The organism is Mesorhizobium sp. WSM4840 (assembly GCF_055811755.1).
Map to the genome: position 1 here is coordinate 170,743 of NZ_JBVVQD010000010.1, position 43,098 is coordinate 213,840.

At 63.3% G+C, this 43,098-nt stretch carries 39 protein-coding genes and 2 pseudogenes (1 of these 41 only partly in view); 19 read left to right on the plus strand and 22 right to left on the minus strand.

Translation table 11 applies throughout. The features are described 5' to 3' along the window. The 7 genes from AC0L3I_RS15965 to AC0L3I_RS15995 all read right to left on the minus strand — a co-directional run. Nucleotides 1–345, minus strand: the start of a protein-coding gene (locus AC0L3I_RS15965) for an acyl-CoA dehydrogenase family protein (RefSeq protein WP_473527498.1). 867 nt of this gene lie to the left of the window's left edge; the window shows 345 of its 1,212 coding nt (coding positions 1–345); the start codon lies at nucleotides 343–345; its stop codon lies beyond the left edge, outside the window. A gap of 266 nt (nucleotides 346–611) precedes the next feature. Continuing rightward, the gene (gene kce / locus AC0L3I_RS15970) at nucleotides 612–1,574 is read right to left on the minus strand and encodes a 3,5-dioxohexanoate:acetyl-CoA acetone transferase (protein WP_473527499.1); all 963 of its coding nucleotides are present in this window, start codon (nucleotides 1,572–1,574) and stop codon (nucleotides 612–614) included. Further along, a complete protein-coding gene (locus AC0L3I_RS15975) occupies nucleotides 1,571–2,518 on the minus strand; it encodes a 3-hydroxyacyl-CoA dehydrogenase (RefSeq protein WP_473486152.1) in 948 nt (315 codons plus the stop codon). Before AC0L3I_RS15975 ends, kce begins: the two co-directional genes overlap by 4 nt. Nucleotides 2,519–2,529: 11 nt before the next feature. Beyond that, nucleotides 2,530–3,336 (minus strand): SDR family oxidoreductase, encoded by an 807-nt coding sequence (locus tag AC0L3I_RS15980; protein WP_473527533.1) that lies wholly within the window; start codon nucleotides 3,334–3,336, stop codon nucleotides 2,530–2,532. Between the two features lie 30 nt (nucleotides 3,337–3,366). After that, entirely contained in the window at nucleotides 3,367–3,567 is a 201-nt protein-coding gene (locus AC0L3I_RS15985) for a hypothetical protein (RefSeq protein ID WP_473527500.1), read from the minus strand. 35 nt (nucleotides 3,568–3,602) lie between these two features. Next, nucleotides 3,603–4,187: a sulfocyanin-like copper-binding protein gene (locus tag AC0L3I_RS15990; protein ID WP_473527501.1), complete on the minus strand. Its 585-nt coding sequence runs from the start codon at nucleotides 4,185–4,187 to the stop codon at nucleotides 3,603–3,605. Nucleotides 4,188–4,435: 248 nt separating this feature from the next. Further along, complete coding sequence (locus tag AC0L3I_RS15995; protein ID WP_292074459.1) at nucleotides 4,436–5,107, minus strand: GntR family transcriptional regulator; 672 nt, start codon at nucleotides 5,105–5,107, stop codon at nucleotides 4,436–4,438. 147 nt (nucleotides 5,108–5,254) lie between these two features. Between AC0L3I_RS15995 and AC0L3I_RS16000 the strand changes: the two genes are divergently transcribed. The 8 genes from AC0L3I_RS16000 to AC0L3I_RS16035 all read left to right on the plus strand — a co-directional run bounded on the left by AC0L3I_RS16000 (nucleotide 5,255) and on the right by AC0L3I_RS16035 (nucleotide 14,045). Then, entirely contained in the window at nucleotides 5,255–5,842 is a 588-nt protein-coding gene (locus AC0L3I_RS16000) for an amino acid synthesis family protein (protein WP_473486156.1), read from the plus strand. Then, on the plus strand, nucleotides 5,835–7,643 hold the full coding sequence (locus tag AC0L3I_RS16005; protein ID WP_473527502.1) for an alpha/beta fold hydrolase: 1,809 nt from the start codon (nucleotides 5,835–5,837) through the stop codon (nucleotides 7,641–7,643). The genes AC0L3I_RS16000 and AC0L3I_RS16005 overlap by 8 nt, the downstream gene beginning before the upstream one ends. Then, on the plus strand, nucleotides 7,640–8,692 hold the full coding sequence (locus AC0L3I_RS16010) for an LLM class flavin-dependent oxidoreductase (RefSeq protein ID WP_473527503.1): 1,053 nt from the start codon (nucleotides 7,640–7,642) through the stop codon (nucleotides 8,690–8,692). Before AC0L3I_RS16005 ends, AC0L3I_RS16010 begins: the two co-directional genes overlap by 4 nt. Further along, nucleotides 8,689–10,167 carry an aldehyde dehydrogenase gene (locus AC0L3I_RS16015; RefSeq protein WP_473527504.1) on the plus strand — a complete coding sequence of 493 codons (1,479 nt, stop codon included), beginning with the start codon at nucleotides 8,689–8,691 and terminating at the stop codon, nucleotides 10,165–10,167. Before AC0L3I_RS16010 ends, AC0L3I_RS16015 begins: the two co-directional genes overlap by 4 nt. A gap of 66 nt (nucleotides 10,168–10,233) precedes the next feature. Beyond that, nucleotides 10,234–11,238 carry an ABC transporter substrate-binding protein gene (locus tag AC0L3I_RS16020; RefSeq protein WP_473527505.1) on the plus strand — a complete coding sequence of 335 codons (1,005 nt, stop codon included), beginning with the start codon at nucleotides 10,234–10,236 and terminating at the stop codon, nucleotides 11,236–11,238. A 68-nt stretch (nucleotides 11,239–11,306) separates the two neighbouring features. Further along, a complete protein-coding gene (locus tag AC0L3I_RS16025) occupies nucleotides 11,307–12,167 on the plus strand; it encodes an ABC transporter permease (RefSeq protein ID WP_473527506.1) in 861 nt (286 codons plus the stop codon). Nucleotide 12,168: 1 nt separating this feature from the next. Further along, on the plus strand, nucleotides 12,169–12,969 hold the full coding sequence (locus tag AC0L3I_RS16030; protein WP_473527507.1) for an ABC transporter permease: 801 nt from the start codon (nucleotides 12,169–12,171) through the stop codon (nucleotides 12,967–12,969). Next, the gene (locus AC0L3I_RS16035; protein WP_473527508.1) at nucleotides 12,966–14,045 is read left to right on the plus strand and encodes an ABC transporter ATP-binding protein; all 1,080 of its coding nucleotides are present in this window, start codon (nucleotides 12,966–12,968) and stop codon (nucleotides 14,043–14,045) included. The genes AC0L3I_RS16030 and AC0L3I_RS16035 overlap by 4 nt, the downstream gene beginning before the upstream one ends. 17 nt (nucleotides 14,046–14,062) lie before the next feature. Here the strand turns inward: AC0L3I_RS16035 and AC0L3I_RS16040 are convergent, their stop codons facing one another. Beyond that, nucleotides 14,063–14,551, minus strand: a complete 489-nt coding sequence (locus tag AC0L3I_RS16040) for a cupin domain-containing protein (protein ID WP_473527509.1) — start codon at nucleotides 14,549–14,551, stop codon at nucleotides 14,063–14,065. A gap of 80 nt (nucleotides 14,552–14,631) precedes the next feature. Between AC0L3I_RS16040 and AC0L3I_RS16045 the strand changes: the two genes are divergently transcribed. The 3 genes from AC0L3I_RS16045 to AC0L3I_RS16055 all read left to right on the plus strand — a co-directional run bounded on the left by AC0L3I_RS16045 (nucleotide 14,632) and on the right by AC0L3I_RS16055 (nucleotide 17,977). Continuing rightward, complete coding sequence (locus AC0L3I_RS16045; protein WP_473527510.1) at nucleotides 14,632–15,570, plus strand: LysR family transcriptional regulator; 939 nt, start codon at nucleotides 14,632–14,634, stop codon at nucleotides 15,568–15,570. 312 nt (nucleotides 15,571–15,882) lie between these two features. Next, nucleotides 15,883–16,779 (plus strand): arginase family protein, encoded by an 897-nt coding sequence (locus tag AC0L3I_RS16050; protein ID WP_473527511.1) that lies wholly within the window; start codon nucleotides 15,883–15,885, stop codon nucleotides 16,777–16,779. Between the two features lie 298 nt (nucleotides 16,780–17,077). Further along, nucleotides 17,078–17,977 carry a proline iminopeptidase-family hydrolase gene (locus AC0L3I_RS16055; protein ID WP_473486168.1) on the plus strand — a complete coding sequence of 300 codons (900 nt, stop codon included), beginning with the start codon at nucleotides 17,078–17,080 and terminating at the stop codon, nucleotides 17,975–17,977. Between the two features lie 63 nt (nucleotides 17,978–18,040). Here the strand turns inward: AC0L3I_RS16055 and AC0L3I_RS16060 are convergent, their stop codons facing one another. From AC0L3I_RS16060 to AC0L3I_RS16125, 14 genes are all read right to left on the minus strand, one after another. Then, nucleotides 18,041–18,901, minus strand: coding sequence for an alpha/beta hydrolase (locus tag AC0L3I_RS16060; RefSeq protein WP_473486169.1), 861 nt, complete (start codon nucleotides 18,899–18,901; stop codon nucleotides 18,041–18,043). Nucleotides 18,902–18,913: 12 nt separating this feature from the next. After that, nucleotides 18,914–19,102, minus strand: a complete 189-nt coding sequence (locus AC0L3I_RS16065; RefSeq protein ID WP_473486170.1) for a hypothetical protein — start codon at nucleotides 19,100–19,102, stop codon at nucleotides 18,914–18,916. A gap of 293 nt (nucleotides 19,103–19,395) precedes the next feature. Next, nucleotides 19,396–21,315: a CHASE2 domain-containing protein gene (locus AC0L3I_RS16070; RefSeq protein ID WP_473527512.1), complete on the minus strand. Its 1,920-nt coding sequence runs from the start codon at nucleotides 21,313–21,315 to the stop codon at nucleotides 19,396–19,398. Nucleotides 21,316–21,330: 15 nt separating this feature from the next. Continuing rightward, entirely contained in the window at nucleotides 21,331–22,002 is a 672-nt protein-coding gene (locus AC0L3I_RS16075) for a FecR domain-containing protein (protein ID WP_473527513.1), read from the minus strand. A gap of 140 nt (nucleotides 22,003–22,142) precedes the next feature. After that, nucleotides 22,143–23,357 carry a tetratricopeptide repeat protein gene (locus tag AC0L3I_RS16080; protein WP_473527514.1) on the minus strand — a complete coding sequence of 405 codons (1,215 nt, stop codon included), beginning with the start codon at nucleotides 23,355–23,357 and terminating at the stop codon, nucleotides 22,143–22,145. 365 nt (nucleotides 23,358–23,722) lie between these two features. Further along, nucleotides 23,723–23,896, minus strand: a complete 174-nt coding sequence (locus AC0L3I_RS16085; RefSeq protein ID WP_473486174.1) for a hypothetical protein — start codon at nucleotides 23,894–23,896, stop codon at nucleotides 23,723–23,725. Between the two features lie 15 nt (nucleotides 23,897–23,911). Beyond that, complete coding sequence (locus AC0L3I_RS16090; RefSeq protein ID WP_473486175.1) at nucleotides 23,912–25,099, minus strand: magnesium transporter; 1,188 nt, start codon at nucleotides 25,097–25,099, stop codon at nucleotides 23,912–23,914. Nucleotides 25,100–25,445: 346 nt separating this feature from the next. Beyond that, nucleotides 25,446–26,258 (minus strand): SDR family NAD(P)-dependent oxidoreductase, encoded by an 813-nt coding sequence (locus tag AC0L3I_RS16095; RefSeq protein ID WP_473486176.1) that lies wholly within the window; start codon nucleotides 26,256–26,258, stop codon nucleotides 25,446–25,448. After that, on the minus strand, nucleotides 26,255–27,250 hold the full coding sequence (locus AC0L3I_RS16100) for a sugar phosphate isomerase/epimerase family protein (RefSeq protein ID WP_473527515.1): 996 nt from the start codon (nucleotides 27,248–27,250) through the stop codon (nucleotides 26,255–26,257). Before AC0L3I_RS16100 ends, AC0L3I_RS16095 begins: the two co-directional genes overlap by 4 nt. A gap of 40 nt (nucleotides 27,251–27,290) precedes the next feature. Then, a complete protein-coding gene (locus AC0L3I_RS16105; RefSeq protein ID WP_473527534.1) occupies nucleotides 27,291–28,058 on the minus strand; it encodes an SDR family NAD(P)-dependent oxidoreductase in 768 nt (255 codons plus the stop codon). Nucleotides 28,059–28,068: 10 nt separating this feature from the next. Continuing rightward, a complete protein-coding gene (locus AC0L3I_RS16110; protein ID WP_473527516.1) occupies nucleotides 28,069–29,166 on the minus strand; it encodes an ABC transporter ATP-binding protein in 1,098 nt (365 codons plus the stop codon). Between the two features lie 10 nt (nucleotides 29,167–29,176). Then, nucleotides 29,177–30,079, minus strand: coding sequence for a carbohydrate ABC transporter permease (locus tag AC0L3I_RS16115; protein WP_473527517.1), 903 nt, complete (start codon nucleotides 30,077–30,079; stop codon nucleotides 29,177–29,179). Further along, complete coding sequence (locus tag AC0L3I_RS16120) at nucleotides 30,072–31,007, minus strand: carbohydrate ABC transporter permease (RefSeq protein WP_473527518.1); 936 nt, start codon at nucleotides 31,005–31,007, stop codon at nucleotides 30,072–30,074. The genes AC0L3I_RS16115 and AC0L3I_RS16120 overlap by 8 nt, the downstream gene beginning before the upstream one ends. A 60-nt stretch (nucleotides 31,008–31,067) precedes the next feature. Next, complete coding sequence (locus tag AC0L3I_RS16125; RefSeq protein WP_473527519.1) at nucleotides 31,068–32,333, minus strand: ABC transporter substrate-binding protein; 1,266 nt, start codon at nucleotides 32,331–32,333, stop codon at nucleotides 31,068–31,070. A 142-nt stretch (nucleotides 32,334–32,475) separates the two neighbouring features. Here AC0L3I_RS16125 and AC0L3I_RS16130 point away from each other — a divergent pair. From AC0L3I_RS16130 to AC0L3I_RS16165, 8 genes and pseudogenes are all read left to right on the plus strand, one after another. Then, a pseudogene (locus tag AC0L3I_RS16130) lies at nucleotides 32,476–32,604 on the plus strand (hypothetical protein); the annotation flags it as partial. Between the two features lie 111 nt (nucleotides 32,605–32,715). Beyond that, a complete protein-coding gene (locus AC0L3I_RS16135; RefSeq protein ID WP_473527535.1) occupies nucleotides 32,716–33,672 on the plus strand; it encodes an ROK family protein in 957 nt (318 codons plus the stop codon). A 279-nt stretch (nucleotides 33,673–33,951) separates the two neighbouring features. Continuing rightward, nucleotides 33,952–35,472, plus strand: coding sequence for a TIGR02677 family protein (locus AC0L3I_RS16140; protein WP_473527520.1), 1,521 nt, complete (start codon nucleotides 33,952–33,954; stop codon nucleotides 35,470–35,472). After that, nucleotides 35,469–36,758, plus strand: a complete 1,290-nt coding sequence (locus tag AC0L3I_RS16145) for a TIGR02678 family protein (protein WP_473527521.1) — start codon at nucleotides 35,469–35,471, stop codon at nucleotides 36,756–36,758. The genes AC0L3I_RS16140 and AC0L3I_RS16145 overlap by 4 nt, the downstream gene beginning before the upstream one ends. An 8-nt stretch (nucleotides 36,759–36,766) precedes the next feature. Continuing rightward, nucleotides 36,767–40,933 carry a TIGR02680 family protein gene (locus tag AC0L3I_RS16150; protein ID WP_473527522.1) on the plus strand — a complete coding sequence of 1,389 codons (4,167 nt, stop codon included), beginning with the start codon at nucleotides 36,767–36,769 and terminating at the stop codon, nucleotides 40,931–40,933. Beyond that, nucleotides 40,930–42,231, plus strand: a complete 1,302-nt coding sequence (locus AC0L3I_RS16155) for a TIGR02679 family protein (protein WP_473527523.1) — start codon at nucleotides 40,930–40,932, stop codon at nucleotides 42,229–42,231. Before AC0L3I_RS16150 ends, AC0L3I_RS16155 begins: the two co-directional genes overlap by 4 nt. Nucleotides 42,232–42,394: 163 nt before the next feature. Beyond that, on the plus strand, nucleotides 42,395–42,637 hold the full coding sequence (locus tag AC0L3I_RS16160) for a type II toxin-antitoxin system Phd/YefM family antitoxin (RefSeq protein WP_473527524.1): 243 nt from the start codon (nucleotides 42,395–42,397) through the stop codon (nucleotides 42,635–42,637). After that, a pseudogene (locus AC0L3I_RS16165) lies at nucleotides 42,637–43,066 on the plus strand (type II toxin-antitoxin system VapC family toxin). The gene AC0L3I_RS16160 and the pseudogene AC0L3I_RS16165 overlap by 1 nt, the downstream one beginning before the upstream one ends. The last annotated feature ends 32 nt before the right edge of the window (nucleotides 43,067–43,098 follow it).

Consider the following 43,098-nt stretch of genomic DNA (forward strand, 5'->3'; position numbering starts at 1 on the left):
CTTTTGTGCTGGCGTGCCGAGCGCCTCCAGAACCATCATGTTGCCATCGTCGGGCGCTGCCGAATTGAACACCACGGGTCCGAAGATCGACCGGTTCATCTCCTCGTAACAGACCGCTATGTCCATCTTGCCGAGACCGGCGCCGCCAGTTTCGGGCTTGAGTTGCAGGCACCACAGGCCCGCCATCCGCGCCTTGGCGCGAAGCGTCTCCAGCAGCGGCAAGGCGATATTTCCATGCGCGTCATAGGACATCTTGTCGGCCTCGAGCGGCAGGATCTCACGCTCGACGAAGTCGGCAATGCGGACGCGGTAATCTTCGATGCGGGCTGGAATGTCGAAATTCATGGACAAACTCTCAGCGAAGCGAGGTGGCCGGAATCGTTCTAGAAATCGAGCGAGCGCTCGTTTTCTTTATTCGCCTCTATCCCCTTTTGCAGCCGCCGTCATCCGGCGAAGCGTGGTTCCGCAACGCCCTTGATGCCAAGGCCGGTTATTGCGAACAGGCTGCCGCAGCGCCACCCCGGCTGGTGTCGACGCGGACGAAGGTGCGCCGGTTGCTAGCAGCACCAGTCGCGATGTCATAGTCATAAGCCCAGATCTCGCGAGCCGCCTCAGAACGCGACCTTGTCGCCGCCCTTCAGTGACAGGATCTCGCGCGCCTCGTCGGGCGTCGCCACTTCCATGCCAAGCCCCTCGATGATCTTGCGGGCAAGCACCACCTGCTCGGCGTTCGATTTGGCAAGCTTGCCCTTGCCGGCCCAAAGACTGTCTTCGAGCCCAACGCGGATGTTGCCGCCAAGCGCTGCCGACTGCGCGGCAATGCGCAACTGGCTGGCGCCGGCGCCGAGCACCGACCAGCGGAACTGGTCGCCGAACAGCCGGTCGGCGGTGCGCTTCATATGGGCGACGTCTTCGGGATGCGTGCCGATGCCGCCAAGCAGACCGAACACCGACTGCACGAAGAACGGCGGCTTGACCAGCCCGCGGTCGGCGAAGTGCGAGAGATTGTAGAGATGGGCGATGTCGTAGCACTCGAACTCGAAGCGCGTGCCGTTGTCATAGCAGGTCGCAAGAATGTATTCGATGTCTTTGAACGAGTTGCGAAAGACAAGGTCGCGCGTCGCTTCCAGATGCGGCCTTTCCCAGTCGAACTTGAAAGTCTCGTATTTGTCGACGAGGTGATAGAGCCCGAAATTGATCGAGCCCATGTTGAGCGAGGCGACCTCAGGCTTGAACTCGGCGGCCGGGCGCACGCGTTCCTCGACCTTCATGTAGGGACTGCCGCCAGTGGTGATGTTGATGACGGCATTGGTGGCCTGCTTGATGCGCGGCAGGAAGCGGGCGAACGCCGCCGGCGTCTGGTCAGGCTTGCCGGTCTCGGGGTCGCGGGCATGCAGGTGCAGGATCGCCGCGCCCGCCTCCGCCGCCGCGATCGCCTCGGCGGCGATCTGGTCCGGCGTGATCGGCAGATAGGGCGACATGGTCGGCGTGTGGATCGCCCCGGTCACCGCACAGGTGATGATCACCTTGCCTTTGGTCTGCTGGGCGCCGGGCTTGCGGCTTGTTTCCGTCATCTTCCAAACTCCTGATCCGATTTTTTCTTGTGCGCCGCCAGCGCCATCAGCCGGCGGTCGCGCCACACCTGCCGTTCACCAAGGCCTTCTCGCGGCAGCCGCTTGCGGCGGTCGGCCTCGACCGTCTCGATGACCTCGCCGGCCCAATCGACCCGTCGCAGCATCTGCGGAAAAATGTTGGCATAGATCGCTTGATAGCGCTCGACGTAGTCGCGTACGCCGCCCGGCGCATTGAGGTCGATCGTCTCGAACGGGCCCATGAATGACCAGCGTAGCGCCAGCCCGTCGCGAATGCCGATGTCGACATCCTCGACGCTGGCATAGCCGTCGGCAACAAGTCGAAAAGCCTCCTCCAGCAGCGCGCCCTGCAGGCGGTTCATGATGAAGCCGTCGAGCTCGTGCTTCATCACCAATGGCGCGTGGCCCGCATCGACGAGGAAGGCGCGGGTCCTTTCGACCGTCTCGGAAGACGTCCATGGCGCCGGCACGACTTCCGCGGCCGGGATGAGATAGGGCGGATTGATCGGATGCACGACCAGGCAGCGGTTCCGCCCTTGCAGATGGTTGGTGAATTTCGACGGCAGCAACGCCGAGGTGGAACTGGCGATCACCGCTTGCGGAGCGGCAATTGCATCGATCCGAGAGAACACCTCGCGTTTCACATCGAGGTTTTCGGGCGTGTTCTCCTGGATATGAACCGCATCGGCCAGCGCCTCGCCCAGTTCTGCCACGATGGTGATGCGACCAAGCACGGCGTCGATTGCCTGTCCCCGCAGCAGATCGTTCGCCGCGAGGTCGCCGAGCACGCCGGCGATGTAATCATGCGCGCCGGTCGTCGCGGCCGGCGACTGGTCCCACATCCGCACGTCATGACCGGCGCGGGCAAAACTGATTGCCCAGGCCCGCCCGATGAACCCGCTGCCGACAATTGCTACTTTCACCATGGTCGGGCTCCTCAAAGGGTTTCGACGTTGCCGTCGACGCCGAGCGACTGGCCGGAGATGTTGATCGCCGCATCGGACAACAGGAAGGCGATCATCGCGGCGATGTCATAGGGGCTGGTCATGCGGCGCAGCGAGATGTTCTGGAGATAGCGCTCCGTCATCTCCTCATTCGACACACCGAGCTGCTTGGCCCGGTCGGCGATGACCTTGTCGATGCGTGGTCCTTCGATGATGCCGGGCAGGATAGCGTTGACCCTTATGCCGTGCGGCCCGAGTTCCTTGGCGAGGCTCTGCGTGAAACCGATGACGCCGAACTTGGCGGCCGAATAGGGGGTGCGGAAAGCGTAGCCGTGGCGGCCGGCGGCGGGCGACATCGAGACGATCGAGCCGCCGCCCGTCGCCTTGATCAGCGGCACGGCACGCCGGGCGCAGAGGAACTGGCCGGTCAGGCAGATGTCGATGCAGCGCTGCCAGTCCGCCGGATCGATTTCATCGACGCCGCCGGTCGGCCCGGCGATGCCGGCATTGTTGATCAGCGCGTCGAGCCCGCCGAGCTTTTCCTTAACCGTCTCGAACAGCCGGTCGACGTCGTCTTCGCGCGAGACATCGGCCTTGACCGCGGCGACGAGGGCGATCTTGTCCGGAGCAGCAGTCAGCGCCTCGTCGGAGACGTCGCAGACGACGATGCGCGCGCCGAGCCGCGACAGCGTGTCGGCAATGGCCAAGCCGATGCCGCCGGCATCGGCCGTCACCAGCACGCGCTGCCCCTTCAGCCCGGTCAGAAAATCGTCCGCCGATGTCGGCGCCCCTTTACTCATAATCTTGACGCTCATCGTCCCTGTCCTTCCTCATTGCAGCCGCCGTTCGCGCAGCGCCATGACAGCGCCCAGAACGACCAAGCCGTACAGAATTGCCCTTGTGGGGCATAGGGCAGCTGAAATAGTGACGAAAGCATTGCCCGCTGGTGGCTTGGCGAGCAAAGGCAGCTGCTCGGGCACGCCAGACTTTCGAATTTCCGGTAAGCCGCCCTGGTTTGCATTGATCTCCACGACCAAGCCATGGCGCGGGCTTGCTCGCGTAGCCCCTAAGGCCGTCCTGGGGGCTGCTCCTGCGGAAATTTGTTTTCGTCTATGATTGCCACGGCCTGCTCGATGCTGTCTCTCACCTCGAAACCGATCCAATGTCCGTCCATTAGATGCGTTTGCCTCCCGCAGGCGAGGAAATAGCTCCCGGCCTGCTGCGCAACAAAATTGAGTTGCCTCCTCTCATTGATCTTAATTCCCTCTGGCGGTTCGGTGTACACCCCCCAGATCGCATCCTCGGCCGTCAACTTCACTGGCATCTCTGACTGAGCGTAGACCCTGGTCAGCATCAGGCTGTGCCGGAAAGACGAGGAGCCATTGATGAACTCGATCTTTACCGACCATTCCGCTGGCACGACGATGGTGAGATTGCCGCCCCAGTAACCGTTGAAGTCGATAATGTCGGTCCGGATGTTGTCCCTGCGGAACCGCTCGACTTGATTCCAATCGGCAACAATCTCCATGGCCACTGTCTTGGCTGCGGGATCGTTCTTGATCCAGCTCGGGACGAAGGGCTCCCCGGCCAGTGCAATTCCAGGCAATGCCAAGGCGACGGCGAGAAGGGCAAGGTGAGCAAAGCGCGCCATCGCAATCAGAGGCTCCTCCCGAGCGGGCGGCCGAGCGCAAGCGGCCCAATCGAGGTCGACCTGGCTTGTTCCCTAAGGAAGAGAATACGCTCGAAATAGCATCCACACCAGCAAACCCAGAGTGCGCTATCGTCAGCAGTCAGAAACAACGCCATTGCTGCTATATCATCGGTTGGATGCGCGTTGGAGTTGCCTGCAGTGGGTCAGTGCGAGGGCGACGGGCGATTCCGTAATGTGAAGTTTCTGCTTCAGCTGTTGCGAAGGGTCTGTTGCGCAATTCGCCAGGCCTGCTCCACATGTCGCCGGGCCGCCGCTTCGGCTTCATCGCCGTTGCGCGACTTGATGGCGTTCATGATGTCGGTCATTTCGGCAATTGCGGCATCGCGGCGGTCCACCGAAGCGATGGTCATGGAACGCAGCTGGTTGATGCGGACGTTCAGACCCTGGACGATCTCCCAGGCGATGCGCTTGTCGGCGGCATCGAAAAGCACTTCATAGAATTTTGTCGTCGCCCGCATCACCTCGATCGGATTGGCTGAGGCCCACGCCGTGAGCAGCACATCGAATGCGCGCTCAAGCGCAGCGATCTGGTCTTCCGTCGCGGTCAGCGCGCAGGCGCGCGCCGCGATGCCCTCCATCAGAGCGCGCAGTTCATAAATCTCATCGGTGCGGCTGAGATCCGGCCGGGCCACGGCGGGTCCGTGGCCCGGTATCATCTGCACCAGGCCTTCAGTCTCCAACTGCCGCAGAACTTCGCGCACCACCGAGCGACTGACGCCGAGCTGGTCGCAAAGCGGCCGCTCGACCAACCGTTCGCCGGGCTGGAAGTGAAACCCCATGATCGCGTCGCGCATGCGCTCCAGCGCCAGCGTTCTCAGCGTCTTGGTGGATCGTTCGATCCTCAGTGTGTCGTCGGCCAATTCATCTACTCCCAGCACCCGCAAACAAACAGATTCGACGATCCGTTGACAAGGGATTTGGTCTTCAATAGTATGGTATACCATAAGATTGTCGAGGCAAAAGGAACTTTTCCGGATGTCTCAGCCCGATCGACCACAGAGGATTCGATGAAGCCGGCCATCCGAAAGATCGTCACCTATGTCGAGAACACGCTGATTGAAGGCGGCAAGGCAGCCCCGCGGCCGCTGCGCCTGATCGGCGTGGCGGCAGTGCTCGACAATCCCTGGGCCGGGCGCGGTTTCACTGAGGACCTTTCTCCCGAGATCCGCACCTATGCGCCGGTTTTGGGAGAGATGCTGACCCGTGAAATCCTCGCGGTCGCGGGATCCGGCGAAGCGATCGAAGGCTACGGCAAGGCCGCAATCTGCGGCACATCAGGCGAGATCGAGCATGCCTCGGCGCTCATCCATACGCTGCATTTCGGCAACCACTATCGGCGTGCCGTCGGCGCCAAGACCTATCTTGCCTTCACCAATCTGCGCGGCGGGCCGAACACGCCGATCATGATCCCGCTCATGGACAAGAACGACGAAGGCCGACGTTCGCACTACCTGACTGTGCATTTCCAGATCGGCGACGCGCCGGCGCCGGACGAATTGGTGGTGGCGCTCGGCGCCTCGATCGGCGGGCGACCGCATCATCGCATCGGCGACCGCTACCAGGATCTCAAGGAGGTCGGCGACCTGCATGGCTGATCTGGCGGACCGTGGCTGGCATCGCGGAACGGCGCCTGACGGCACCGGCTTCATCCGTGCCGGATCCGGCGCGCCGGTCCTCCTCATCCACGGCGTCGGCATGAACGCGGCGATCTGGGCACCCCAGATCGAGCTGATGAAAAACAGATGGGATGTCATCGCGATCGACATCCTGGGACACGGCCAGTCGCCGTTGCCGCCCGAGGCCGCCAGCCTCGCCGACTATGCCGGACAGGCAATCCGGCTTCTAGATCACCTTGGCCTGGATACCGTCTCGATCGTTGGCCATTCAATGGGGGCGCTGGTCGGGCAGGAAATCGCTCTCAACGCACCCGAACGGGTCCGCCGCATGGTGTCGCTCAACGCGGTCTTTCGCCGCCCGGCGGACCTTGCGCAGGCGGTGCGCGAACGCGCCGCCGAATTGAACGGCGCGGAAAACCCGTCGGGGACGGACGCAACGATCGCGCGCTGGTTCGGCAACCCCGTCCCCGACAGCCTGGCCGAGGCCGCAAGGACAACGCGCGCGGCACTGCAAAGCGTCAACTGCGAAGGCTATGCGCGCACATATCGACTTTTCGCCCATGCCGATGCGGCGCATGGCGATCGTCTTCCCGGTCTCGCGATGCCGGCCCTGTTCATGACCGGCTCGCAGGACAGGAATTCCTCGCCTGCGATGTCGGCGGCGATGGCGCGCCTCGCGCCGCGCGGTCGCTGCGTCGTTCTGGAGGGCGAACGACATATGATGGCCGTTGCCTCGCCTGACGTGGTCACACGGCGCATTGTCGATTTTCTCGAGAGCAACGACGGCGCAAGCGCATCGGCGCGACCGGCGATGGACACAGCCTTCGACGCGGGCGAATTCAGGCGGGCGCTCGGTTCCTTCCTGACCGGCGTTACCATCGTCACCGCGATCGGGCCGGAAGGAGAGCCTCGAGGCTTCACCGCCAATTCGTTTACATCCGTTTCGCTCGATCCGCCGCTTGTTCTGGTCTGCATCGCCAAGAAAGCGCTGGGCCATCCGGTGTTTTCGACCTCGAAGTGCTTTGCCGTCAACGTGCTCTCGGAGGAACAGCGAGCCGCATCCGGCGTCTTCGCTTCGAAATCGCAGGACAAGTTCTCGGCTGTCGAGTGGCGCTTCGGCCCGACCGGCAGTCCGCTGCTCGCTGGATCGGCGGCTACGTTCGACTGTGACATGGAGCAGCTGGTCGACGCCGGCGACCATTCGATCCTCATCGGCCGCGTTCGCGAATTCTCCCACAATTCATCGCAGCCCCTCGGCTATTGCCGTGGGGCGTATGTCTCGCCCGGTCTCAGCCAGGAAGCGCTGGCGGCCGCGCCTCCGGACATGGAAGTCGGCGCCATCCTCGAAGATGAAGGCCGCGTGCTGTTCTTCGAAACCGCCGACGGCTTTTTCGAACTGCCGGCGGGCCGAGGGCTCGGAACGCCCGGCGACACGCGAAGCCTTAGGGGATGCCTCGCTGCGAAAGCTGTCGACGCCCATCTCGGATTCCTGTTTGCGGTCTGGGACGACGCCGCAAACCCATCGCGAACACATGTCTACTACCGCGGCACGGTGGACGCGCCCCACTCCAGCGATGGCCAGGTCCGGCTCGTCGACATCGACAGGATTGCCGGGCTGAACATCGCCGACGCTGCTGTGCGCTCGATGCTCGCCCGCTATGTTCGCGAATGTCGGGAGGATGCTTTTGGAGTCTATGTCGGCAACGAGGTCGAAGGTGAAGTCCGTCCGCTCGCCGAGCCGGTATCCATGAACACTTCTAATCCGGGTCAACAGATATGAAGTTCTCGCTCTTCGTCCATATGGAACGCTCGGACCCGGCAAAGCCGCATGCCGAGCTCATCTCCGAGCTTGAGGAACTGGTCCTGATGGCCGAGGCGGCAGGCTTCGAGACGGCCTGGATCGGCGAACACCACGGCATGGAGTTCACCATCTCGCCAAACCCGTTCATCAACATCGCCTATCTCGGCGCCAGGACGAAGCGCATCCGGCTCGGCACAGGAACGGTCATCGCGCCGTTCTGGCATCCGATCAAGCTCGCCGGCGAGGCAGCAATGACCGATGTCGTCACGGGCGGCCGGCTCGACATCGGCATCGCGCGCGGCGCCTACAGCTATGAATACCAGCGCCTGTTCCCTGGGCTCGACGCCTGGGGCGCGGGCCAGCGCATGCGCGAGATCATCCCCGCTATCAAGGGCCTCTGGGAAGGCGATTTCGAGATGTCCGGCGAATTCTGGTCGTTTCCCTCGACCACCTCGTCGCCCAAGCCGGTGCAAAAACCGCACCCGCCGATCTGGGTGGCGGCGCGCGATTCGAACTCGCACGACTTCGCCGTGTCCAACGGCTGCAACGTCCAGGTGACGCCGCTCGCCTCGGGCGATGATGAAGTAACCAGCCTGATGGAGCGCTTCAACGCGGCGTGCGCGGCGCATCCCGACATGGCCCGCCCCGAGATCATGCTGCTGATGCACACATTCGTTGCAGAAGACGCCGCCGATGCGGAACAGCTGACGAAGGACCTGTCGCTGTTCTACTGCCAGTTCGGCGCGTGGTTCCAGAACAAGAAGCCTGTTCGCCAAGGCATATTGGAAGCGCTCACCGGCGACGAGATCGCGGCCATGCCGCAATACACGCCGGACAAGATCCGACAGAACCTGGTCATCGGCGAGGCCGAAGAGGTGATCAGCCGGCTAAAGGCATATGAGGCGCTCGGCTACGACCAATATTCGATCTGGATCGACAGCGGTCTACCGCACGAGCGCAAGAAGAAGTCGCTGCAGCTGTTTGTCGACAAGGTGATGTCGGCCTTCGGGCATGGGAGGCCGCAATGACCCTTGTGGCCTTCAGCAACTTCATAGATGGAGCGTTCGATACGCCGACGGCCACCTTCGAAAGCATCGATCCGTCCACCGGAGCGCCCTGGGCGACGATGCCCGCTGCAACCGAAGCCGATGTCGACCGCGCCGTCGAAGCGGCGCACCGGACTTTGCACTCCGCCGCGTGGGCATCGCTGACGGCGACGGCGCGAGGCAACCTGCTGGTGCGCCTCGGTGACCTGGTCGTCGCCAATGCCGGCCGCCTGGCCGAACTGGAAACGCGCGACACCGGCAAGATCATCCGCGAGACCCGCGCCCAGATCGCCTATGTCGGCGACTATTACCGCTACTATGGCGGGCTTGCCGACAAGCATGAAGGCTCGCATCTGCCCATCGACAAGGCCGATATGGACGTCACTATCAGGCGCGAGCCGATCGGCGTCGTCGCTGCCGTCGTGCCGTGGAATTCGCAGCTCTTCCTTTCGGCGGTCAAGCTCGGCCCGGCATTGGCCGCCGGCTGCACGGTCGTCTTGAAAGCCTCGGAGGACGGCCCAGCACCGCTGCTGGCCTTCGCCGAACTCGTTCACGAGGCCGGATTTCCCGCCGGAAGCGTCAACATACTGACCGGGTTCGGGCACGATTGCGGCCGGCGCCTGACAAGTCATCCGCTGGTTTCACGCGTCGCCTTCACCGGCGGACCTTCGACCGCTCGCGCTATCGTCCGCAACACAGCGGAAAATCTCGCCTATACGACGCTGGAGCTGGGCGGGAAAAGTCCCGTTGTCGTTTTCGCCGACGCAGACCTGGACAGTGCGGCCAACGCGGTCGTGGCCGGGATTTTTGCGGCGTCTGGACAAAGCTGCGTCGCCGGCTCGCGGCTGCTAGTCGAGCGTTCGATAAAAGCCGAGTTCCTGGACAGGCTGAAGCACAAGGCCGAGGCCATCAAAATTGGTGATCCGCAGGATCCGGCCACCGAAATGGGACCGCTGGCAACGCCACGCCAGCGGGAATGGATCGAGAAGATCGTTGCCGAGAGCCTCGCCAATGGCGGGACGCTGGTCACCGGCGGAAAAAGGCCCGACGACGATCATCCGCACGGCTTCTACTACGCACCGACCATCATCGATGCCGAGGATTCAGCGCTGCCCTGCGTGCGGGAGGAATTGTTCGGTCCGGTGCTCAGCGTTCTCGCCTTCGACACGGAAGCCGAAGCACTGGCGCTTGCCAACGATACGCCGTTCGGCCTGGCCTCAGGCGTGTTCACCACCAATCTCGCCAGGGCGCACCGCATGGCGCGCGACATCCATGCCGGCGTTGTCTGGGTCAACACATACCGCGCGGTTTCGCCGCTCGTGCCGTTCGGCGGCTATGGTCAGTCGGGGCTCGGCCGTGAGGGCGGACTTGATGCCATCCGCGATTACACGCGCTCGAAATCCGTCTGGATACGGATATCCGACGAGCCAATCCCGGACCCGTTCGTCATGCGATGAGGGCAGCGTCAATCGCGCAATTTCATAAAAAAACAAGAAACCAAGCAACCAACAGAGGAGAATGACATGAAACTGATTTTGACCGGCATCCTGGCCGGACTCTTGGCAGCCACTGCCGCGCATGCCGATGAAATGGTGTTCACCAGCTGGGGCGGAACCACCCAGGAGGCGCAGACCAAATCCTGGGCTGCTCCGTTCGAAGCGAGTTCCGGCATCAAGGTCCTGCAGGACGGCCCGACGGACTACGGCAAGCTGAAGGCCATGGTGGAAGGCGGCAGCGTCGCCTGGGATGTCGTCGATGTCGAAATGGATTTCGCCATCAAAGCGGCCAAGGACGGCCTGCTGGAGCCGATCGATTTCAATGTTGTGCCGAAAGCCGATCTCGATCCTCGCTTCACCACCGAGCATGCGGTCGGCAGCTTCTACTACTCCTTCGTTCTTGCCTGGAACAAAGGGGCGGTGTCGGGCGAGCCAACCGGCTGGGCCGACATGTTCGACCTGACGAAATTTCCCGGCAAACGCACGTTTTACAAATGGTCGGCACCGGGCGTCATCGAGATCGCGCTGCTGGCCGACGGCGTGCCGGCAGACAAGCTCTATCCGCTCGACCTCGACCGGGCGTTCAAGAAACTCGACACGATCAAGTCGGAAATCGTCTGGTGGGACAGCGGCGCGCAGTCGCAGCAGCTGATCGCCTCCGGTGAGGCGGCCTTCGGGCAGCTCTGGAACGGGCGAGTCTTCGCCCTCCAGCAGGACGGCGCCGATGTCGGGGCATCCTGGAAACAGAACATGACTGCCGCCGACGTACTCGTCATCCCCAAGGGTTCGAAGAACAAGGCGAGCGCGATGAAATTCCTAGCCACAGCGACAAGCGCGAAAAGCCAGGCAATGTTTGCTGAAGCAAGCGGCTACGCACCCATCAACACGGCAGCCAAGGCCGAAATGCCGGCCGATGTCGTCAAGTCGTTGCCGGACGCCTATGTCGACGGGCAGATCAACCTCGACATGAACTACTGGGCTGAAAACCGCGACGCGATCGCGGAGCGTTGGTACGCCTGGCAGGCCAAATAGCCGCTGACTTCACCCATGAACCGGCGGGACGCTGCAAGGCGTCCCGCCTGAGCTGCCGGGTCATCGCCATGTCGAGCAATTTGCTTCATCGACCATCAATCCTCCGAAGGCCAGATGGCATCGGCGGCGCCCTGCCGGCGCTGACCCTCATCACCCTGTTCTTCGTGGTGCCGGTCGTCGCGTTGCTGTTGCGAAGCGTAACCGAACCCGTACCAGGCCTGCAGAACTACGCAATCCTGGTTGGCGACGGCACCTATGCGCGGGTCTTCTTCAACACCTTTCTGGTGGCCACCGTCGTTACCGCCGTCACCGTCATCGTGGCGTTTCCTGTCGCCTGGATGCTGGCGATCATGCCGCCCGCCCTCGGCTCGATCGTCTTCGGCATCATCATCCTGTCGATGTGGACCAATCTGCTCACCCGGACCTATGCCTGGATGGTGCTGCTTCAACGCACCGGCGTCATCAACCGGACGCTGATGGATATTGGCCTGATCAGCGAGCCGCTGCCGCTGATCAACAACCTGACCGGCGTCACCATCGGCATGGTCTACATCATGCTGCCCTTCATGATACTGCCACTGGTCGGAACCCTGCGCGCCATTGATCCGATGACGCTGCGCGCCGCCGCTCTGTGCGGTGCGAGCCCCTTCGACGCCTTCCGCCGCATTCTGCTGCCATTGTCGCTTCCGGGAATCGCTGCAGGCGGCCTGATGGTTTTCGTCATGTCGCTCGGCTATTTCGTGACGCCCACCCTGCTCGGCGGCACCTCCAACATGATGCTCGCCGCAATGATCGGCCAGATGATCCAGTCCTTGCTCAACTGGGGGCTCGGAAGCGCGGCGGCTTTCATCCTGCTTTTGGTCACCATGGCGCTCTATGCGCTGCAACTGCGTCTCGTCGGCGCCAAGCGCATGACAGGAGGCATCTGAGATGCTGCTCGACTACGACCGGCTGGGCTGGCTGCGCGCAGCACTTCTGGGTTTCACCGGCCTGGTTGCCGCGTTTCTGCTGCTGCCGGTGGTTTTCATCGTGCTGCTGTCGTTCGGATCATCGCGGTGGCTAGCTTTTCCGCCGCCCGGCTGGACGCTGAAATGGTATGAGGAGCTCTTCGCCGATCCGGCCTGGCTCGAAGCGGCGCTGACCAGCGCGCGCATTGCCACTATGGCCGCGATTCTCGCCGTCGTCATCGGGCTCCTGGCTTCTTTCGCCCTGGTCAGGGGACAGTTTCGCGGGCGCAACACGCTTCGCGGCCTGCTGCTGACGCCAATGGTGCTGCCGGTCGTCGTCTTCGCCATCGCCATCTATGCATTCTTCCTGCGGATCGGGCTCGGCGGCACCACGGCAGGTTTCGTCATCGCCCACACAGTCCTGGCACTGCCCTTCGCCATCATACCCATCACCGCGGCACTCGAAGGTTTTGACAAATCCATCGAGGATGCGGCGATCGTCTGCGGCGCAAGCCCATTCGAGGCAAAGGTCCGGGTCACCTTGCCGGCGATCAAGATCGGGATCCTCTCGGCGGCGATCTTCGCCTTTCTCGCCTCATGGGACGAGGTGGTGGTCGCGATCTTCATGGCCAGTCCCACCTTGCAGACCTTACCGGTCAAGATCTGGGGCAGCCTGCGCCAGGATCTGAGCCCGGTCATCGCAGCGGCATCCAGCCTTCTCGTTCTCCTGACGCTGAGCCTGATGATCGTAACCGCACTCATTCGGCGGAAATTGTCGAAATGATAGAACCGTTCCTCTCCATTCGCGACCTGCGCAAGGCGTTCGGCAGCTTCGTCGCCGTGCACGATGTCACGATCGATATACCCAAGGGCGAGTTCCTGACCTTTCTCGGCCCTTCCGGCTCCGGCAAGTCGACGACGCTCTACGCGGTCGCCGGCTTTCAGCAGCCGACATCCGGCAACGTTCTTCTCAAGGGCAGGTCGCTGCTGTCGGTACCGTCGCACAAACGCAATATCGGCATGGTGTTCCAGCGCTACACGCTGTTCCAGCATCTCACCGTCGCCGAGAACGTCGCCTTTCCGTTGCGCGTGCGCCGCCGGCCGGATGCCGAGGTGAAACGAAAAGTCGCCGAGATGCTGTCGCTGGTGCGGCTGGAGAGTTTCGGCGGCCGATATCCTGGCGCGCTTTCCGGCGGACAGCAGCAGCGCGTGGCGCTTGCCCGGGCGCTGGCCTACGATCCGCCGATCCTTCTGATGGACGAGCCGCTTTCGGCGCTCGACAAGAAGCTGCGCGAGGAAATCCAGGCCGAGATACGGCGCATCCACCGCGAAACCGGCGTAACGATCCTGTACGTCACCCACGATCAGGACGAGGCGCTGCATCTTTCGGATCGCATCGCGCTGTTTCGGGACGGACGCATCGAGCAGATCGGCACCGGTGAGGACCTCTATCTGAGACCTGCGAGCGAATTCGTGGCCAGCTTCATCGGAAATTCCAATTTCCTGCCGGCAGAGCATCTTGAAACCGTCAACGGCTCCGCCACGATCCGCCTGGCCGATGGCTCGGTCGTCTCTGGCGTCAGGATCGATCAGGACTTCAGCCATGGCCAGAAGACCCGGCTGATGGTGCGGCCGGAAGCGTTTCGGCTGAAACCCGGCCCGGCCACTGCCGGGCTTGCGGTCGAGTTCATCGACACCGCCTTCTTCGGCGAGCGGCGGCGCGTCATCGCGCGCACGGCCGCCGGCCAGGAGATCGACGTCAGGCCGACATCCGACATGGCAGGAGCACAGGAAGGTAGCGCCTCGAGCAGACAGCAGATTTTTTTCGAGCCCGCCGCCGCATTTCTGTTTCCAGCCTGACAGACGACAGTTTGATCTCAGCGCGGCGGATCAGCCGGCGGCTCGATGGTGACTCCGTATTTGGCGGCGATGGCCACGAGCTTTCCCATTTCCGGTATGCCGGCAGCGGTCGCGGCATCCAATTCTGCAAACATCTGATCAAGGCCGCAACTCGGCGCGCAAAGGACGAGCACGCGGGCCGGCTTGTCGCCGAAATTGCGGATGGCATGGCGCCGGCCGCGTGCGCCGAAGAAGAAGCCGCCGGGCACAACGCGATGGGGCGCGGAGTCGCCCTCGAATTCGATGACGAGTTCGCCGCTCAGCACATAGAAGGCTTCATCCTCACGGGCATGGGTGTGCGGTGGTACTCCCGCGCCCGGCGGAACCACGGACTCCCAAAGCGAGAAGGACCCGGCGGTCTCGGCGCCGGTGGCTTTGTAGATATGGGTGATGCCCAGAACGTTGAGCGTCGAGCCGGCCGCCGGCTCGCGAACGAACGCTTCGGCTGCTGTTGCTTTGGCATCCATCGTCGATCTCCTTCGTGGTTCGGGTCGCTCACCAAGAGATAGGCCGTTCTCGTCCGTCGATTAGCCGGAATTCTATGGACATGCCGTCCGGATTTCAGGACAATCCGATGATGGACCCGCTCGATGGCATCGCGGCGTTCGCTCGCGTCGTGGACAGCGGCAGTTTCTCGGCTGCGGCTCATCGGCTCGGACTCTCCAAATCCGCCGTCAGCGCCCATGTGCAGCGGCTCGAACAGCGCCTGGGCATTCGCCTCCTCAACCGCACCACGCGTCGGCTGTCGATGACCGAAGCGGGCGCAGCCTACTACCGCCACTGCGCCCGGATTCTCGCCGAAGCTGAAGCGGCGGAACAAGAGGCGAGCGCGCTGCAGCGCGAACCGCGCGGCACGCTTCGCATATCGGCGCCCGACAGCTTCGGCTGGATGCATGTGGCGCCGGCCGTCCCGGAGTTCCTGAGGCGCTATCCGGAGCTTTCCGTCGACATTGCCTTGAGCCCGGCGCATGTGAGCCTGGTCGATGAGGGGCTCGATCTGGCGATCCGTATCGGCGTGCTCCAGGATTCGCCGCTTGTCGTGCGCAAGCTCGCGCCATCCCGGCTCGTCGCCTGTGCTGCGCCCGCCTATCTCACCAAGCATGGAGTGCCGCACGAGCCGGGCGATCTTGCCAAGCACAACTGCCTCTGCACCAGCCTTTTGCCTTGGGGCGATGAATGGCGCCTTGCCGGCAAAATTGGCGAGGTGCAGGTGGCCGTGGGCGGCAACTTTCGCAGCAATAATTCGGAGATGCTGCGCGTTGCGGCGCTTGACGGCATCGGCGTCGCCCTACTGCCCACATGGGCGGTGGCGGAGCCGCTGCGTACTGGCGCGCTGCGACGCGTGCTGGATGCCTGGGAGCCTCCAGCCAGCACGATTTATGCCGTCTATCCCAGCAACAGGCTCATGTCGATGAAGGTCCGTGCCTTCGTCGACCACCTTGCGCGATGCATAGGGCGCACGCCGTATTGGGACGAAGGCCTTTGAGAGGAGCGCCCGTTTTGGATCGTTTTTGAGCTACGGCAATCCATTGATCCAGCCGCGCAACTGAATGCCGTAACAACCGTCTCCCATCGGTCAGAAAACTTGCGATCTAGACTTCAACAGGGAATTTGGGCGGCGGCTTGAAATTTCCCCGGTTTCGCCCAGGTACCGAGGGTTACGCCGGCTGCGAAGTGAGTCTTTTGGCTGCAAAAGCGTCGCTTATAGGGCCATCAAACCGGCAGCCCCGCAGCGCTCAGTTAGCGGAGGCCGCCGGCGTTGCGCCGGTCTTCTCACTCGCGATAGCTGGAGCATCTGATGCCGACCCGCCCCTATGCCATCCTTGAAGCGCCGTCCGCACTGGGTCTGGCGACCGACGGCGTGGAGCGCTTGCCTGGTCGGCTGCTGGAACTGGGCCTCGCCGAACGCATCCATGCGCGCCATGCCGGGCGGCTGGCGGTCCCGCCGAAAGACCCGAAGCCCGACCCTGCCACCCTAACGCTGAATGCCAACGCGATCGCGGCGTGGTCGCCCAAGCTCGCCGACGCCGTGGAGGAGGTGCTGGACGCTGGCGAATTCCCGGTGGTGCTGGGCGGCGACTGTACGATCTTGCTGGGTCCGATGCTCGCGCTGCGCCGGCGCGGTCCCTACGGCCTGTGCTTTATCGACGGCCACGCCGACTTCTTCCAGCCCGAGGCCGAGCCCAACAGCGAAGGCGCGTCGATGGACCTGGCCTTCGTCACCGGCTACGGGCCGGCGCTGCTGACCGACCTGGAGGGCCGCCGCCCGTTGGTTCGCTCCGAGGACGCTGTCGCCTTCGCATTTCGCGACCACGAAGACCAGGCCGAGTTCGGCAGCCGGCCTTTGCCAGCGGAGCTCATGGCCTACGATCTCCACGCAGTCCGCCGCCTGGGCGTCGAAGCCGCCGCCCGTGCGGCCGTTGACCACCTGACGCGGGCGGAACTCGACGGCTTTTTCATCCATCTCGACGCCGATTGTCTCGACGATGCGATCATGCCGGCGGTCGATTTCCGCGTACCGGGCGGGCTGTCGTGGGACGAACTGTCGGCGGCGCTCCGGATCATCCTGGCGAGCGGAAAGGCGGTCGGACTCGAGGTCACCATCTACAATCCGCGCCTTGACGAGGACGGCAGCGCCGGCCATGGCCTTGCTGATGTCCTGGCCGCAGCTCTCGGCACAGCCGCGCCCGCTTAAGCGGACGGGAGCTAGCGGCTATCGGGTGGCGTTGAAGCGCCACATGCAACCACTTGTCCGCCGAACGAGAACCCCGCGCCTTGTCCGCCGCCTGGATGATGGCAAGCAACCAGGCGACCGTTTCGAGCCGGAGCATTGAGGCTCTCCACCTGACGGCCACCGCCCCCCGACAGGGCAAACCTATAAATAGTGCTAGCTGTAAATGCGCCGGGCCGCTTAGTACCGTTCGGCCGCAAACAAGGCTTGGGAGGGTCCGTCACTTTGGTCCCTGCCGCGCCATGACGCAGAGCTTGGAACTGTGACGGCACATGCGACCACCGAAGGATTTAGCGACTACCGGGATTACCGCACCTGGTATCGCGTAATCGGAGATCTCAACTCGGGCAAGCTGCCTTTGGTCGTCGCTCACGGCGGGCCGGGTTGCACCCATGACTATGTCGATTCATTCAAGGAGTTGGCCGATACCGGGCGGGCCGTCATCCACTACGATCAGATCGGCAACGGCAAATCGACCCATCTCCCCGACAAGGGCGGCGACTTCTGGACCGTCGATTTCTTCCTGGGCGAACTCGATGCGCTGCTCACTCACATTGGCGTAGCCGACCGTTACGCCCTGCTCGGCCAATCCTGGGGCGGCATACTCTCGGCCGAACATGCCGTGCGACGCCCCGCCGGGCTCAAGGCATTGATCCTGGCCAATTCGCTGGCCTCAATGGCGCTATGGGTGGAAGGCGCGCTGCAATTGCGCGCCGGGCTGCCGGCCGATGTGCAAAGTGCGCTTGACCGGCACGAGGCAGCCGGAACCACCGGTCACCCGGACTATGTTGCGGCAACCAAGGCCTTCTATGACCGCCACGTCTGCCGTGTCCTTCCGACGCCGCCGGAAGTAGCCCGGACATTCGCGGCAATCGAGGAGGATCCGACGGTTTATCATACCATGAACGGACCCAATGAATTCCACGTGATCGGCACCATGCGGAACTGGACCATCGTCGAGCGCCTGCATCTGATCGAGGCGCCAACCCTGGCGTTCCGCGGATTTTACGACGAAGCGACCGAGGCCTGCGTCCAGCCCTTTCTCGATCATATTCCCGACGTCGAAGGCATGGTCTTCCCGAATTCCAGCCACATGCCGCATGTCGAGGAGAAGGACGACTGCCTCGCCGCCGTCGGACGCTTTGTGGCCAAATACGATTGAGGTCCGCGCCCCACAGCAGCCTGTCTTTGCACAAGCTTATCGTGCAGGGCCTGGCCATTGCATTCATCCTGATGCGTTCCGTCGTTCCTTGAGCGCCTGGGCCAGGAAATCCTTGACCGGATCGAGAACCGCGTCCCGTTCGTGGGCTACCCCGGGCAGCAAATCAAAGCGCACCCGCACACCCGCTTCCTCGAAAGATCGACACAACGTCCCGAGGCGTTCCGGCCGCGTCCGTCCGGCATCGTTGGCGCCCGGCATCCAATGGGTGCTGCCCTGGACATGCGTGATTTCCCAGGTCTCCAGGTCGGCATCGCCAACGATCATCTGGACCGGCACTTTTGCCAGCGCTGGGGCATCGAAGGTGATGCCGAACTTCTCCGGCAGGTCGCGAATGCCCACCCACCAATCCCGCGCGGGATCGAGCAAGGTCACAGAGCCCGGCGCGCCGATCGACGCCGCCCATAGCCTATCGGGATGGAGGATGGCGAAGCGGTGGGTGAATTGCCCGCCGCCGGAAAATCCGAACATGGCGAAGCGGGTCCAGTCCTGACGGTATTTCGCCACGACTTCCTCTATTATGGCGAGCAGCACCTGATCGTAGCGGATGTCGCCCTCGATCATGTATTTGTATCCGCTGCGGGCGTCGTCGCCGAGAACGCCCATTGGAAACACCGGGCACAAGATGGCGCAGTCGTTCCAGCGTCCGAACTCGGCGAACGCGTCGCGGAAACCCAGGAACGAGGTGCGGCCAGTGCCGTGGACGGCCACCAGCAGGTCGACTTGGGCGCCTTCCCTAACCGCGGGCGGTACATACAGACAATAATGGAAGCGTGGGTCTGATTTGGAAGCAAAGATGGCGGTCGCGCCAAGATCGTATGTAGCGCGACCGCGATCCGCAACGGACCCCCTGGTGATGTTCGTCAACTCTACACCTCCTCAGACAGTTTTGGCATTCATGGCTAGCGTATACTGGTCGGCCCGCGTCGTGAACTGGAAGGTCCTTTCAGGCAGGCAGCCACGATGAGGACCTCGCATCGGAATCAGGGCGACGTCGTTGAAGACGATCTCGCTAAGTTCCGAGAGCATCTTTTCGCGCTTGCCATCGTCCAGCGTCAGCTTAGCCACAGCCAGTTCGCATCGAGATCGGGATTGGAGTAGCATCCCGAACTAGCGATACCCATACCAGCATCCGGGTTCTGCGTCGCGGCCAGCGCTGTCATCGGTTAGGGTTTCGCCCGTGGTGACGCCCGAGGAGTCCAGATTGGTGCTGAAGTCATGGGCCTCCGCTTATCGGCATAAACCGACCAGCAAAAGCGAACTGGGCGGCAGGTAGCCCAGACAGCCCATCGTATTTCCGCCGCCCTTGGCTTTCGCTCGCCGGCTGCCAATGGGTTAGCGAGCTGAACCGGTGCCAAGCATCACACGACCTCGCCAGATTGCGACGAGGGGTGTATCTCCGGAACGGTGAAAACCGGCACCTCGCCCTTGAAGCCTTGGAGTTCAAAGGCGCCCGCCTGGACAACCGGCATCGATGCTCCTTGGGCAAATCCGGGACCAAGCACCAGGGGGATGCTCAGCTTTTTGGTCGTTGACTCGAGCCGTGCCGCGCGGTTCACCGGCGAGCCGATCGCGGTGTAATCGAAGCGCCGTTCGGAGCCGAAATTCCCTACGGAGCAGATGCCAGTCTCGATGGCGACGCCGATTTCGATAGGGGGGTGCCTGCGCGCGGTGAACGCGGCGTTTTCGCGCTTCACCCGTTCGATCAGGGCGAGCCCCGCTTCGAGCGCGCGCTCGCGATGATCTGGCTGATCAAGCGGCGCGTTCCAGAAAGCTAGCACGGCATCGCCCATGAACTTATCGATAGTCCCATCGCGCTTGAGTATCTCATCGGTCGCAAGGCCGAGGAAGTGGTTGACCACCTTTCCGATTTCTTGGGCATCGAGTTGTTCGCTCATCGTCGTGAAGCCGCGTATATCACTCAGCAGGATTGTGATCTCGCGCTTCTCTCCGGACAGGATCGCTTCGGTATCCGAATTTGCGAGGCGCTGCACCACGGAGGGCGACAGAAATTGCGAAAACTGCCGGGCCAGGGTGGACCGGCGCTGCTCGCTGCGCCTGTAGAGGGCATAGCCTTCGAAGCCAGCTACGAGGATCGTCGCAAGCGCCGGCTGCAGTGGATCGTAGAGCACACCCTGCAGGCTGTATTCGAGAGCGCCAAACACGAAGGGCGTGGCTGCCAGGAGCGCCAGAGCGAATGCGCCAAGCACGACCCGCTCGGCGAGCACTCCAGAAAGCCCGATGAAAACGATGCCACTGAGGACAAACCAGAGCCGCTCGAGCATTCGCGCTTGCACAGGCTCTACAAGATAGCGCCCGGCAAGCATCTGGCCGATTGCATCTGCGTGGATGTCGACGCCTGGTCGCGCCGGACGCGTCGGGCTGGGCAAATACTGGGTCAATCCCACGGCCGACAGGTCAATAATCGCGATGGCATTCCGCAGCAGAGGATCGCCGTGGCCCGAAAGGACATTGCTGGCAGATATGCGCGGCGTATTGGTGTCGGTTTCCCAGAGGCGGATGCTACCCTGCGGCTCGAGCGGCACAATGCTGCCGGACATCCTGAGTGCGTCAAACCCGGCGGCATTCATTCGGGCTACGAAGCTGTTCTCTCCGGCGTAGAGGCGTAGGAGTTCCACTGCGAAAGAAGGCCAAAGCTGCACGCCTTGATCCGTATTTCGAAGCCAGAGCAGCGGCACATGGCGCAATACGCCGTCGGGATCGGGCAAAGTGCGAATTACCCCAAGGCCTGCAGCGGCGCTCGAGAAATCCGCAAGCGAGCCCGTCAGACCGGTGAAGCCAGGAAGCGTCTCGGGTACTTGCCCTACGATCGACCAGCCGGCTTTGGGCTCTGCTTCTGAAACCGTTGCCTCATTGCCCAGGCTGACGGCGAGCATGGTTCGATGTTTCGCCAGTGCCCGGGCGAGGCGCTTGTCTCCAGCGATGCCATCAGGAGAGGTGTCAGCCTCGGGCAGCACCAGCGCAAGCCCGATCACGGCGGCACCAGACTCGGTGATACCATCGACCAGATCGGCCAAAAGGCCACGATTCCAAGGCCATCGCCCATATGCCTTAAGGCTCGCGTCGTCTATCGAGACAATTACAACCGGATTGCTAGTCGCCTGGCGCGGGGCAAGGGACTGGTAGAGGTCGTACGTGCGCTCGCGCAGACGCGACAGCGGCCCATCGAAAGCAAAATGGCAAGCGAGCAGCAAGAGTACGACCGCAAGACCAGGTATTTTCCGCCTGGCAGCCCGCCGCCAATCAAGCGAGGGGCTCATGCCGGTCGGCCGGCCTTACCGGCAGTCGGGAAAGCAGTCATCATCCTCATCATCCACCCCGCTGCCTACAGGGGGCGTTGGGCTGTCAGGGAACTCCATGGCCACGCCGGGCAATGCGCCGTCGGTGGACTTGCAGGCTTTGAGCGAATTGCCGAGTGCTGACGCACAAATCGCGCTTACGTTCAGCCCCGGACCCGGTTCGCCTGGCAGGCCGGTGCCGGCTATCCGATCGATGCTGTCCAATATCGGGAAGGCGTCGATACCGCCGTAGCCGGTCAGCAGTTTGTCATTGTCCGACGTGCAGGCGTGGCCCGGGTTTGTGATCACGAGCTTGCGACCATTCATCATGCAGGTCATGCGGCCGGCGCGCAGTATGCCGACGGTCTGACCAGCTATCACAAGCACTTCAATGATGCCGCCTCTGGCTCCGAGCACCATGTGTGGCGTCGCAACTTGCATGTCGCCGCCCTTCGAAACCTGACCGCCGTAGAAACGGGCCAGGCCGCTGTTCATCCTGATGTCGATCTTTCCTGATCGGGAGCCCGGATTGTAGACGAATTCATCGATCGTCAGGCTGGTGTTCGGACCAATCTTGGCGCTCGACTCGTCCCGGAATACGAGCATTCCGAGACCGGTGATATTGCTGCGCAGATGGTCGCCGAGTTCGACGCCAGCGCCGACGTTCATCGCCTCGCCGTCATTGCGGATGATGTTGGTCTGGTAGGCCGTCATGGACCCGACCGTTTCAGCGACAGATGGTGCCGCAAAGGCAAGGCAGGCGATACAAGTGGCTATCTGACGATACAGGGTCCTCATCGCGGCCTCTTTCAGTTGAGCGTCAACGTGTAGCTCACGAGCAATTCGAATGAATTTCGGTCGCCGCTGGCGATCTCGAAGTCGGTTTCACGATAGGCGAGGTCGACACTGACCTTCTGCGACTCCGTGAGCTGAAAATCGCTTTCCGAGGCAATGCGCCAGAAGTCGCTCTCTATGTTCGTGCCGATGCCGAAGGACAAGTCGGGAGTGTCGCCGTGGCCGGCCGAGACGGCGACCTGGTGAGACCATACGAAAAGGTCCGGGACTTCCATTACCACGCCGCCGTAGCGGACCCCTCCCATGTAGCTGCTGCCGATCTCGCCAGCTCCGGAGGCGAAGTCAGTCGAGCCGACCAGGCGCAGTCCGAGCGCCTGGCCATTGCGGAAGCGGTAGCTGCCGCCTGCCTCATAGAAAATCCTGCTATCGGCGAAGATGCCTTTCGAGCCGCTTAGATCGATGTAGCCGGCACCTGCAAAAAGCGTCGTCTCGACGGTGGGGCGCACGAGGACGCGCCCATTTAGACCGACGCCGGTCTCGTTGATATCGCTGTCGAAGCGCTCTGTAACGGCGAACGCGGAAAGTAGCAGCCGTAGCGAATCGATCCCGCTGTTGGGCAGTCCCTTGTCCAAGGTAATGGCGGTGTTACCGAGGATAAACGTCTCCTCGGTACCGGGAACCGACAGGTCTTTGGTGAAAAAGCGCTCTGTCGCTGCCAGCGAGCCCGAGAGGACAAGTGCATCAGCACTTGGCGTGCCGAGATCCCATCGGACAAAGCCGTCCGCCCGCCCATAGGGCGAGACCAAGGTGCGGTCGTCTTCGGCCCCGCCCGGTTCAAAATCGGTGGATTCGCTGAACATACCGCCAGTCAGAGCGATTTCCCAGGTGACGCCAAGTAACGCGCGCTCGATGCGGGCGAGCAGGCGAACGGCTTCCTGTTGCTCATCCGCGGACAGATCCCCGACCTCGAGGCCGTACTGCACCTGCCGCCGGGCCAATTCATAGGAGCCGACGTGATAATACAACCGGCTGGCCGAGAGCCGGGCGCGCGCATCGCGAGGATATTTGATGAGATACTGCTCGATCGACGAGATCGCCTGATCGTACTGCCCTGCGTTGATGGCAACTGTGACGAATTGAGCTAGCGCTCCGTTGTCGGTCGGATTGGCAATGCGGGCCGAAAACGCATCGTCATAGACCGGATAGAGACCTTGTGCGCCGGCCGGCAATATGCCGGTACAAAGCAGCGCCGCGGCGAAGCCGAGGATCATTGAAAACGAGGAATGCATGCCGAGAACCCACCCCAACCCGACTAGTGCAGCGGATCTAGCACGCCTGCACGAAAAAAAGCGACAGAACTGTCAGGAAACCTCCGAGTCTTCAGCAGCTGTTGCAGCTGCGCAACAAACTATCGGGTTCATTCGCATTTCGCCTACGCTGGTTAATCAAACATCTTCTCAGCGTTGCTGGGCTTCCAGCAAGTATTCGCTACAAACGGCAACTAAGCCAAATCATAATCAGCCGTGGATTGCGCAGCCGACAAGATCAATATTGTTTGCGCGATTCTCCACGTATCTGGTCGCCGCACGACGCATCAGGGACACATGTAGCTCATCCGAAGGTCTTCCGCCGCGTTGCGCAAGCGCTCGGAGAGCTGGCGGGCGATGCTTCTCAGGACGGCCTGCGCGATGTGCGGCTTAGCCTTTGTTATCTTGTTGAACGCCGACGAGGTCAGCTCATAGGCAACAACGTCCTCGTCCGCGATCACGTCCGTCGAGCGTGCCTACAGCACGAGCATGGTGGCCAGTCCCAGCATCAGGCCCATGCCTACAATATCAGTCACCGTCGTAAGGAAGATCGCGGAAGCCACGGCCGGATCGGCGCCGACCCGCCGCAGGCCCAACGGGATCAGCACGCCGGAGATTCCGGACATGAGGCACGATCCGGACATTGCGAGCAGGATCACAAGTGCCAGCATGGGCGCCTGGGATGCCGACTCCGGCTGCCGTGAAGCGTAGAACCACATGGCCGCCGCCGCCACCAGACCGACGAGCAAGCCGTTGGCGATCCCGAGCGCTCCCTCCCTCAGCACCAGGTGCAGCTTCGGTCGTTTGTCCACATCCCCTAATGCGAGGCCACGCAACGTCATGGCCAGCGCCTGGCAGCCGGTGTTTCCGCTCTGGCCGGCCAGCACCGGGAGGAACGCCGCCAAGGCGACGATCTTCTCGATCGTGCCTGTGAACGAGCCAACCACGAAGGCGGCTATGAAGGCCGTCAGCAGGTTGAGCTGCAGCCAGGGATGACGTTTCAAGAAGGCTGAAACCAGCGGCGTGAAAGAACGCTCCTCCTTCTGGACACCCACCATCTGGCCAGGCTGGGCAGAAATCTCGATGATTTGCTGTTCGAACAGCCGCCACCCGCGAACCTGCCCGAGCAGCCGGTTCTCCGCGTCCACCACGGGATAGACGGGGTAGTGGCGGCGTACCGCCGCCTTGCAGGCTTCGCCCAAAGACACATTGACGTGAAGGGCGAACGGTTCCGGCAGCATGATCTGATCCACCGTGGCGGCCGGTTCGCTCAGCATCAGATCGCGCAGAACCACCAGGCCAACGAGTTTGTCGGCCGCGTCCGTGATGTAGAGGTAAGTCAACTCGGTCGGTACCTGGGCGCGTCTGACGGCCTCCACCGCAGCGGCTACCGTCGTTCCGACAGGAACGCTGGCGGGGATCGGGTCCATCAGCTCGACGACGGATCCGGGGACAGCGATATCCTTGCTGTCGCTATGAGGCTTGATAGGCCTCATATCCGGAGGCAAATGCTCCGCCACCTTTCGGGCGTGCCTATCCGGCAACAACTTTAATACGTCTCGGATGAACTCGGGAGACTCTCGGGCAAGCAATTCAGCCGCGTCGTCAGGTGCTCGGGCACGCAGGGTGCGCACCGACTTCTCAACGTCGTTCTCTTGCCTCATCTGTCCCCTCAATCTTTAATGTAGCGCCTCTGAACGTGTCGACAGGAGCGGTTCGTTCTGTCACGCGCGCGGTGGCCCAGCGCCTCGATCCGGAAATCTTCGCCTTCTCAGGGCGCAGAGTAGACCGAACCGAGACAAATCTGAGCCATTGCGTGGGTGCATACAAGCGGGCTGTAACGTCAGCGTGTCGCCAAGAGAATTGTCGTGTTGCCGAACTTCACCGTCGATTCCTGCGCTCTGCGAGCACGTCGCAACCCATCAACGAAGTAAGGTCGGCAATGGCCGTCGTGGCCCTGCTCATTGGGGTGCGCTCAGCCGGACAGTTCGCGGTGTGAACGGTCGCGATTCAACCTGGGAAGATGGTGAAACCGCCATCGACGCGAATGACCTGCCCGTTGATGAAGCGCGCGCGCGGACCGGCGAGGAAGGCCACCGCTTCGGCGATCTCTTCAGGCTCGGCATAGCGGTTCAGCGATTTCTTGCTCGAATCCATGCGCTCCGGATCGACGACGCGGCTCGCTTGGAACCGTGCCGTCTTGGTGGCGCCGGGGCTCACCGCATTGATGCGCACGCCATCGTCGATCAGTTCCTTGGCGAGGCAACGCGTATAATGGACAACGGCCGCCTTGAGCGTGGAGTAGACCACCTCCGGCGAGCATCCGATATGCGCTGCCGCCGAGGCAATGTTGATTACCGAGCCTGAGCCGCGCTTGACCATAGGCGGAATGAACGCCTGGCAGACCAGCATCGTGCCGATGAGATTGTTGTCGGTCAGCACCTTGATGTCTTCATAGTCGATGTCGAGCGCGTTGTTGGGACTGGGCTTAACCCCTTTGGCGCCAATGTCCCCGCCGGCGCAGTTGACCAGAACATGCACATCGCCGAGCTCCGCCTCGATCTTCCTCTTCATTTCGGCAACGGCTTGCCTGTCGCCTATGTTACCGGTGACCGCGGTCACCCGTGTCCCATGTTTTTCCAAACCTCTGGCGGATTCGCCGAGGTCTGCGAATTCGCCATACTGTGATGGCCGAGTCCAATCGAGATCATGGATCGCGACGTTTGCTCCAAGTTCGGCCAGGCGGTCGGCCATGACGCGGCCGAGGCCGCGTCCCGAGCCGGTCACGAAGGCAGTCAGGCCGCTGAGTTCTCGGGCAGTCATGCTGATTTCTCCTTTGCAATGAACTTCTTCATGTTGGCGGCGCTGCGCCGGATCATGTCTAGTTCATACGAAACGAGCGCGCCGTCATCGTCGCGTTCCCATGGCGTCCGGTAGTCGGCGTCGTCCGCAAGGCGGTTTACGCGCGCAGCACTCAGGCAGGCCGCGAACTCGCGCGCGGTCTTCGGCGCATATCCATTCCACCAATCGTCGGTGAGACAGCGAACGTGGCGTGCCTCCAGCGCGCCCGGCTCGAGTACGGCCGTCAGCGTGTCGTGGTGCTCGCCGAGGATGGCTGCCAGTTCGGCGAAAGGCACGGCGCCGTCGCCGATCGCGCAGCGGACCAGACGATAGCCCTCATCCGTGAACTGCACGCGATAGTCCTTGAGGTGGACATGGCGGACATAGGGCGCGATCCGCCGCGTGAAGGCAAGCGGTGCCTCGCCGACGGGAAACGTGTTGCCTGTATCATAGGTGATGCCGACACCGGGCCCGCCGAGTTCGCAGAACGCGACCAGTTCGTCGCTGCCGAAGTCCTGATGGTTCTCGATGCCGAGCACCCGGCCCTCAGCCGCCGCACGCGGCCCCCATTCCGTCAGGGCAGCGCGGATCGTCGCGTTGAACTCGTTCCATTTCCCACCCCAGACGTTGCGGTCCCCGCACAGGACGGGGGTCAGTGCGATACGGATCGTTGTCGCCTCGAGCAGGCGCGCAGCCCGAAACGCGTTGTCCAGCGGACCTGCCACGAGAAGTCCGCCACTGACCACCGGCACGAGGTCGAGCGCGGCCAGACGCCTGCGCAGCTCGACGACCTCGGCGTCCGGCAAGTCGGTCAGCCATGGTTCGTAGATCTCGAGCGTGCGTGCGCCGAGTTCCTGCGCAAGCGCTATGAAGCCTTCCAGCCCCGCCCCATCCGGATTGTGCCGCGGCGTGCCGCGCCCCTGCAAGCCGAGATGGTAGGTCAGTCCGTAAGGGTTGAGACCGAGGCGAAGCATCAGTTTGGCAGTCCCGTTGAAAGATGTGGAAGCGATCGCATCAGCGCAGGCCGGCATCGACGGTGATGGACTGCTTCGTGATCATGCGGCTGTCATCGGCGGCAAGGAAGAGCACGGTCCGTGCAATCTCCTCGCCCAGGAGGACGCGGCGGATAAATTGCCGCTGCACCGTCTGGTCGATTGCGTCCTGCGTCTTGAACCACAGCTCGCGCTGCCGCTCGGTGATGACGGCACCGGGTTCGACTGCATTGACGCGGATGTTGTCGGATCCGAACGACCGCGCCAATGCGCGCGTCAGCGCCACCACAGCCCCCTTGGCAGTGGCATAAGCTACCATCTGGTCCGCGCCGAAACGCCAGGCGATGGAAGAGAAGTTTATGATCGAGCCGAAGCCGAGTTCCTTCATATGCGGATGTACCGCCTGCGCAGCGAAGAAGTGATGCCGGAGATTGACGTCGAAGCTGCGGTCCCAATATTCGGCCGTCACCGCGTCAACGGGATGGCGCTGATCATCGGCAGCGTTGTTCACCAGGACGGCGACCGGACCAAGCCGCGCGCACACGCCTTCAACCGACGCCTGCAGCGCAGCGACGTCGGTCACATCGCAATGGAGGTACAGGGGAGCTCGCCCGCCGGCACCGCTGAGCTCACGGACCAGCGCCTCTGCGGGCCCATCCTGCACATCGAGAAAGGCCACACGGGCGCCATTCGAGGCAAAGGCGCGGACCATATCGGCCCCGATCCCGGAGGCGCCGCCGGAGATCAGCACGACGCGATCGGTCAAGCTCGGGTAAGTCGCAAATTGCATGGACATCAGATCACAGAAGCGCCTTGGTTGTTGGATCGAACAGACAGGCGCGCGACATGTCGATGCCAAGCGTTATCGTCTCGCCCATGACGGGAGCGTCATCCGGCTCGAATCGGCCGGTGATCTCCAGGTCCCCTAGCCTGAGGACGGCAAGCGTCTCGGCCCCGGTCGGCTCGACCAGTTCGACCGGCGCCTTCATGGACTCGACAGCAGGTTTGCGCGACTTCAGGTCCGCCGTGAAACGGTAGATATGTTCCGGCCGAACACCGAGCACCACGTCCTGTGGCGCACCGGCGGGCAAAGGCGCGGCAAGGGCAAGAGTAGCGTCGCTGCCGTCAGCGGCGCGTACCGAGATGCTGGTTGAGCCCGTAAGCCGGGCGGGGATGAAATTCATCGCCGGCGATCCCATGAAACCGGCCACGAACATGTTGGTCGGCCGGTCATAGATCCGCTTCGGCGTATCGAACTGCTGCACCGAGCCCTGGTTCATCACCGCAATGCGGGACGCGAGCGTCATCGCTTCGACCTGATCATGGGTAACGTACACCGTCGTCTTGCCGACGCGGTGGTGCAACTTCTTGATTTCGGTGCGCATGTCCACGCGCAGCTTGGCGTCGAGATTGGACAGCGGCTCATCGAACAGAAACAGCTTCGGGTCGCGTACAAGGGCGCGCCCCATCGCAACGCGCTGCCGCTGCCCACCCGACAGCTGCCCAGGCTTGCGTTTGAGCAACTGCTCGATCTGCAGGAGTGCGGCAACCCGCTTTACGGCTTCCGCTTGCTCCGCTTTGGGCACGCCTCGGCTTTCCATGCCGAAGGTGATGTTCTGGCGCACCGTCATCGTGGGATAGAGGGCGTATGACTGAAACACCATCGCTATGTCGCGGTCCTTGGGCTGCACGGAATTCACCAGCCGGTCGCCAATCCAGATCTCACCCGACGTGACGGTTTCCAGGCCGGCGATCATGGCGAGCAAGGTTGACTTGCCGCAGCCGGAGGGACCGACAAGGGCGATGAATTCCCCGGTCCGCGCCTCGAGATTGATGCCGGCCAGAATCTCGAGCCCGCCATAGCTCTTGTGAAGGTCGCGGATCATCAGCGCGGACATGGGCGATGCCTCATTTGATGGCGCCCTGTGTCAGGCCGCGCACGAAGTACTTTCCACCGAACAGGTAGATCAGCAACGGCGGCAGCGCGCCGATCAGCACGGCTGCGCTCATCACATCGTAAGCGCGGGCGGTCGTGCCGCCGGCAGTGAGGGCGACCAATGCCGCCGTAATCGGCTGCTGCTGGCCGGATGTGAAGACGACGCCGAACAGATACTCGTTCCAGATACCTGTGAATTGCCAGATGACGGTGACAATCAAAATCGGCGGCGACAGGGGCAGGATGATCTTGCGAAAAATCCGCCAGAAGCCGGCGCCGTCGATGCGTGCCGCCTTGATAAGGTCGTCCGGTATGCTGACGTAGAAGTTGCGGCAGAACAGGGTCGTGAACGAGATGCCCTGGACGACGTGTATCAGTACCAGCCCATACGTCGAATTGGTCAACCCGAGTTTGCCGAGCAGGAACGCCCACGGCATCAGCGAGATCTGGCCGGGCATGAAGACGCCGAGCAGCATCAGATTGAACAGAATTTCCGAGCCTTTGAAGCGCCATTTCGACAGCACGTAGCCGTTCATCGCCCCGAGGAGCGTGGAGATAACCGTCGCGGGGATCGTCATCCAGAGCGAGTTGAAGAAATTGCGCTTCATGCCTTCGCAGGTGCCGCTGACGCAATAAGTGCCCCAAGCCTCCGCCCACGCGTCGAGGCGGAAGCTGCGCGGCAGGGAGATGAGGCCGTTGCGGGCAATCTCGGACTGCTCCCGCAACGAGTTGAAGACCACGACCAGCAGCGGTGCAAGGTAGATGACAGCAAATAGCGTCAGCACCGCATAGATAAGAAAGCGACTCCAGAAATATCGCCGCGTAGCGGCGGCCGCTTCGGGATCATGCCGGGCGTTGGCGGCAACTTCAGCCATTGCGGCCCTCCGCCCGCCTGCGCCAAACGATCCACAAGGAATAGGGCACAAGTACAACCGCGAGGGCGGCGAGCATCATCATCGCCGCGGCGGCACCCTCGCCGATCTGCCCGCGCTGGAACATCAGGTCGTAGACATAGATCGCCGGGAAGGTAGTCGACACACCTGGCCCACCCCGCGTCAACGCCGCCACCAGGTCGAAGGTCTTGATGGCAAACTGGATCTGAATGACCGCCACCGCCAGAAAAATCGGGGCGATCGTCGGCAGGATGACCTTCCGATAGGTTCGGGAAACCGACGCACCGTCGATCTGCGCTGCTTTGATGAGATCCGGATCGACCGACCGCAGGCCAGCCAGGAAAAGCGCCATTGCGAAGCCGGACGACTGCCAGATACCGGTTATGATCACCGCATAGATTGCGGTGTTGCGGTTGGCCGTCAGGGCGAAGCTGAAGTCGGTCCAGCCGAGCCCCCGCACGAAGGCCTGGATGCCGTCGACGGGATTATAGAGCCAGCTCCACACCGTACCGGTGACGATGAAGGAGACTGCCAGCGGATAGAGGAAGATGGTGCGCCAAACCGCCTCGCCGCGAACGCGCTGGTCGATCAGGATCGCGAGAAGCAGTCCAATGGCCATCGAGCCGACAATATAGAAGCCGCTGAACAGGAAGAGGTTCGTATAGGCGATGTTCCAGCGCCGGTTCGCCCAGAGCGAAGCATAATTGTCCAGACCGACGAACCCATAGGTCGGCATCAGCGACGAATTGGAGAGCGAGAGATACAGCGTCCAAATCGTGAAGACGAAGACGTAGATGAAACTCGCCGCAAGCGACGGCGCCAGCACCAGAATGGGCACCATCGTGCCGAGGCGCTGCCGCCACGGGGTTGCGGGAGCCGCAACCGGTACAGTCAGGTCATGCGTGGACATCGGCTGCTCCGGCGAAGTCAGGCCGGGCGCGCCGCGCCGAGCCAATCATCGGCAGCTTCTTCACATCTGCGCTTCGGCCGCATCGGCCATCGCGCTGGCTGCGTCCTGCGCGGTCATGTCCGGCGTCGCCACGAATTCGGTGACGGTATCCATGATCGCGCCGCGCACCTTCTGCGGGATGGTCATGTTATGCGCCATCGAACGGACAAGCGTGCCGCCATCGATCGACGCCTGCAGGTCCTTCTGGGAAAGCTGCTGGCAGGGATTGAAGCCGTTCGATAGATCGACGTCGAGACGGGCCGGGATCGAGCCCTTGGTCTGATTGAAAATCGTCTGGAACTCAGGCGACAGGATGGTGCTGGCGAGCAGTTTCTGCCCCTCAACGTAGTCCGGATCCTTCTGCTGGAAGAACACGACCGAGTCGGAATTCAGGATGAAGCCCGGCTTGCCCCAGTCAGTTGGCGCCTGGGCGCAGACATAGTCGGTGCCCTCCTTGAAGCCGCCAGCCGTGAGCAGGCCAAGCGTCCAGTCGCCCATGATGTGGAAGGCGGCCTCGCCGCGGCCGACCAGATGCGACATGGTATCCCAGTCGCGCCCGTTCATGCCGGGGTCCATATATTTCGTCGTCATGGTGCGGAACTGTTCGAAGGCCTTGACCATGCCGTCGCTGCGCATCGCCTCGACGTCACCCTCGACGAAGGCCTTCTTGAAGAGATCGAGATCCATTCCGTAGACCACGACCTCGAAGACTGTCGAATCGGTCCAATCGGCGGTCGAGTGCGAGATGCAGATTTTGCCTGACGCCACGACCTTGTCGCAGGCGGCGTTGAAGTCCGCCCACGTCTTCGGCACCTCGGCGACGCCTGCTTCCTGCATGACCTTCGGCGATGCCCACAGCCAGTTGATGCGATGGATATTCATCGGCGCCGCCACCCAGCTGCCGGTCGGCTTCATCACCGGCAGCAATTCGGGAGCGACGACCTTCTCCCAATTTTCCGTCGTCGCCAAGTCGTCGAGATTGGCTGTCATGCCGGTCTCGTTCCATTCGGCGATCTCGGGCCCCTTGAGCTGCACCGCGGGGGGTGCGTTGCCGGCGATCACGTCGGCGCGCAGTTTCGCCAGCGTGTTGGCCGTGTGGCCCGCGATGGAGGTCTGCTGCCAGGTGCCACCCTTGGCGGTGAACATCTCGCCGAGCTTTGCAATAGCCTGAGCGTCCGATCCGGTCGCCCATTGATGCAACAGGTTGGTCTTGGGCTCTGCGAGCGCGGCTCCCGCAACAAAGGTGTACGCCGCAGCGGCCGCAACGGCCGTCCTCAGGTATTCCATCGTTTCACTCCCATATGTGATGTGCGGTTCGCATCGACCGCTTATGGACGCAATTTGAGCTCGTCGCAGACGGAGATGCAGTATCTCCGTTCTTTCCAAGATGACATATTTGAGCTATCAGTCAACGTCCTTTGTGCTCATCATGAACAAACCTTCGCTTAGAAACTGGCTGATCGACAATCCCTCCGCATCACCGGAGAGCCTGATCGTGCGATGCCTGCGTGAGCGCGGCGTGCTTTCTGCGTCGCAAATCACCCGCATCACCGGCTTGGCGAGATCGACGGTTTCAACCGCGCTCAATGGCTTGAGAAAGTCCGGAATGGTGATCGAATCCTCGGTCCACCATGACGGGGCCAGGGGCATTGGCAGGCCTGCCGCGACCTTGACGCTCAATCCCGCTGCGGGCACCTGCGTCGGGATCCACCTAGGCCTCGATGAGATGCGGTGCGTCGTCGCCGACGTCTCGCATTCTGTCATTACCGAACAAACTATCCCCATGGGCCTGGACTACCAGCCGCAACAGGCGGCCCAGCTCGCCAAATCAGCAATTGCCCAATGCTACGAAGAGAACGGTCTGCCGATGGCGGGGCTCCTGGGGGTTGGGGTTTCCGTCTCGGGCCCTGTCAGCCGCGAAGGAGTGGTGCAGCGTGCGAGTATTGTTCCGACCTGGGCTGGGGTCAACATCCGCGATGTGTTCGGGCCGGTTCTCGAACAGCCGATTTTCGCCGACAATGAGAGCAACTGCTCGGCCATTGCGGAGCTGATGTGGGGCGCGGCCGTCGGCCAGGACGATTTCGTGCTGTTCAAGGTCGATCTGGGCGTTGGCGGGGCCATTGTCCAGCATGGCCGGCTGGTGACTGGCATCGCCGGCGGCGCTGGCGAATTCGGGCACATCAGCATCGATCCCGGCGGCGATCTTTGCCGGTGCGGCAATCGCGGATGCCTGGAGCTCTATGCGAGTTTTGCCCGGCCGCTCGAGCAGATTTCGCGCATCGTGCGGCGGCCGGTCACGATGGACGAGGTGGTCATGATGGCTGAACAGGGCGACGTCGGGGCGCTGCGGATGATCGAGGACACCGCCGAGTTCGCCGGCCGTGGTCTTGGCTTGATCGGCTCGGTGATCAATCCGCCACTCATCATCATCGGCGGCCGCATGGCCTTGGCGGGCGACATTCTCCTGGCACCGCTGATCGCGTCATATGAACGCCACACGCTCATCAAGTCCCGCGATATCGCTCCCGCCCTGCGCACGCGGATAATTGTTGGCAAGCACACAGAGAACGACGCATTGCTCGGCGCAGTCGGCCTGGTGCTGCGCCACAATAGCCGGCTGCAATGAGCTGGCTTTGCGCCGAGCGGCGCCCCGGGGACACCGTGGTGCTGCCAGAAGGAAATCAAGGAGGCCAAATAGACAAACATTTCCTCCCCCAAATGGCGCTTTACATCAACCGCGCCTACGTTTCAGATCGACCAAACTACCTCGGACAGGAGTATGAAACCGGCGCGAACCTGACCACATGCAGGGACGACGGAGGCCTAAAGCCCGCCACGGCGTCTTGACGGCACGCAAGAACAAAGCGAAAACGTTCGGAGTGAGTCCGGGAGGCGGCGATTGCCCATGCACATTGCGAATGACCCGGCGGACCTATTCCGTCACGTGAGTGCCGAGAAGGCCGTATTCTACCGCTGCATCATGGACGTCTTCGCGGCGGCCAAACGGCAATACCGGTTGCAGTTGCGGCCCGACGAAGTGCTTGCCGAAGCCCGATGGCCGAACAGCCCGCCGCGCATTGAGGACGTGAATACGGCGCTTTCCCAACTCACGGAATGGGGCAATCTCGAATCGCATCCCGACACCGCGCGGGTTTCAAGCCTTAGCGACTTCTACCGTGCACGCTTTCTCTACCGGCTCTCGCAGGGCGGCGAGGCCGTGGAATCGGCGTTGGCGATGTTTGTGCAGACCTTGCAGCGCCGCGCTGAGCTGCAAACGGTGGCGCTCGAGGACATAGCGAGCCGACTGCAGGCACTGCAGGCGCTGGCTGAAGCAACCCAACCCGACGTGGCCAAGGTCCACGAAACACTGCGGGATCTCGTGCGTGTCTTCGAAGGTCTAGCCGAGAACGCGCAGGCGTTCATGGCCGGCGTCGCCCGCAGCATCGAGCTGCAGCAAGCCGAGGCAGGGGCGGTCGCAAACTACAAGAAGCGGCTGATCGACTATCTCGAACGCTTCATGGGCGATCTGGTGCGCCGTTCCGACACCATCGCACGCCTCATCCTGGCTTTGGAGCCGGGCGTCGAGGCCCTGCTTGGACAGGTGGCCGAGCGCGAATCGCGGGACGCGGCTCCCGAGGGTGCCCAGGATCAGGCCGAGGCGCGGAAAGGCTACCTGCAAGCATGGCGAGAACGCTGGAAGGGTTTGCGCGGCTGGTTCCTCAGCACCGGCCACGAGCCACCGCAAGCCGAACTGTTGCGGGCGCGGGCACGGTCGGCCATCCCGCAGCTCCTGGCCGCTATCGCCGCGCTGAATGAGCGGCGCAGCGGCCGCAGCGATCGCTCTGCCGACTTCCGCCAGCTCGCCGGCTGGTTTGCCGCTTGCGCAGACAACGGCGAAGCGCACCGGCTTGCGCGGGCTGCCTTTGCTCTCAATCCGGCGCGGCATTTCTCGCTCAACGCCAGCGGGGACGCCGAGCTGCCGGCCAGCACCTCCTGGGCCGACGCCCCGACGCTCAAGATTCACCCGCGTTTGCGCGAATATGGCGAAGCGGCCCCGCGCGGACCGCTGCCGCGCGTGCGAGACCGCGCCGAAGAGCGCGCGTTCCTGGCGCTTCAGCTCGCTGAGGAATCACAGCAGGTCGAAGCAGCGCGCAAGCGTCTCGCCACTAGCCGCCCGGCGCGGCTTTCGGACCTGGGCGAACTCGACATGCATGCCTTCGGTCTGTTCCTGGGCCTGCTCGGGGAGACACTGGCCGAGCAAGCCGGGCCGGAGACGCCGGTGGAACGCCAGACGAGCGACGGCTTGCTGCACATCCACCTGAAGCCGCTTGCCCCCGACAGCCGCGCCACGATCGACACGCCGTATGGGGTCTTTGCCGGGCGCGACCATCTGATCACCATCACCCCCTTGCAGGACGGTCGATGAAGGCGGCGAAAGACTACAACGACAGTCGCGGCATCGGCCTGATCCAGCAGCGCTTCCAGCGCGAGGAGTTTCGCGCCTGCGTGCGCGCCCTGCTGATGACGCCGTTGATCGGCCCGGCGCATGAGGATTTCGCCGCCATACGCCGCCAGGCCGAAGCATTGCGCGAATGGTTTTCTCGCGAGACCGGCTGGACACTGCAGGTCGAACGCGAGGGCGCGCGCCTCTACAAGCGGCCCGGAAACCTGACCGATGCCATGCGCGGCATTCCCGGCTACGATCGCCGGCGCTACGTGCTGCTTTGCCTCGCCTGCGCGGTGCTCGAACGCGCCGACCCGCAGATCACATTGCGCCTGCTCGGCGAGAGGCTGCTGGAGCTCGCCGCCGAGCCGACGCTCGACTTCACCTTCGCCCTCGAGGCGCAACACGAGCGGCGCGAACTCGTTTCGGTGTGCCGCACATTGCTGAGCCTCGGGGTGCTGCACCGCGTGGCCGGCGACGAAGAAACGTTTGTGCAGGCCGGAGGCGATCAGGCGGATGCGCTCTACGACGTGCAGCGCCGCATGCTTTCCGGCATGCTGGCGGCCGTGCGTGGCCCCTCCACCTGGACTCCGGAAGAGGCGCCGGCAACGCTCGAAGAGCGGCTGTGCGCGCTGGTCGGAGAACATGTTGCGGACAGCGAGGAAGGTCGGCGCACGGCGCTGCGCCACCAGCTGGCACGCCGGCTTCTCGATGATCCAGTGGTTTATGTCGAGACGTTGGACCCGGAAGCCCGTGCGTACTTCTTCAACCAGCGCGGAGCGTTGGCCGCTCGCCTGTGCGATGCCGCCGGCCTGGTGGCGGAACAGCGCGCGGAAGGGCTGGCGCTGGCCGACGAAGCCGGTCTGCTGACCGACGTGGCAATGCCGGCCGAAGGCACCGACGCCCATGTAACACTGCTTGTCGCCGAGTATCTGGCCGCCGGGCAAAGGCAGCGGCGAGCGGTTGGCGGCGACACGGCGCAGGCCTTCGCCCGGGATATCCACGAGCATGATGTTGCCGGCTTCCTGCACCAGGCCAAGGCGCAGTACGGCCGTTACTGGCGTAAATCGGCACGCGAACCAGGCGCCGAACGCGAACTCGCCGCGATCGCGATCGAACGATTGGAAAAACTGCAGCTGGCGGTGCGGGAAGCCGGTGCAGTACACCCGCTGCCGGCTCTCGCGCGCTTCGCGTTGGGCGAAGCCGAAATCCGCGAAACGCGCAACGCGCCGGCAGCGGACGTCGGCTTTCGGTTCGAACCGACATGAACGACCGCTTGGACCTGCTCGCCTTGACGCCGGATAAACCGCCTTTGCCGATGCCCACGCGGCAGCGCTGGCAGCCTCTGCGCCTGGGCTTGGTGGAGCTCTTTCACTATGACAGCGAGGAATTCTGGTTCCGCGACGGCCATCTGTTGCTGCGCGGCAATAACGGAACGGGCAAGTCCAAGGTGTTGTCGCTCACGCTCCCGCTGCTGTTCGACGCGCAGCTCAAGTCTTCGCGCGTCGAACCCGATGGCGACGGCGGCAAGAAGATGGCCTGGAATCTGCTGATGAACAGCCACGACCGGCGCATCGGCTATGCGTGGATCGAGTTCGGTCGCGTTGCGGAAGACGGCACGCCACGTTTTCTTTCGCTCGGCGCCAGCCTTTTTGCGACGGCAGCTCGTCCGCAGGTCGACAATTGGTTCTTCCTGCTGGAAGACACCGACGAGGCGCCGCGTATCAACCGCGATCTGTGGTTGATGAGTCCGCAGCGGGTAGTGCACACCAAGGAGCGCCTGCGCGACGCGCTCGATGGCCGTGGCCAGATGTTCGACACCGCGGCCGGCTACCGTCGCGCAGTCGACGAGCGCCTGTTCCATCTGGGCACCAAGCGCTACGACGCGTTAATGGACACGCTGATCCAGCTTCGCCAGCCGCAGCTTTCCAGGAAGCCGGACGAAACCGCGCTTTCGAATGCGCTGACCGAGGCCCTGCCGCCGCTGGCGCCCGAACTGCTCGGCGACGTTGCCGAAGCGCTCGGGCAGTTGGAGGAAGACCGCCGTCAGCTCGACGAATATCAAACCCTGGCCAAGGCGGTCGGCCGTTTCGAGGAGCGTTATCGCGTCTACGCTGGCACGCAGACCCGCCGGCAGGCACGCTTGTTGCGCCAGGCCCAGACGGAATTCGACAATGCCAGCCGAGCACGAGGGGAGGCCCAGGCTCGCTTCGACGAAGCGCAAAGGCAGGAAACGCTGGAGCGGACCGCTCATGATAGCGCCGAGATCGCTCTGACGCGCGGGCGTGCGCGGCTCGACACCTTGCGCTCCGACCCGACGATGCAGGACGCCAACCGCCTCGAAAATGCCGAAAAGGATAAGGCGGCGCGACTGCAAGCGATGCAGAGGGCCACATTGGCCGTCGAAGAGGCAGGCCGACGACTGGGGCTCAGCATCGAAGAAACCGGACGCGCAACCCGGCGCGTGGAGCAGGCGGAACGCGCATTGGCCGATCTGCGCCGGGAAAGCGCCGTTCACGCCGATGCGGCGGGCATCGCCGGCCAGCACGCCGGAAACCTCCTCGCCAAATCGGAGGCTTCCGCGCTGGTCGAACTAACGCAGCATGCTTTGGACACGGCATGCGCCGAGCTTCGGAACCTCGTTGCCGGCCGGCGTGAACAGATCGCGTTGCTGCGTCGCCGCCACGGCGAGGTGGCTCAGGCCGAGGCCGCCTACATGCGGCTCCGCGAAATCCGGGACGATCGGCAGGTCGAAGCCGAGGAGGCTGCCGAGCGTCGGACCCGAGCTGACGCGGAGGTCGAACGGCAAGGCCGGGACCTGGTGGAAAGCTGGGACCGCCATTTCATCGGCCTGAAGCAATTGCAGATCGATCCCGAGAGCAGGCCCGCGGCATTGACGGCCCTGGCGGAATGGACAGTGTCGCTGCAAGGCGACAACCCAGCCAGCCACCTCCTGCAATCGGCGTATCAAGGAGCCAGTCTCTCTCTGACACAGCGTCGCGTGGCGCTTGATGGCCAGCGACAGGCGCTGGAGATGGAATGTGGCATCGTCGAGGACGAACGCGGACGCCTGGAAGCCGGCGACGACATGGCGCCGCCCCTGCCCTACACGCGCGACGCCTCTGGCCGGGACGCGCGTCCGGGCGCGCCGCTCTGGCAAGTGATCGATTTTCGCGGCGCAGTAGCTGCTCCGCAACGCGCCGGCCTTGAAGCCGCACTCGAAGCCGCCGGGTTACTCGACGGTTGGATATCGCCTGACGGACGCCTCCAGGCCGGCGACGGCGGAACCCAGCCTTACGACATACAGGTGCTGGAACGGCAAAAGCGTTCTCCATCGCTCGTCGACTGGCTGGAAGTCACCGTGCCGGCCGGCTGCGCCGTGCCGGCCAATATCGTCGAGCGGGTGCTGTCGGGCATCGCCTCGGCGGATGACGATCCGATCGACAGCGAGGCCTGGATATCCGCCGACGGCCGCTTCCGCCTCGGCGCGCTGTCCGGTGCGTGGGGCAAGCCGGAGGCGGTCTACATTGGCCACGCGGCCCGCGCCGCAGCCCGCATGCGGCGGTTGGCCGAGATTGCCGACCGCCTTGCGCAACTCTCTGATGAATTGACGGCCGTGCGAGTGAAAGCCGAGCAGCTCGCGCTGGATCGCGAACAGGCGGACGAAGAATGGCGCCTTGCGCCTTCCGACGAGGTATTGCGGGTCGCTCATATGGCCGCCACCGCAGCCGCCCACGCCGCGCGTCTGGCCAGCGAAAAGCTGACCGAAGCGGACACGCGCTGCCGCGAGGCCGAACAGGCGCTCAAGGCCTTGCGCGAACAGCTCGCCGCAGATGCCATGGACCTGCGCCTGCCGGCAACGCCCGATGCACTGCCCACCGTCGAAGCGGCGCTGGATCATTATCGCGATGCACAGGCCCGGCTCGAGCAAGCAGCTCACGAGTTTTGTCTGGCACTGCCCGAGTCGCAACGGCAGCGTGCCCGCCAGCGTGAGGCGCGCAGCGACGTGCAGCAGCGCGAAGAGGAACTCGTGGCAGCCCGCATTGAAACGGAAGACGCCACTGCCCGGCTCGAGCTGCTGCGGGAAACGGTCGGCGCCAAGGTCGAGGAACTGCAGCGAAGGCTGACCGATGCCCGCCGCGCCGTCGAAACCGGCGAAGCCGAGCTGAAGCTCGCCGGCGATGCATTGCGCAAAGCGGGTGAGGCACGCGCGATCGCCGGGCAGCAGGCCGAGACAGCGAACGCCGTCCTTCAGGAACGCGGCGAAGCACGCGCCCAGACGATCTCCAGATTTCAGCAGTTTGCAGGCACCGGCCTGCTGTCTGCAGGGCTGCCGTATATCGAACTGCCTGACCTCGGCAGCCCGTGGACGATCGACCCCGCGCTGACGCTGGCCAGACGCGCGGAACAGGAACTGTCGAACCTCAGGGACGACGAAGAGGCGTGGGCGCGCGTCCAGCGGCAGATAGCTGAAGAATTTACCGAGCTGCAACGCGCACTCGGCGCGCTGGGTCACCAGGCCCAGGCCGATCCCAGCGACTGGGGTTTCAGGGTGGATATCGTCTATCAGAACCGGCGCGAACGGCCGGACCGCCTCGCCATGCGGCTGGCCGAAGAGATCGCCCAGCGCGGCGAACTGCTCAGCGCCAACGAACGCGCCGTCCTGGAGAACCATCTGCAAGCCGAAATCGCTGCAGAGATCCAGCGCCTGTTGCAGGCCGCCGAACGCCAGGTCGATGTCATCAACGGCGAACTGCACAAGCGCCCGACCTCCACCGGCGTGCGCTATCGCCTGTTGTGGCAGCCGCTGTCCGAAGAGGAAGGCGCGCCGGTGGGCCTCGACATGGCGCGCAAGCGCCTGCTCAACACCAGCGCGGACCTTTGGTCGGCAGACGACCGGCGCGTCGTCGGCGCGATGCTGCAGCAGCGCATCTCCGCCGAGCGGGAGCGCGCTGATTCCAGCGGCGGAAGGGACAGCGGCGGCACCTTGCTCGACCAGCTCGCCCGCGCCCTGGACTATCGCCATTGGCACCGCTTCCGCGTCGAACGCTGGCAGGACGGCCATTGGCGCAAGCTTTCCGGACCCGCTTCGAGCGGCGAGCGGGCGCTCGGCCTCACGGTGCCGCTCTTTGCCGCGGTCGCCAGTTTCTACAGCCAGAGCAGCTATGCCTTGGCCCCACGGCTGATGCTGCTCGACGAAGCCTTTGCCGGCATCGATGACACAGCACGAGCGCATTGCATGGGGCTGATCCGCGAGTTCGATCTGGATTTCGTCATCACCAGCGAGCGCGAGTGGGCTTGTTATGCCGAACTGCCGGGTGTCGCCATCTGCCAGTTGCAGCGGCGCGAAGGCATCGATGCCGTATTCGTCTCGCGATGGACCTGGGACGGACGAGAGAAGAAGCCCGAGGCCGATCCCGATCGCAGATTTTCGCCGGCATGAGCGATCAAGTCGACCCGCGTCTTCAACGCCTGCTCGGTGGTGACCATCTTGCCTCGCTGCGCAAGCGGCTGCGCCAACGCTTCGAGCGCGCGCCGCTCGAAGGCGCCGTCGATCATATTCGCGTCGCCGGGCTCAGTGAAGAGGAACACGCGGCACTGGCGGCGCTGCTCGGCCGCGCGCAGCGCCGATCGAAGTCCCTGCAGATCGACGTCCGCCGCGTCGATGCCGCCCTGCGGCGCGCCGGCATCGCCACATCGCTGTGCGATGCGTTGGAAAGGCTTGACGGCTCCATCCTTCATCTCGCCGGAGCACGCCTTCGACAGCAAACTTTGTGGTCGAGCGTAGTAGATGGTTGCAGCCATCCCGATTTGGCCAGGCTGCTGCTCACGCCGGGAGGCATCGGCCTCGTCAAGCGGCTCGCTCGGCGGGATACGGTCGCGGCAGCGGAGCTTTGCCGGCGCGCCGAAGAGGTGCTGCGGCTCCTGCCGGCAAAAGGCATAACGCGTTCGCAACTGGCCGCGGACGCGCTGGGCGATGCCCATGCGCTTGACAATGGTCGCGGGGCCGCGGCACTCGTGCTGGCGGTCTTGCGCCAGACCGCCACGCCCGTTCCTGACGCCGCAGCACCCATTGCCGACGAAGATGGCGAGACGGTACGGAAATCGAGAGAGGACGTCGTGCTGGAACCGGCCGCCGGCGCGGAGCGTATACGCGAGACATGGGCCAGAGCAGGCGTTCTGGTCAACGAGCTAGCACGCCCCGCCCTCTTCCTGAACCTGCCGACAAGCGGGACCGAAAGCGATCGTTGGCCCCTGGGAGAACCGGCCTATGCGTCGCTGCGATCGCTGCTGCGTTCACCGCCCCGATGGGATGTAGCGGGCCGCGACGTTTACGTGTGCGAAAATCCCAACCTGCTCGCCATCGCCGCGGACCGATGGGGGATTGGCTGCGCTCCGCTGGTCTGTACCGACGGGATGCCAGCCGCCGCGCAACGATGCCTTCTGGCTCAACTTGCACTGGCGGGCGCGCGGCTGCGCTATCACGGCGACTTCGACTGGCCTGGATTGCGTATCGGCAACCAGGTCATGCGAGAACACGGTGCGGAGCCATGGCGCTTTGGCGCCGTGGACTATACTGCCGCCGTGCGGACGGCGCCGGGCCTGGCACACCCGCTTGGAGGAAAGGTGACCGAAGCGTCATGGGACGGAGCGCTGGCGCCCGCGATGCGTCAGCACTGCGTGGCCATCGCCGAAGAGGCCCAGGCCGCCTCGTTGTTGCAGGACCTCGACGATCGATGAGGAGGGACGCATTTTCAGCCCGACAGCAGCACTTCGGACACGGCACGTTCGCAGATCTTGTCATTGAGCTGCTGCCGGGGCAGAACGTGACGCATGAAAACCTCTCACTGGGAGTGTTAAGCGCAATACGCTATATGACCATCTACATGGACAGGAGCGTGAGATGAGTGTGATCAACCTGGCAGATGCCAAAGCCCATTTGAGCGAGCTAGTGGATCGGGTCGAGGCAGGAGATTCGATCGACATCACCCGGCGGGGTAAACCGGTCGCACGGCTCACCGCCGTGGCGAGACCGCGGCAGCGGATCGACGCGACCCTCTTGCAATCCTTGACCGCGACCATGCCGCCTCAGGCCGAGAGTTCTGCCGATCTGGTACGGTCGATGCGCGATGGCGACCGCTACTGATGCACTATCTCGACACGTCGCTGATCGTTGCCGCCCTTTCAAATGAAGCGATGACACCGCGCGTATCCGGCGCAGCTTCTGATCAGCGACTGGATCATCACCGAGATGTCGTCTGCCATGGCGATCAAGCTGCGAACCGGGCAGATCGACCTGGAGCAGCGCGCAGCAGCGCTCGCGATGTTCCACAAGCTGGTCGCCGAGAGCTTCACCGTGCTGCCGGTCACGAGCGGGCATTTCCGCACGGCGGCAAAGTTAGTCGATCAGCATAGTCTCGGGCTTCGCGCTGGTGACGCGCTGCATCTCGCCACGGCATCGGAGCATGGCGCTACGGTGCATACGCTCGACCAAAAGCTCGCCGAGGCTGGACCGGTTCTCGGCGTGCCGACGCAGTCGTCCGTGAAGAACGCGGAACGCTTTGATTTAATTTAAGATTTTCGCCTGAATTTGGGTTTCGTTTTGCC

What these genes read in the sequence shown, in the direction of transcription:
- AC0L3I_RS16025 (WP_473527506.1), top strand. Translation starts at nt 11,307, where the DNA reads ATGTCGAGCAATTTGCTTCATCGACCATCAATCCTCCGAAGGCCAGAT.
- AC0L3I_RS16020 (WP_473527505.1), top strand. Translation starts at nt 10,234, where the DNA reads ATGAAACTGATTTTGACCGGCATCCTGGCCGGACTCTTGGCAGCCACT.
- AC0L3I_RS16120 (WP_473527518.1), bottom strand. Translation starts at nt 31,007, where the DNA reads ATGTCCACGCATGACCTGACTGTACCGGTTGCGGCTCCCGCAACCCCG.
- AC0L3I_RS16075 (WP_473527513.1), bottom strand. Translation starts at nt 22,002, where the DNA reads ATGAACGTCGGCGCTGGCGTCGAACTCGGCGACCATCTGCGCAGCAAT.
- AC0L3I_RS16030 (WP_473527507.1), top strand. Translation starts at nt 12,169, where the DNA reads ATGCTGCTCGACTACGACCGGCTGGGCTGGCTGCGCGCAGCACTTCTG.
- AC0L3I_RS15980 (WP_473527533.1), bottom strand. Translation starts at nt 3,336, where the DNA reads ATGAGTAAAGGGGCGCCGACATCGGCGGACGATTTTCTGACCGGGCTG.
- AC0L3I_RS16155 (WP_473527523.1), top strand. Translation starts at nt 40,930, where the DNA reads ATGAGCGATCAAGTCGACCCGCGTCTTCAACGCCTGCTCGGTGGTGAC.
- AC0L3I_RS16015 (WP_473527504.1), top strand. Translation starts at nt 8,689, where the DNA reads ATGACCCTTGTGGCCTTCAGCAACTTCATAGATGGAGCGTTCGATACG.
- AC0L3I_RS16110 (WP_473527516.1), bottom strand. Translation starts at nt 29,166, where the DNA reads ATGTCCGCGCTGATGATCCGCGACCTTCACAAGAGCTATGGCGGGCTC.
- AC0L3I_RS16005 (WP_473527502.1), top strand. Translation starts at nt 5,835, where the DNA reads ATGGCTGATCTGGCGGACCGTGGCTGGCATCGCGGAACGGCGCCTGAC.
- AC0L3I_RS15990 (WP_473527501.1), bottom strand. Translation starts at nt 4,187, where the DNA reads ATGGCGCGCTTTGCTCACCTTGCCCTTCTCGCCGTCGCCTTGGCATTG.
- kce (WP_473527499.1), bottom strand. Translation starts at nt 1,574, where the DNA reads ATGACGGAAACAAGCCGCAAGCCCGGCGCCCAGCAGACCAAAGGCAAG.
- AC0L3I_RS16010 (WP_473527503.1), top strand. Translation starts at nt 7,640, where the DNA reads ATGAAGTTCTCGCTCTTCGTCCATATGGAACGCTCGGACCCGGCAAAG.
- AC0L3I_RS16115 (WP_473527517.1), bottom strand. Translation starts at nt 30,079, where the DNA reads ATGGCTGAAGTTGCCGCCAACGCCCGGCATGATCCCGAAGCGGCCGCC.
- AC0L3I_RS16035 (WP_473527508.1), top strand. Translation starts at nt 12,966, where the DNA reads ATGATAGAACCGTTCCTCTCCATTCGCGACCTGCGCAAGGCGTTCGGC.
- AC0L3I_RS16090 (WP_473486175.1), bottom strand. Translation starts at nt 25,099, where the DNA reads ATGAGGCAAGAGAACGACGTTGAGAAGTCGGTGCGCACCCTGCGTGCC.
- AC0L3I_RS16040 (WP_473527509.1), bottom strand. Translation starts at nt 14,551, where the DNA reads ATGGATGCCAAAGCAACAGCAGCCGAAGCGTTCGTTCGCGAGCCGGCG.
- AC0L3I_RS16145 (WP_473527521.1), top strand. Translation starts at nt 35,469, where the DNA reads ATGAAGGCGGCGAAAGACTACAACGACAGTCGCGGCATCGGCCTGATC.
- AC0L3I_RS16105 (WP_473527534.1), bottom strand. Translation starts at nt 28,058, where the DNA reads ATGCAATTTGCGACTTACCCGAGCTTGACCGATCGCGTCGTGCTGATC.
- AC0L3I_RS16160 (WP_473527524.1), top strand. Translation starts at nt 42,395, where the DNA reads ATGAGTGTGATCAACCTGGCAGATGCCAAAGCCCATTTGAGCGAGCTA.
- AC0L3I_RS16000 (WP_473486156.1), top strand. Translation starts at nt 5,255, where the DNA reads ATGAAGCCGGCCATCCGAAAGATCGTCACCTATGTCGAGAACACGCTG.
- AC0L3I_RS16095 (WP_473486176.1), bottom strand. Translation starts at nt 26,258, where the DNA reads ATGACTGCCCGAGAACTCAGCGGCCTGACTGCCTTCGTGACCGGCTCG.
- AC0L3I_RS16125 (WP_473527519.1), bottom strand. Translation starts at nt 32,333, where the DNA reads ATGGAATACCTGAGGACGGCCGTTGCGGCCGCTGCGGCGTACACCTTT.
- AC0L3I_RS16100 (WP_473527515.1), bottom strand. Translation starts at nt 27,250, where the DNA reads ATGCTTCGCCTCGGTCTCAACCCTTACGGACTGACCTACCATCTCGGC.
- AC0L3I_RS16070 (WP_473527512.1), bottom strand. Translation starts at nt 21,315, where the DNA reads ATGAGCCCCTCGCTTGATTGGCGGCGGGCTGCCAGGCGGAAAATACCT.
- AC0L3I_RS16045 (WP_473527510.1), top strand. Translation starts at nt 14,632, where the DNA reads ATGCCGTCCGGATTTCAGGACAATCCGATGATGGACCCGCTCGATGGC.
- AC0L3I_RS16140 (WP_473527520.1), top strand. Translation starts at nt 33,952, where the DNA reads ATGCACATTGCGAATGACCCGGCGGACCTATTCCGTCACGTGAGTGCC.
- AC0L3I_RS16050 (WP_473527511.1), top strand. Translation starts at nt 15,883, where the DNA reads ATGCCGACCCGCCCCTATGCCATCCTTGAAGCGCCGTCCGCACTGGGT.
- AC0L3I_RS15975 (WP_473486152.1), bottom strand. Translation starts at nt 2,518, where the DNA reads ATGGTGAAAGTAGCAATTGTCGGCAGCGGGTTCATCGGGCGGGCCTGG.